This is a genomic window from Mucilaginibacter aquatilis (assembly GCF_009755275.1).
Taxonomy (GTDB): domain Bacteria; phylum Bacteroidota; class Bacteroidia; order Sphingobacteriales; family Sphingobacteriaceae; genus Mucilaginibacter; species Mucilaginibacter aquatilis.
In genome coordinates this window covers 1-57,671 of record NZ_WQLA01000005.1, presented here as the reverse complement: position 1 = coordinate 57,671, position 57,671 = coordinate 1, and the positions used below count along the sequence as shown (strand labels likewise).

Below are 57,671 nucleotides of genomic sequence, written 5' to 3'. Positions count from 1 at the left end.
GACTTGATGGTAGGGAATCAGCTGAATCATTTACCCCCAACTGTTCACCCAATATATTAATAATCTCGGAAAAGTTGCTCGTAATCTTTGCGGATTGTTCAACAATATTAATATCTCTAAGTGCTGCGTACTGATTTCCGGCACCGTTGTTGGCCTGTTCAATCATTTTCCTAAATTTATATCTCTATCGGCCATATATTGGCCTCCAGAGCCATGATTGGTTTGTGTTCTATTATAGCTTCCACTAATTTTTTGCTTTAAGTCTCCTACTTCCTTTTTCAGGGATTTATTTCGGAATGCTTGAATTAAATTTAAAATCAATGATAGTGAAGCGACGATACTGCTTAATGCTGTCCAGTTCATTTTTTAGGTTTTTTACAATATACATTAATCATTAGATGTAGTACAAATAGTTATAAGTTAAATTACAACATAATTTTTAGAAGTCAAGGCTATATTACTTTGATTGAACTAAAAAATGTTGTACTTTTATTGTGTGATTTAAAATATAACAATGAAAGTTAAATATAACAGGGTATCTACTCTTAATCAAACGGGTAACAGGTTTTTAGTTGATAATGAGAAGTACGATTTAGTATTACTTGACAAAGTCTCTGGTAATTTACCTTTTCAAGAAAGACCTAAGGGTAAACAGCTAATGAACTTAGTAAATGAAGGACTGGTTACTGAGATTATTGTAGAAGAGTTTAGTAGATTAGGACGAAACACCGGAGATGTTATAAATACTTTGGAGTGGCTTGACAATAAAAACGTTAACGTCATTGTTCGAAACATTGCCATACAATCGAGACCGAATGGTATTAAAAACCCCATTTGGAGTATGATAAGTTCTATTATGGCATCTTTATATCAAATGGAGCTTGAAAATATCAAAGAGCGTACAATGGTAGGGAGGATGGTTTACTTACAAAAAGGTGGTAAACTCGGTAGACCACAAGGTGCTAAGGAATCTGAGAAAGAATTTATGAACAAACCAACTTCGCAAGCAGTAATTAAAAGCTTAAAAAAGGGCTTGACTATACGAGAGATTGGTAAAATAAATGACGTTTCAACTAAAACAGTTATTAAAATAAAAAAAATATTAGAGTTAAAAGCTTAATGTAAGAATTAAACTTTATCAAATAGCAGTAACCGTTGATTAACTATTGGTTCCTTTGTTAATCCGAAGCCATCCTTTCTCATTTTAATCTCGTATATATCAACTTTAGGTAATACTTCCTTAATCATCATAACATATTCAATTTTTTTCTCATTGCTTATTTGGCAGCCTAATACAATTTCTTTAATTGCTTCACTTGGCAAATCTTTTATTTTTCCAGTGCCTAATCGATGTATTAATCTGTACTCATTTTCATGTTCCCACTTATTCCATTTTGTGAATAAAATATTCAGCATGGGGTAGTCATTTTCTGATAAAAATAATGGCATCTTAGGAAATTGGTCAGTGTACATTATTTTGCCACCAATTGAAAAGTAGCCACATTTAACCAAAAACTTAGCATCATAACCGATACTAAAGCCTCTGTGTGAATCGGCATAATATGACCACATTAACAGGTTTAGACAATCAGGAGTCAAACAAAAAACAGCATAGTCTTTACAAAGTCGATTGAAAGTGTTTTTATCAAATTCATCTAAATGATACGAATCAAAAAGGAGACCTTCACTTTCCGCACGATAAGCCATCTGCTGATATTCCTCCTCCTCTAAGCCTGCCTGCGCATTTTTTGCAACCTCCAAGCTTTTAAGATAAATATTTTCTTTAGTAAGCTCCTCCGGATTGTATCTAAAAGGAATTTTTGAATCGAATGGGTCATTAAACTCATTCGCCGAGGGGAGGTAAACTTGACATTTAGTTATCGATTTTACATGATATTCATTTTTAAATTCTCTGTACTTATAGAGAACCTCTGGCACCTGAAGCTCATTGATTGGAATAGCTTTACCTGCATTGTTATCTCGCATAAAAATTTATTTATCGTTACAAAATAATAGTTTATTTAATACCGATATATACTTTACTTTTTGTTTTACATTTGAATAAAAAAGTCATGTTTCCAGAATTTACTAACGTCATTGTAAAAGCAACAGGTGAAAGAGGGTATGTTGTTCCCAACGAAGATGATAGTTCAAAAGTCCATGTTGAATTAAGTATCGGAGAATTAAAAACTTTTGAAGCAGAAGAACTTGAAATTGACCCAAGTTTAAGTTCAACTGCAATCTTAGACCAAAGAGCTTTAGCAGAACAATTGATTGAGAATAATAAGTATTTACTAAATAAGAGCATAATCATTGAAGACTTGCAAGTTTTAGTGAAAAATCACCTTCAAATTCTCGAAAACAGGTTGATGCAACTTGTTAATAACCGCTCGGTGAATAGTAACGCCTTTATACGAGTCTCTGAAAATCTTAAAATTTGGACTGGATTTTTAAAAAATGAACTTAACAATTTTACCGATTCATTAGTTGATGCACTGAACCTCCCAGAGCATTCACATTATACAAATGAACAATTGGTTATTGCAAGAGAGGTTTACAGACATGAGGCCAAATTATTAATATTAAACTATAATCGTAAAATAACCATTGGTGAGTGAGGTAAATGTTCTCACATTTCTAATAGCTTACTTGGTTCAATATCTAATGCCTTAGCAATAAGGTAAATCATGCTAACTGAAGTATTGATTTCTGCTAATTCAATTCGAGCAATCTGGCTATATGTCACACCAACCAAATTTGCAAGCGTAGTCTGACTAATATTAGCTTTAATTCTATGCTTTCGCACATTATTAGCTAATAATTCAATTGCTATTGGTTCTACAATATGACGCTTTGCCATCAAAGCAAAGCTGCGGATACTAATATTTTGAAATATAGCATATATGCTATATAATTGCAGGTATTATAACTTTTGCGGAATGAAACTAATATCGTCAGTACTTCTACTAATTTTTCTATTATCAACATCATCTTGTTCAGTAAAAACTGAATATGATTCTATGCAAGACTGCTATGATGATATTGAATTGAAATCTTATCAAGAAATTGTAAAAGCGTGGGGCGCGCCGGATACCGAAAGTGACATCGACATTACGGAAGGAAGCCTTAAACAACAACAAAGTGGGCAAATGGTGAATGCTACAGTAACTTGTGTTTGGAATAGGCCAAAGGTGAAAATAAAGGGTATCAATTGCGTAACGCTAATTTTTAACGCGGTTGAGTTGGACGGAGGCGTAATGGTTCCGGGAATATTGAAAGGCTATACTGATTGTAATAATAGCTCCGTTGCCTATAAAGAGCAATCATTGGACAATTCGATTGAAAGTAATAAACAAGTACATCACGGTAGTGAAATCGGCAGTGTGAGCAATCCGATTTTAAGAAACGTTATAGATTTGCCGCACCCCGTTGAAGCTGTAAGAAATAAATCAATAAAAAAATATACTGTAGAGGGCGTAAGTGGTAGGGAAATATACTCATGGTATGCAGAAAAATATGGTGCCGTCCTTGAAAGCAACTCCCCAAGTGACCATAAATATCTTTATATGCCTTACAATATTAATGATAGTTGCATTCTACTAACAATGACGGGGCATCTTAACGGTACAATTATATTGGAATTTAGTTACCAATGTGATGGCAATCCATAACGGGCATTTTGAAATTTTTGATTATCTTAATGTGCTAAATACTTGCTCTTAGTGCCTTTTCTTAGGTAAAAAGCTGTGAATCTATGCTAATTTCAGCCAATTTTGCAGTAGAAAAATCTAATAATTTGTTTTGTTAACCGTTTAAAGGTGCATTAAAGTACCTTTAAAGTAGGTTATGGTCATAGTAAAGTATCAATAAGTGCTTCATAGCATGCTACTTTTACATAGTTATTTATCGGCTTGATAAATTTTAAGCGCGGCTTTCCTTCGTGAGCCGTTAACTTAATATACTCAGACAGCTCCCCGGTGATATAGATACCTTTATAGGTATCTTGAATGGTTGATAATCGTTCTAAAAAATTTCTGACTTTTGACTTTTGTAGTATTAGTTCCATAACACTAATAAATAGCTCATACTTGAAATTTTTAAAATAAAAATTAGAAAAATTTTTGAGGCTACCCCCAGTAGTTATTAGGCATTAAAGCTTTCTTTCTTATATAACAGGATATTTTAAGCGAGTTGAAAATATAATTCAATAAAAAATCTACTAAGGCAGAATACCCTTTACATCTTGCTTTTTCGAAGCTAATTTTAAGATAATTACTAATTCTAACGCATAAAAGCGCGAAAAGGTAAATAAATAGTTTAGGAAGGTATCACGGGTATAGTTAATTTTCATTGTTACTTATCTATATCCGCTCCCTAACCCTTGATAGGGGATTAAACAATGAACCGGGTAATTTTAATAAACGATGTCTATTAGATTAAATGTGTATGATAACATTTTTTCACCAAAAGTTCAAAACTTTACTACTGCAACCGAATGGTTTAATCTTGTAAAAGATTCTAATTTTAAAGAAGAAATAAATGCTGCCCGACAATTTAGTAAGGGTCATAATATTTATGAATTTGTTAAAAGAAGTGTTCCCGCAGTTACTTACAATTTTACTTATCACGACAGTAAAAAGGACTGCAATTGTACCTCCGCAACTGGCCTATTATACATTGATGTTGATAATAATCATGAAATCGTAAGTACTTTAGATAAATCAAAAATCTATTCACTTTATAAATCCTTTGGAGGTAAAGGATACAGTATTGTTGTAAAAGTAAATGGGTTAACGCTTGTTAATTACACTTCAACTTATAACAATATTTGTGCTCAATTAGGTTTAACAAAATACTTTGACCCCGGTGCGAGAAAAGCTACTCAAGCTAATGTTTTAAGCTATGACCCAGAGATATTCATTAATGAATCATCATATACCTTTGATTCAATATTAGATTTAAATCCCACCCCTTCTATTGTAATAAAAAAGGAAAAGAAAGCATATACAGTTGACCGGGGGGTAGACATTAGTGACAAGGAAAGAATAAGATTTGACAACATTGATGATTTTCAAATTGATGGAGAGATGCTGATAGATTGGAATGGCTTAGACATCATTAATTGTTGGTTGCCAATTTATAAGAAAAACAGTAATAGGAATAATACTTTACTCGCATACACTAATAATCTAATTTGGCTAAATCCCCATTTAAGTAAGCAAACGGCCAGAAAAATCGTCGGTAACGCAAATCAAATTATGTTTACAAATCCTGTTGATGCTGACCATTTAACGCGAATTATAAACTCTGTCTTCGAATACAAAATCAACGGGAGTTTAGCTCCAATTTTAAATTGGAATAAACGTAAAATAATTTTTAAGAAAAGCTCTACGCTAAGTAAGGACGAGAAATTAAAAATTTGTAGAGACGAGTTAGCAAAAAAGAGAACAGAGGATAGTTTACATAAAATGTACGCTATACTCGAAAATTGGCAGTTTTCTACATACGGTAAAATAACACAATCTACCGTATATAAGAACTTTAATATTAGCAAGAAAACTGTGGAAAAATATTGGCTGCATTTCAAAGATTTTGTAAAAGAGTTGAATAATGGATACCACCAATCATAATGTATTTATACGAATATATATGTTTAACTCGTCGCTTGACTTTTGATATTATGCGCTTAATTTAGCTAATAAAAATAGCAAAAAATGAAAAAAAATGTATTAGGCATTTATGCGCGCCAATCTGTTGAGAAAGAAACAACAGGTTCAATTGATGACCAAATAAAAAAAGGAATTGATAAAGCAAATCAATTAGCAATGAGCTACATCACTTATATAGACCATGGTGTATCCGCAGTAAACGAGGACACGTCAAATCGCCCCATGTTTCAACGCTTAATTGAAGACATACAAACTGGCAATGTAGACGCAATTTTTACAATGGACATGTCGAGATTAACAAGAAACCCGGTTGTAAATTCTCGAATAGCGAATTTATGTGCAAAGAAGGATGTTGTAATTCACACAGGACTTGAAGGTGTCATCGACTTTCGAGATGATAGTCAAGTCTTAATGAATGGCATTAAAGCCTTACTTAACCAAGACTTCGTTTTTAAAACAAAAGCTAAGGTCAAATCCGTACTTAGAAATCGTGCCAATGAGGGGAAATCTTTTGCCGGTATGGGTGCTTATGGATATAAATCTGGGAATAATAAAGAACTTGTAATTGACTCAGAAGAATCAAAAATAGTTAAGCAAATTTTTGATATGTATTTGAACGGATTGGGTACAGGTAAGATTGCTGATATTCTTAATTCTATGAAAATTCCAACCATGTACAATAAGAAGCTAAGAAAAGGCACCTATGAAGTGAAAAACAAATTTACAGGACAAATTACAGTAAAAGAAGCTAAACATGTTAGATGGGTTAATAATACAATCTTAGGCATACTTAAAAACCCTATTTATATGGGTCAACGTAGATATAATGATGACTTAATTTCAGCTCCGGCCATAGTTAGTAAAAATCTCTGGGATAAAGCGCAAGAACAGATTTCAAAAAACAGGAGGTTGACAGGTTCTAAAAAACATAGCTATTTGCTAAGGGGGCTTTGCACCTGTGCACGCTGTGGCAGAAATCTTGCCGGGAGAACCAGAGAAAATAAAAAAGACCATTATTACCAGTGTTCATCGAAAATCACCAAATCAAGTTGTGGATTAAGAAGTATCAACATTGATTACTTAGATGATTTAATCTGGGATAAAGTAATCCATAGTAATCTAATAAGCGAACAGGCACTTAAAGAGCTTGAAAAAATACAGAACCCAATTGAAATCGATAATACCTTAAAAAAAATTGAAGTTTTGAAGTCGAAAATGAACGAAGCTAAACGTGTTAAAGATAAAACCATTGCACTTTTTCAGCAGGAGCTAATTACCATGGATGAAGTTGAAACATACCTTCGTGAATCTAATTTAGTTATTGAGACTGCTCAAAAGGAAATAAAACACTCACAAGAATTATTAAAAAACTTTGAAAATTTTAAACAGCAATACGATGATTATACAAATTTTCAAGAACAGCTAACAAATGTTATTGAACGAGCTGACTATGACTTCAAACACAGCCTAATTCGCAAACTAATAGATAGAATAATAATTGATTATGATGAAGATACCGAGTTATATAAAATTGATATTAACATCAATTTGTCGGTGACGTTAAATGAGCCCACTAACGAAACTGATTGTCAGACATTTTACTACCCATCGTCTAAAAAAATAAACGAGGCTAATAATAAACGATATTCAAATTATGAGCCAGAGGGTCTTATTGGTACAGATTTTAGTATTGTTACACCCCCGCGTTTGCCAGTATCTCCTCACTAATAGTATGGTGCGGCGAACGGAACGGACGCGTAGTAACCAGCGCATCGGCAGCAGCCATTTTGCCCGCTACAGAATGTATTTTAGTCGTCTCGAGCGATTCGTGCAAGCTTAGCGGCGGCATTATAGAAGGCATTCGCTTGGCCAGCATGGTTTTACCCGCACCCGGCGGACCTATCAAAATGACATTGTGTCCGCCTGCTGCTGCAATTTCCAGCGCGCGTTTAATGTTTTCCTGCCCTTTTACCTCGCTAAAATCACTGGCATAGTTGCACAGGCTGTCATAAAACTCTTCGCGAGTGTTTACAAGTGTTCTTTCGAGCTTGGTATCACCATTAAAAAAGTTGAATACTTCCGTTATCGACTCAACACCATAAACTTCCAAATCATTCACTATGGCTGCTTCGCGGGCGTTTTGCTTGGGTAGAATGAAACCTTTGAAGCCTTCTTTGCGGGCCTGTATGGCAATGGGTAGGGCACCTTTAATGGGATGCAGGCCGCCGTCTAATGATAGTTCGCCCATGATGAGGTACTTGTCCAGATCATCGGCTACCATTTGGCCGCTGGCCGCCAGGATGCCTGTGGCAATGGTAAGGTCATACGCCGAACCTTCTTTACGAATATCCGCAGGGGCCATATTTACCACCACCTGCTGGCGGGGCATTTTATAGTTACAGTTCTTCAGGGCCGATTCAATCCGGAAATAGCTCTCTTTAATGGCTACATCGGGCAGGCCTACAATAAAATATTTGGTACCGGCAGCAATATTTACTTCTACGGTAATGGTGGTAGCTTCAATACCGTAAACCGCGCTGCCAAAGGTTTTTACTAACAAGTGAATAAGATTATGTATGAGGCAATAAATATATCAAAATAATAAAATATTGCCTACGCCCCGGAGGGCTAATCTTGTACCTCGTTGGCGGTTGCGTTGCCGTTTCGCTCAAAATAACGTAGCTCAACTATGCCGTTAGCCATAACTGCGTATGAATTGGAATTAATCCACTCGCCCAAGTTGACGTATTGGCTGCGCTCGTTTAACTGCATAACCATAGGCACATGGCGGTGCCCGAATACCATATAATCATAGTGTTGCGTTTGCAGTGCCTCACGCGCAAAAGTAACCAGCCACTCGTTCTCAAACAGTTTTTGCTCTTGCGGGGCAGCGTTGGCCAAACGGCTATGGCCCGACCAGTAATTGGCCACACCAACGCCCAAATTGGGGTGCAAGCGCTCAAAAAGCCATTGGCACAAACGGCTGCGAAACACCTTTTTAAGTAGCTTATACTTGCCATCGCCGGGGCCAAGACCATCGCCGTGATGAATGAACAGGCGTTTGCCCTGTCGCTCAATAATCAGTTCATTGCTTATTATGGTGGCATTCAGCTCTTTAACAAAGTAGTCAAACATCCACATATCGTGGTTGCCCTTGAACAGGTAGAGCTTAACGCCCGAATCAACCAGTTCGGCTAGTTTGCCCAAAAAGCGTATATAACCACGCGGAACAACGGTTTTGTACTCAAACCAAAAGTCAAACACATCACCTACCAGGAACAGTTCGGCGGCATCATGCTTAATGCTGTCGAGCCAGTTTACAATGCGGGCTTCGCGCTCACGGCTGCTGGTATAGCCCAGGGCGCCTAAGTGAATATCAGATGCAAAATATATTTTGGTACGGGCCGTCATCAGAGGTTTCAAAAATAGGATTTTAAAGGCAATGCTGAAAACGTTGAAAAACCGCTCCTGATTTCCGTTTTATTTACCCCTGATAAATCCAAAATTACCCCAAATTAATACCGGCCCATCTCAAATATCAGTTGGCCTGAAAATTTAGCATCGAAGAAGTCTTTTTGAAGCGGTTGACCTTTTGATTTGAGCCGCTCAAAAATTTTTACAACTCCCACCAAACTTTATGCAACGCCGGACTGCCCACCACATATGGTTCGCCAAGGCGGGGGACGCTAACCTCGACGCCTAACTGTTGGGCGGCGGGGAGAAGCTGGCGTACCGGGTCGTTCCAAACGTGGGAGCTTTCGGCAAACTTAGCCCAGTGTACGGGCTGCATAATGCGGGCTTGCAAATCTTGTGCGGCCCGGGCGGTTTGGGTGGGGTGCATGTGGCTGTGCGGCCAGTTGGGGCTGTATTGCCCGCACTCCACCAGGGCCAAATCAAACGGGCCGTATTGTGTGCCTATGGTTTTGAAATGATGGCCGTAACCGCCGTCGCCACTGTAAAAGAGTTTGTAGTTGCCGGTTTTGATAACGTACGATGCCCAAAGGGTTTTATTACCCTCCAGCGTACGGTTGGAGCGGTGCCTGGCCGGGGTGGCCGTAATACTGATGCCGCCGGGCAGGGTGTGGCTTTGGTGCCAGTTGAGTTCTATAATTTGAGACGGTTGATAGCCCCAGTACTGCAGGTGCGAACCCACGCCCACCGGCACGATAACCTTTTTAACCTGTTTGCGCAGTTTTTTGAGCGTGCGGTAGTCCAGGTGGTCGTAATGATCGTGCGATATGATAACCACGTCAATAGGCGGCATATCATTAACCCCGTAATGCGTGGCACCCTTAAAGGCTTTCACCATACCGGGCACGGGACCGGCGTTGCCGCTAAAAACCGGGTCGATTAATATGTTGGTGCCCTGGTGCTTAATTAGTACCGACGAATGCCCGAACCACACCACTACAGGCTGAGCACTGGGCAGGGTTTTAAGGTTGGTTTTAACCCAGGGCAGTTGCCGCGGTGGAACCACCGAATCGGGCTTGCCGAAAAACAGTTTCATCATGTTGCCGCCCTTAATGCGCGTTTGCACGGTATCATCGGGGTAGGGCAGGTTTTTAAATGTCCCGTTTTTGTAATTGGGCTGCTGCTGCACCCGGGTAAGCGCCTCGCCCTCGGGGTTGTGGCCTAATGATGGGACGAGTTTGCAGGCGGTGAGTAGGCAAAGGGTAGCTGCAGTTATGAGGTTGAAGTATTTCTTTTTTGGGGCGAACAGCATGTGGTATGGTAATAACGCCAAGTTTTGTTAAAAGATTGTTAGAAGGGGGGATGTTAGCAAACGTGTTGAATATTATTGCTTTTTTGATGGATTAAAACCATAACGCCATTCATTAAGTTTTCCATTGGAGCTTTGTAAACCTACACAATCCATTAACTCTTCAAAATACCCGCATATTCTATCCTGATCTTCTGAATCAAGCTGCAAGTAAAAGGGGTTAAACCTTGATAATCCTTTACCTATATCTTGTTGAAATTTTTCTTCTGTGGGCTGATGGACTGCAGTAACTAAAAAGTCTTTTGGGGCGGCATTTAGCAACGAATTAAATTGGGGTTTAAGATTGGCATGAGATAAGCCATTGAAAGAAGTTGCTGGTTCGGCATCAAATTTTGACTTTTTTATAAATGCCTTAAGTTTGCTTTGCGCATCCTTATTCACTTTCATTTGACCACAAGCTATATAAGAACTGGCTATTAAAAATAAAGTTAGAAAGGCTTTCATCGTTTAAATATAGAAATTATTGGGCTACTGTAAGCTTAGCAATATTATAAGAATCACATATTCAAAATAAGCATATACCATCTGCTTATTTTGAGCTAATTGACAATTAAATATACAAATGAGGAATGCAGGCCGGAAATATTGATTGCGCTATTACTTGGAACGGCGTTAAATTGACAGTAGTCAAGCTGAATATGTTCCTCAGTAGATGTTAGCGGCTCAAATATTGGGTTGATGGTGGGGCAATTGAGCGATGATGTGGTTGAGGCGGTGAGGTTGTTTCAGGGGCAGGTGGTGGTTGTGTTGGGTAAGGTTTGAATTTGTAGCACACGCGACGTGCGTGTATAGGGAAAATTCAATAAATACTCTAAGTTTTAATTCAAAAAATTACCTTAGAGGCTAATATAACCTAAAACCTATAATGGGCGAAATTTCTAAAAGAACCGGAGAGTTAGGAGAAGAGGCTGGTTATCGCTTTCTCGAGCGAATTGGATGGATAAATGGCCAAAGAGGCTTATCTATTCCTTGTAATGATTCCTTAAAACATCCAAATAGAGAGACACATGGAATTGACTATCTAAAATTATATGCTTGTCCATTGATACAGCAGCGATTGGTAAATGCTGTAGTTTCAATAAAGGCAACAAGTGATTATACAAAATACCCAAATTCTAAGTTGAAATCCCATCTAAAAGAGTTATCGGATATTTGTAGCTGTTACAATCGTTCAAACGAGAAGATAGGAATCGGTGAACAGTTTATGCAAGATTCTTTTGAGTCAGAAAGCATAATCGGTGTTCTTTTATAGTTTTCTAATGAGGCTTCCGAAGAGTCGAGAGATCTTTTAAAAGAGACCGCTACTGCAAACGTTGAAGGGATAGAAGATTTCCAATTTGAAGCAGGATATTTGGTTGATTTGAGAAAGGCTGAATTTATTTGGAAAATCTTGAATCATGCAGATCAGAATTATAAAGGCTGGGAATTTCTTTATATTGAAACTGGATTAAATTATAGAGAAGATATTAAAACTAAAAGTGGATTTATTTTACCGGTAGAGTATATCAATTCGAGTATAATTCCCATAAAATATTCTAACTCAGAATCTGAAAACATTGTACTATATGCAATAGATGCCTATAACGAAGAAGACCTAAAAAAACTTATCGGCTTGGCTAATAAACTTTCAGGAGCATTCGCTGGGGCTATTGATATTTTGTTTCCCGATTTTGTAATTAATGGCAATGAAAACAGTGTTCGAAAGGTTACAGAATACTTTCGTGATAGCAATTTAGCAAGAAAAATTAAAGTGCTTTCTTACAATGATAAACTTATACAGTAATGGCCAATACTAAAGTCAACCCTCATTCTTTTATACCGAGCGGAGAAATGATCAGAGATCTTGCTAATCAATCTTATATTTCAGAAGCAGATGTAAAAGCTATATTAAGACAAAGAGGAATTTTTACTCCTGGGACACAAAAGGAAAAAACAGTTTCTATTTTGTCATGTTTGTTACTATCTCCTCCCGAGTTTGATGTATTGGTTGAGAGGCAAACAATTAAAGAAGATAATTTAAAGAGTGCTGGTTCTGGTAAGATTAACTTAAATAGCGACTTTAAAAATTTAACAGAATTTGTTCATAAAGAATTTTTACCCAACTTAGTTCAACAAATTACTCCCAAAAATGCATTGCTAAGAGACAACTATAAAATAGTTGGAAGACCTCAAGCTAAGATTGTTGTAAAGGACAAGGAAATAGAAGTAGAGATAACAATAGAACGGAGTAATTATAATAAGTCTTGGGTGAACCATAAGTCTCAATTCAAAGCTATCGTTAGTTTGATGCACGTAGATAATCAAATAAATTTTCAAAGATTTTTTACCTCTAATGAAACAAAAGCCGTCGTTAATAAGTCGGTTTCCTTCTTCGAAAAGCGATGTAAAGAGCTTAAGCTAATTAATGAGCAGGAACAAGAGCATCGTATTAGATTTGATGACTTTGATAACACAGGCCGGATTGTGTTTTTTTTGAAACTTTTTAATTCTACTGAGGCAAAAACATTAAAATTTGAAGGGGAAAATGTTGTTTCTTTTGAATTTCGGCCAGAGACAAGCATGCCTCTTCCAGAAGAGTTAAAGTGGATGGATAATAAAGAGGAATTAATATTCCGGGGGAATCGGGTAGAAACTACTTTTTTTCTTGATGAAGAGAAATATTATCCTAACCTAATTGTTTGGCGAATGCAAGCTACATTCAAATTCAGATTAGTGGAGAAAAATGTAAGTGGAAAAGTAAAAATGGATTTTAATTTTCATGAATACCAGAAAGACAGATCTCATAAGGCTCCGCTCGAAATTAATTTTGCATCTGCTATTGAACTAACTGATGGATATTTAACATTAACACAAAGAGACGAGATTAAAAAGCTATTGTTAGGGCAGTTTGAGCAATTAAAATCAATGGTTTATCAGAATCATTTTAACTCTCTTTAATTATGTATCCAATGCTACATTATTCCTGTTCAATTAGGTTTAGGACGAAGTTTGCGTTAGGGATAGTAGCGGAAAGCCCACAGTGTAGCATTGCGAAACGAGGACTTGCAGCGAATAGCCCGACCCGGAGGGAAACGCCCAAATTATCTTTTGGTGAATTGTTGATGGAGTTATGAGCTACTATTGCTTGCTGTCATTTCGAACCATAGAGAGAAATCTTTTCGAATTGACAGGCTGAATGCTTTGAAAAGATTTCCCGTTTTCAAAATGGCAAGCGTAATAAGGTGACAGGGTAGACACTTACCTGTGGGGTGCTGAAACAAGTTCGGCATAGCTCGGTAGATGGTAGTTTTTAGTTGTGCCTGTCTTGCAAACTTCGGCAAGCTATAACATGAGCAAACCAATCAGTTTATTCTTCAATCAGTATTTTATTTTCCAGTTCAAAGTTTTCCCAATCGTATTGAATGTTGTTTATTTTAAAATAGTACGGAATAATGAGGATAAACTCGAGCCTGAGGTTCAGGTTTCCGGGTGTTAGCAGAGAGGTTAGCGTGGTGGCTACGCAAATAACCACACTTAAAATGGCATCGAGTTTTGCCCATCGTACGGCCCATTCCTTTTCGGTCCATAAACCGTAGGCTACCCAGCCTTTAAACGCAAGTATAAGCATAACAGCAAAGCCGGTAATGCTTAGCGGCTCGTTTGTTGCCAGGCCCAATGCCGATAGCTGGAACGTATAACCTAACACGCCCAAAATAAGCGTAACAGGCGCAGTAACTCCAAACAGCAAAAACACCCAGGTGAAGCCAATTACCCACCAAGGCAGCAATTTACGCCTGCGGGTAATGTTATTGACTGGTGTTAAGGTTTGCCCGTAGGTAGGTTGGTTCATGATAAGGTTATTGTGTAGCGCTAATTTATAAATTACATTTCGGCATATTGCTAAGCAGGGGGCACTATTTGTTAATTTTTAACAAAATACCTGGCCGGCGCCACGCCCTGGATAAAGGTGCTGAAATAAGTTTGGCATCATTGCATGGTGGGTATATTACACGCTACCTACTTTGCATAATTAACTCTATCGTTCGAAATGACAAGTAGGATAAAAATGGAAGGACAAGCTATTCTGCTCATTCTAACTTCGCATGATGAACAAGATTTCTCTCTATCGTTCAAAATGACATATGAGGATAAAAATCCAGGGGCAAACTATGCTGCCCGTCCTGTAAATTCTTAAAAGTCCGGTTCCAAACAACCTCGCCTCTCGAAACCAGCACCCGGTATCCGGTCGCCCGCTACACACCGCCGGCCTCACACCCTCCCGCAACCGGTGGCTCATTTGCTTTCTTCCCTCAAAATCATTTATTTAGCTGCCTGCCTTAATCTGTACATCAACAAAAACCCGTTGTTATGGTTAAAAACTATTGTTTATTACTTACGGCTGCCTTGTTTTGCGGCCATACCTACGCTCAACGCATGAATATTAAACCTGCCCCATACCCGCAAACCAAAAAGGGAAACGTTACCGATACTTATTTTGACACCACCGTGTCCGACCCATACCGCTGGCTGGAAGACGACCGCGCCGACGATACCAAGGCCTGGGTGCAGGAACAAAACAAGGTAACGCAGGCCTATCTGGGTCAAATTCCTTTCCGCGAAACTATACGCAAGCGCCTTGAAACGCTGTGGAACTACGCCAAATACAGCGCGCCATTTAAGGAGGGTGCTTATACGTATTTCTACAAAAATGATGGTTTGCAGGCCCAGGCGGTATTGTACAGGCAAACCGAGGGCGGCGAACCGGAAGTGTTTTTAGACCCGAATAAATTCAGCAAGGATGGTACTACCTCGCTGGCCGGTATATCGTTTAGTAAAGACGGCAGTTTGGCAGGCTACCAGCTTTCGGGCGGGGGCAGCGACTGGACCAATGCCGTTGTTATTAACGCGCAAAACAAGGAAACCGTAGGCGATACGCTTAAAGACGTCAAATTTTCGGGCATTGCCTGGCGCGGCAACGAAGGCTTTTACTACAGCACTTACGATAAGCCGAAGGAGGGGAGTCAGCTATCGGGCATGACCGATCAGCATAAACTTTACTGGCACAAACTGGGTACCCCGCAAGCGCAAGACAAGCTCATATTTGGCGGAGCCGAAACCCCGCGCCGCTACATTAGCGCCTACTTAACCGAGGATGAACGCTTTTTGGTAATTACGGCGGCCAACTCCACCACCGGTAACGAACTTTACATACAAGACCTGAGCAAACCCGGCAGCGCCATTGTAAACGTGGTTAACAATATGGATAATGTGCACTACGTGGTGGATAACGTGGGCTGCAAGCTATACATTCATACCAACCTATACGCGCCAACGTACCGCCTGGTAACGGTTGATGCGGCCGATCCGCAGAGTGGTAAGTGGAAAAATTTGATAGCCAAAGGGGCCAACGTACTGGAGGTTAGCACGGCTGGCGGCAAGCTGTTTGCGCACTATTTGAAGGATGCTACCACGCTGATTCAGCAATATAACATGGATGGCAAGCTGGAACATGCGGTTACCCTGCCGGGCGTGGGCACGGCGTCGGGCTTTAGTGCTAAAAAGGAGGATAAGGATATTTATTACACCTTTACCTCGTACGTATACCCGAGCACTATTTTTAAGTACAATGTGCAAACGGGTAAGTCGGACGTGTATAAAAAGTCGGGCGTGCAGTTTAACCCTGAGTTGTATGAGAGCAAGCAGGTATTTTACAAATCGAAAGATGGTACCAAGGTTCCCATGATTATTACCTATAAAAAAGGTGTAGTGCTCAATGGTAAAAACCCAACGCTGCTTTATGCCTACGGCGGTTTTGGGGTGAATTTAACGCCATCGTTCAGCACATCAAACATTGCACTGCTTGAGCAGGGTGGCATATACGCCGTACCTAACCTGCGCGGCGGTGGAGAATACGGCGAAACCTGGCACAAAGCCGGCACTAAAATGCGCAAGCAAAATGTGTTCGACGATTTTATTGCCGCTGCCGAATACCTTGTAGCCCACAAATACACCAGTAAAGACTACCTGGCCATTGCAGGTGGTTCAAACGGTGGTTTGCTGGTAGGCGCCACTATAACCCAGCGCCCCGATTTGTGCCAGGTTGCCTTCCCGGCGGTTGGTGTGATGGATATGCTGCGCTATAACAAATTTACCGCCGGCGCAGGCTGGGCTTATGATTACGGCACCGCCGAAGACAGCGAAGGCATGTTTAAGTACCTGTACCAATATTCGCCCTACCATGCCCTTAAACCGGCCAGCTACCCCGCAACTATGGTAACCACCGCCGACCATGACGACCGCGTGGTACCCGCACACTCCTTTAAATTTGCCGCCCGCCTGCAGGAAATGCAGAAAGGCCCGGCCCCAACGTTAATCCGTATTGAAACGAATGCCGGACACGGTGCGGGCAGGTCAACCGCGCAAATTATTGGTCAGGAGACGGATAAGTGGGCGTTTATGTTTGTAAATATGGGTGTGGAGATTAAATAATTTATTTAAGCGGTTAAGCATAGCGTCTACCGCTTCTGAGCCGCGGGGGCTCTTTGTTCTTTTTCTTGATAAAAAGAACCAAAAATCAAGTCACCTCCGCAATGCTTCGTTGTCGCTCATGCCTTTGCTGCAAAGCTGGGCAGCACCACGGGCTTTTTATCTTTTGCCCTGCTTCGCTCGCTCTTAAGGCTTGAGCTTCGGCAAAATCTAAGAGGCCCTTTCCTGCCGCACAGGCCATCAGTGCTGCCCCGCTTTCGACCCGAAGCTGGGATGTGACTAAGAGGGGGAAAAGCTGAAAGGGTTAAGGGCGAAAGGTCAAGGGAGAGAAAGTGAAAAGCAAAGCCCCGAAGTTGCGACGCAACTTCGGGGCTTTGTACTGTTAAAAAGAGCGCTGGGCTTCCACAACGCCCGGCCGGGAGCTGGCTTGTGCGTGGGCAGGGATCGTTGTGGATAGGCCTTTTGGTACTTTGTGGCTATGACAAAGTACAAAGCCTCCGCGGCGAATGAGCGGAAAGCGACAGGTTCGCAAACTCTACTAAAAGCCGTGCCTTCGCAGAGATTGCTTCATTCGTTGCATAACGAATTGATTACGGCATTTTCTTCAAACCTTCCCACTTTACTTTCCACTTCCCATTCTTAGGAAAACCCGGATTCTCACCCTTACTACCATCCCAACCTGCACACATCATGGCTACGGCTGCTAACAAACCGCCATTGCCCGGCAGGTATAAACGCAGGCGATCATCCTGGTAGTTGTGGCCGTTAACGAGGTATATGTTGGTGTGGATTTTCATAAACAAGGCATCCACCGCTTTGTCTGGCTTACCTAAACGGCCAGCCGTCATGGCTACCATCGGGAAGTCCCAGCCCCAGGTGTCTTGCCAGTCCCAGGTGTTCCAAACTAGGTCGAAGGTTTTGTTCATTACGCCCATATCCAAGCGTTTGTTGTAGGGCACCATACCTAAAGAACCCATTACTGACGGATGGTCGGTTTTAAACTTAGGATTGGTATAGGAGTCGGGGGCGCTTTCGGTAGCTAGATAAACGCCATTGGCCTGTGGCAGGGCCGATAGCTTTTGCATTACGTCATCATACTTTTTATTCGGTTGCATGCCCAGGCGTTTTCGCCATTGCTGGGCAGTTTGTAGCGCCCAGTACCAGTATTGCAGTTCGTAGGTTGGGTTAAAGGTATCTTCGGCATTATAACGTTCCTGTGCCGGTATAACGCCTTTACCTAAAATATAGCGGCCTTTATCCTTTTCATAATATGGAAAAGATGCCATAAAGTCGGCAGTGGCCATGACGTTCTTTTTATAAGCGGCAAGTGTTTTGGCATTGGGGTTCGCACGGTAAGCCAGCTCGGCAAAGTAAATAAAATGCGGCTGCTGCCAAATTAACAATGCACCAACCGATGATGGACTTTCGTTACCATCGGGGTCGGTCATTTTTTGCCAGCGGGCACCTTCGTAGCCCTGGCGTTTGGCAATTTTTACAGCGTTTTCATACACATGATCGTACCACTTCATGCCTTTTTCCAGCAACTGCTCACGTCCCCAAAGGGCAAAATGGATGCCGTGCCACCAATGCATTTCGAGGTGAGGTTTGCCGTACCAGCTGTTGTAAGTCAAGCCGGTTTCCTGCGGAGGCTGTGAACCTGCGCACTGTATTTTGGTTAGGTACTGCGAGAGGATGATACGGCATTCCAGTTCTTTAGCGCGTTTATCGGTACTGCCGGTAAAATCGATGGCGCCGCCACTCATCCAAAACGTTTTCCAACCCTGTATGCTGTTTGCATCAACCGCTGCAAAGGCTGGCAGGGCACGCTGCTGGGTTTTACTAAACAAACAGCTAAACTGCAGATTGCTGCCGCCGTTTGATGACAGTACAAAATAGTGCGGCGCTACATTTTTAACAGCTGCCGCGCCTGTCCAGGCCAGTTCGGTGTAGTAAGCGTTGGTATCTAACTGATGTTTAATAACCGCCATTTGCCCACTGTTTTTTACGATTGACGATGTGTGCTTGCCCGGGTTTTTGTAATTGGTGCCGTAATCGCCCCACTCATTAGTTGGGAACGGGAAGCGCAACCGCACTTTTAAGCGGCCTTGCTTCACTAAATCCGATTGGATATTAAACGCCAGCAAATCCTGCTGCTGGTGCGAAACCGTGGTTACTTTAACCGGCACACCATCAAAGTTGAACGTACTGGTAATTTCTCCTGTCCATAAATTCAGGGTTTGATTGATATTTTTAATATCCGCAGGTCCTGCCTCGCTGCCATCTTTTTTGGTTAGCAATAAGCCTAAGTTGCCCAACTGCAAACGGTGCACATTTTGCCTGAACCAGTCTGAAGCCAGTTTGCCGCGCTCGGGCGTTTTAAGTTGTACCATGTAGGTCACCTTGCGGCCGTTAAGCGTATACTCTCTTAACGATTCCTCAGGCTTCAAATTCATGGTGTCTTTAAAACTATGCCAGCCCCATTCCGATTGCGTACCCAGCGGTACACCTTTCTCGTATTTCTGCGGAAAGGTTTGCATTCCAGTAGCATCAACCGTATAGGCAAATTTGCCGTTGCCAACTGATAATGACGATAACGAATCGATAGTCTTTACCACCACATTATGGCGCTTAACCAGCTGCTCGCGATTAATACGCTGCGCCTGCGTTACGGAAGCCGCCGCCATGCAGCTTAGTGTAAATAAAATAATTTTGAGGTTCTTCATAGTGGTTTATTCATTCTGCAGCTCTTACAAAAGAGCAGTGTGTTTTTATTTTCTTTTTTCACGGTCATGCTGAACTTGTTTCAGCACCCCTCAGGCATATTCTAACGCAAGCCCATCTGAACCGGAATTTTAGGAATTTGTAAAATTGACAGAATTGCTTGCCCTCAATAAAGCGATAAGCAATTCCGAAAATTCTTTATTTGTGGCCAATTCCGGTTCAGACAAACCTACCTCACCAAACTCACTCCCATTAATCCAATGACTACATCATTAGCAACGGTATTCAAGTCGAGGCTTTTTAACTTTTTAGCAGGGTCAAGCCACATATCCAACACCGTAGCCGCGCCTCCATCAATACCTTTATTACTGAAACCTTTTATGGTTGTAAAATCTTTAAAATCTAAAGCTGCTGTACCGGTTTTGAGGTAAACGCGTAACGGTTTGGCTGCGCCGGGGTTAAAGGCAAAGCCGTCGTTATCGTAGTCCTGCTCAATAGGCCACCAGTTTTCGGGGTTTTTTAGTTCGAGGCTTTGCTTGGTGCCGTCTTCATAAGTAATGGTTATTGTGCCATTTACCAAACGGGTTTGCATAGGGTTAGTAGAACCAGCCATTAACAAATAAGCATGCGATGCCGAACCGTTTAACGATACGTTGATACTGCGTGGGTAGTTGTCCCACTGCGAGGTAAAGGCAATGTTTTTACCCTCATTGCCCGGTGTTGCAAAGCTTATGTGCTGCGACAGTTGGAGCAGGTTTTTGCTGCCTGCTGCTTTGCGTAAGCCACTGTCATCAATGTTGGCCTTGGTAAGCGGGTAACACCAGTTGCCAATGCCCTGCGTAGGCAGTTGCAGCGTTACACTTTGCGGCCTTGGCGACAAGTATTGGTTGGTGAAAATGTGCGTTACTTCATCATTAAACTTTGCCGACATATCAACCGGCTGCATAGGCTGGTTGGTATTCACCCGCCAGTTAATAATGGCGGTATCTATCACTTTTCCTCCATATTGTAAGCGCACATGGTTACTACCTACAATTAAATGCTGCGCCGGAACAGTGATTTCCGCGGATTGACTCTTGCCGTCGACCTGTACCGTTTGTGTATAGGCCGATTTAGTTTCAGGATTTACCTGAATTTGTATAGTGCCTTTGACCGCATGGTTAACTACTGCAAACTTCAACTGATCGGCGGGTTGTTCAACCTCAAATTTAATTTCCACAGGTTGCGGCTGTATGACTACATTAAGCGGTTGCCACCAGGTTAAAGCGCCTTGCTTTAATTGTATAAAGGCAGTATGGTTGCCTACTGATGGTTTAAGTGTATAATTAAGCTGGTTAGCTTTAAACGACTGTGTCCCCAAAATACCTTGCGGATCGGCCACTTTAATTACTGTAGCTTTACCAAACGACTGGCTGTAAGATTGTCCTGCCACACCATTAAGTTCGGGTGTTGCGGTTGCTATAGCCCCGGTACCCCAAACCACTTTAATTGTATAGTGCTTTTGTACACCGGCTGCAATTTGTATAACCGGGCTACCTACCGCTGATGACTGGCAAATCCATTTAACTGGTTTACCGTTTACCGTAACTTGCTTTACTTGCGCAGAACGGGCATTTAATTCAAAGTTTAAAGGCACGTTTTTAGGCATTGATGAAGCAATGATATAACTATCTAAATTACCGGTACGTTTAAAATCGATGCTTATATCGGGCACCTTGAGCGATGCGTAGGCCCAGTCGGCGGGTAAGCCGGGTTTAATGGTTAGGCGATTGTTGAGCATGTCGGGTTTAATTCCAAACAAACCTTCAACCAAAGTGCGGGCGCTTATACCAACCGGGTCTCCAAAATCGCGGTAAAGCTCACCGCGTATGGCATCGTAAAATGATAATTGCTGAAAGTTACCCGGACTTGCGCCTAAATACATGCTCTCCAGCAAAGTGCTTTTCCAAAGCTCATAAGCCTCTTCGGCACGGCCGCCCTGCCAGTAGGCAAGCGTGGTGTGCATGTTTTCGGCCATGGCCACGTTGTTGAGCGACCACGTGTAGGGTAACCAATTGGTAGTAGCCAGCAGATAATTATTGCCTGTTAGTCCTTTGGCTATAATAGGAATGTGCGGTATCTCTGTATCAACATAACGCAAACTTTGGTAGGCCTGCATAGCATCGGGTACACCTTCGTCAATGGCGTGGTATATAGTCCATAACCCGGGCGATGTATGCAGCAGTTTGTTGCCCAGCAGATCTTTAAATTCGGCGTAAGTGCCTTTACCAGGCATCCATAGATTTTTAGCGATAGCGGTTTTTATCTTTTCGGCTTCTTGCTTGTAGGGTGTAGCATCATCGCCCACTATTTGTGCCAGTTGGGCGGCAACAAGGTTAGTCCGGTAGTTATAGGCCGATGAATGGGTTACGCCACCGCCGCTGTATTGCAGGGCATCGCTGGCCCAAATGCAGCAATAGGCATCATACAGTCCATCGCCATCGTGGTCGTAATTGCGTTTTTCCCAAACTAGGTGCCGTTTAATGGTTGGCCAAAGTTTTTTTACACTGGCTATGTCGCCCGTCCAGTAAAAGTGGGTAAGCATCTGGTCGATGAATACCAGGTTCATATCATAATGGTGCGGACGAATATCGCCGCCCGGGTTACGTGCAATATACCCGCTGCTGAACATCGAGTTACCCAGTTTTTCCTGCTGGCGTGCCAGTTGCAGGGCCGTATCGGCAATTACAGGTCCGCTCTCCGGACTGGTAATTTGCGACAAGGCATAACTGCTGAAATGTTGCGAGGCCCTGTCATGCCATCCCAGCGGATCGGCCACGTAAGCACCGCGCCATGCCGGTAAGCGCATGCGCCAGGCTACGGCACCATGCATGTAAGATGGCGCTTCCCATATGGCATCGGCAGCCACGGCAAGCGCTCCGCCCAAGGTATTAATGTACGGGTCGGGGGTGTTAAGCTGTACGCGAGAGGTCAGCTTTTTACGTGCGGCTTCGGCTTTATCGGTTTCGGCAGCAAGTAGGGCGTAGGGCTTATCAATGCTGCCGCGGCCTATCATCCAGTATAAAGGCTTGGCCGTATCTTTAATCAAGCCGCATACTAACGGCCTGCCGGTGGCGGTTGAGTTATATAAGTCTAAAGGCGTGACTTGCTTATCGGCATCTGCTTGTTTTACAGCTACCGATGCAGGGTATACGCCTGTAATGGTGTTTTTTGAAACTTCTGCTTTGTTTTCTTTAGCGGGACTTTGTTCGTTTAAGTACCAGGTAGCCTCGGTGGTCACGGTAAAATCAAGTACAAAGCTTCCTGTTTTAAGCTGATAGCGATTGTTAGCGCAATATTCGGGTTTGAGGTAAAAGGATGATTCCGGGTCGGCGCCAATATCACCATCGCGCGAGAACTTTTTGCCAGTAGCACCGCCATAAGCCCATAAAAGCTGTACATCACTTGCGTTTTTAACATCGGCTTTAACTATGAGGGTTTCGCTATCGGCACCGGCCAGTACTTGTATATTGATGGTGCCTGTACCCAGCATAGGGTCATGAATGGTGTATAGCATGGAACCCGGACGGTACCTTGCCTCAATATTTTGGGCGTTAATAAGCCACTTACTTTGGGTGCCTTTAATGAGGCCAAGTTTAAGATTACCGCCCATGCCGGGCAGGTACAAAGCAAATTCGGGTAAGTCTCCGGCCTCTACCCTAAAGGCAGTATTAGTGCCGTATATGGCGCGGTTAAAGCGGCGGGTTCCGTTTTTTATGACGAAGTCTTGTCCGCTGGGTTGGTACCGTACGGTACGCTCAATATTATGCCACGGCTTTGCACTGGTTTGCGCCTTGGCCTGCGTAAACTGACAGATTAAACTGCCGGTAGCAAGCATTAGTGCCAGCGTTTGTTGTAGCTGTTTTTTAAATATCACAAAAGAAAACATGTATAGTTACTACTTTATAAATGTAATAACCACAAATGCATTTTTAACTGGTTGCTGCTAAGGTGACGAAACTTGCAGTTAAATCAAAATTAATTGTTTAAGAGCAGGATGGGGTAGGATGGAAGGGTGATTTGGGGTTAAGTAGTTTGGGGAGATGAAGCTTCGTGAGCATATCACTTATCTACCGCTTCTGAGCCGCGGAGGCTCTTTGTTCTTTTTCTTGATAAAAAGAACCAAAAATCAAGTCACCTCCCTATGCTTCATTTGCCGCACGTGGCCTGCGCTGCAAAGCCGGGCAACACCACGGGCTTTTTATTTTTGCCCCACTTCGTTCGCTCTTTCCCTACGCTTCAGCAAAGTCTAAGAGGCCCTACCCAGCTACAACGCCCATCATGTGCTGCCCCGCTTTCGCCCCGAAGCTGGAAGGTAACGGGGAAGTTTATGCGGTGAACCATCGCCATCATGTCATCGCGAGTAGCAGCAGGGGCTAAGAGCATTGGCAACGTGACGATTTCTCGCGTTTTTAACTCTCATTATGAGATTGCCACTCCGCCCGAGGCGGATCGTAATCACACGGAGGGGAATGAGCTTTAAAAGAGCGCGGGGCATTCAGCGCACCCGGCGGGAGCTGCCCATGCGTGGGGAGGGATTGCGATGAATAGGCCTTTTGATTACTTTGTGGCTATGAAAAAGTAACAGCCCCCGCGGCGAATGAGCGTAGAGCGACAGGCTTGCAAGCTTTGCGTAACTAAATATTAAAGAGATACGACTTCGTTTTTTTAAAACGTTAATACAAAAAAAGGCCGCTATTTATTATAGCGGCCTCTCCTATGTTACAAACCAGTAAATATTAGAACTGATCTTTATGCGACTCTACAATTTCTTTAAGGAAGTTGTAAAACGGTGCGGCAAATTCTTTACGGCGTAAAGCAAACTCTACGTTAGTTTTAAGAAAATCAAGTTTGTTACCTATGTCATAGCGTTTACCTTCAATAGTGTGGGCATACATGCTTTCACTTTTTAAAAGGTTCACCATTGCATCGGTTAATTGTACCTCGTTGTTTTTGCCCGGAGGGGTTTTTTCTAACGCGGTATAAATTTCCGGGGTTAAAACGTAACGGCCGGCAATGGCCAGGTTTGATGGGGCGCTTTCCATTGATGGTTTCTCAATCAGCTGATCAAGGTTCATCAACGTGTCAGACATCATGCTGCCGCCTACAATGCCGTAACGGGATACTTTATCGTGAGGAACAGTTTCAACCGCAATTACAGTGCTTTGGTACTGCTCGTAAATGTCAATAAGTTGCTGAGTAACAGGTATTACCGAGTTGATAATGGTATCACCCAGTAAAACTGCAAAAGGCTCATTACCTGTATGATGACGAGCATAGTAAATGGCATCGCCCAAACCGCTGATTTCTTTTTGGCGAATGAAGTGGATGTTAGCCATATCTGACAGGTGCATGATCTCGTCATACATCTTGTCTTCTTTTTCAAGTAAGCGCTCTTCCAGCTCAGGGTGACGGTCAAAATGATCTTCAATTGAGCGTTTGCCTTTGCCCGAAATAATTAAAATATCTTCAATACCCGAATCAACTGCCTCCTGAACTACATATTGTATTGTTGGCGTATCAATTATGGGCAGCATTTCTTTAGGTGATGCCTTAGTTGCCGGTAAGAAACGGGTGCCTAACCCGGCTGCCGGTATTACTGCTTTTTTTACCATTGTAAATTTCTATAAAATATAAGGTTTTATAACTCGTGCGTTGATTTTCTTTAAGTTGTATACCAGCTTTTTAAGCATTTCATCATCATGGTAGATGCCTATAATAGCACCACCCGATCCTGTGAACGATGCTGATGCTCCGCAGGCACGTGCCGTATTAATGAGCTCCATATTGCTATCGCTGATGGTCATAATTTTACAGCGATTGTCAAAGTTGGCATTAATGAGTTCGCCAAGCAGGCCATAGTCCTGTGCTTCAATGGCTTTCATACCTTCATCGGCCAGGCTGGCAATTGTATTTAGGGTATTAATGGTAAACTCATCGCCTTTGTCATATTTGGCGCGTATTTCGTTCAGCACCTTGCCCGATACTTTACCTAACTGGGTTTTGTAAGCAAGATATAGTTTTGGCAGTTTATTAGGGTCAAGCGGTGTGTACACGCCGTAGCCATGCTGTGCCATTTGCTGCTTGTTAAAGTCCATATGCACACAGCCTTCATAGCATTGTATAACCCTGTCCTGCAAACCGGCATTTATACCCATCTCTTGAGTTTCGGCTTCAAGGGCAATGTTGGGTAAAACGTGTGGTTCAACCTCAACCTGGTAAAACTGCATCAAAGCCTTTAAAGTTGCAATGATAATAGCACTTGATCCTGCCATGCCCACCTGCCTTGGTATGGTTGAGCGGTAGCGTATAGTAAAGTTTTTATTAGCCAGGCGTATACCGTTAAGCGTGCAATAATCACAAAACTTTTTTATAGCCGCCTTTATAATTGGAATACCGCCATTATAACCTATAAGGGCAACGGTATCGCGCAGGTGATAAATGTTACGGAATGAATTGGCATCAGCTTCCTGCGGCTCAATAACCAACTCGGGCGATTGAAATAATAGGATGTGCGCGCCGAAGTTTTTGATACTAACGCTGATGGTTTTGCCAAAGTAACCGTCGCTTGGGTTACCAAGCAGGCCTGCACGTGCGTAGGCCCTTGAATCAATGATCATAGGAAGAAGTTGTTTATGCTATTTTTAAGGTATGTACGTTAAAAATCAACAATTTAAATTGTTATACAAGTATAAGGCATTCATGTAATATTTGCATGCAAGGCTGCAAATAATTGTCATATTGATAATAAATTACAAATATCCTGATAATTTGTTACACATATTTACCTTGTGTTATAAGTTTTAGTATAAAATAAAGGAAAGCCATTACTACTGATGCCTTGTATCACAATACGAACGTTGGTTTTAATATCACTGTTATAAAAGCTCACTGTAGATTTCCCGGCAGCATCGGTACTTCCATCGGCCAGCCAGTAAAGGGTTGGGCGTGCATCGGTCTTATCGGCAGGTTGTGGCTTTTCGTAAGCGGGGCTATAAAATGTACGGGCTTCGTAGTACCCGTTAACTTCTGCCTGTGTAGCACCAACCTTAAATTTGTTTATACCGTCTGGATTCAGCGTTAAGTATATGGCGTACATAACAGGCATATCACTGCGCGATTGCGAAGCCCTTCCTGAAGCACTGGCAGCAGCGCTTGTAGCTGCAAACCCCTCGTTGTTTTGTACAAGTAATGAAGGACCACCAACCAGTTTTTTGATCACCACCTTCTTTACGGCCGACATGGGCATTTCAAAGTAATGGTTTGACATCTGATTGATTACATCGCTGGCATCATTATCACTAAAAACTACATCGCGGTTATCAACCACAATGCGTGGAGGGGTAAGGCGACCGTCAGACACAAATGCAATACCGTTTCCATCTGCTGAGGTACGGGCCTGGTTAGATTTGGCAAGAATGTAATTCTTCAGTGAATTGTAAGTGCTGTCGGCAGGGGTAACATCAAGTACCTCATCTTTGTAACCAAACGTTGTTACTGTGCGATCGGTAAATTGCCGGCGTGCTGGCGTGCGCACCTCCACATCTTTAAGCCTGATAAGCGTATCAGAAAGGCTACGTTGCCTGGCCAGTGCAACCTGCTTTACAAGCGATGCAGTATTTGCTTCGTTAAATTGTGGTTTAGTTACATAGGAATACAATACACCTGGTGATACCGGAGCGTAGTTGTTAGTCAACGAATCGAGACTTAAAGTTCCTGTTGCCTTGCCCTTCAAATTTTTTGATGAAAGGTTTAGTTTTTGCCGGCCGGTAAGCAGTAAATTATCAAAAAAGTACCTGCCCTTTGCGTCGGTTTGTGCTCCAAATAGCCTGCCATTGGCAGCGTTTGCTATAAGGGTAACGTTGGCGTTGGGTATAGGCGCGTGTTTGCTGTCTCTAACCAACCCCGTAAGACTAATACCTTGTTCGGGAATATAGGCAATACGAAGTGTGGTATCTGCCAGGCGTTTCCATATAAAATCGCGCCAGCCCTGGGTTAGTAACAACAAATCCAACTGCTTTGCGCGTTGCGGGTTGCTGGTATCAAAGTATCGCGCTGCATTTTTAATGTAACCCTTTAACTCTGATTGCAGCATAAGGTATGACATAATGTTGCTATCATCAGCAGTAGACAGACTGGCGTCAACTGCGCTTACCGAAAAGTTGCCTTTAACGGGCTGACCATGATTGCCGGTAACCGAAATATTTAAGGAGATCTTTTCGCGCGGAGCAAAAGAAGGTTTGTCGAGGTTAAAGGCTATAGATGTTTTGTCGCGTGGTTCTATGTATAAAAGCCTCTCACAATTTGGTTTTTGCGCAGCATCATATAAGGTTACGGCAGCAATACCACCTGGTAACTGGCTCACTGGTATTTGTATAGCAGCCGTATTGCTTTTGAGTTGAAATGTTTGCTGGTAAGTTACCCGCCCAAAACTGCGGATTTTAAGTGATAAGTTTTGATTGGCCAATTGGCTTACCAATTGCTCGTTGCAGGCAACTACGGCATATACAGATGTATCCTGGCGATATATTTTTAGGGTGAAACCATTATTTAATGGTTGTGGCAGCGCAATTACTACCTGCGTGCCATTCAACGCTGTTTTTGATTGGTATGTTTGACCCGCTACAGGCAGTAAAGTAAACACGCCCATACCCAAACTATCGGTAGTGTAATGAGCAACTGTATCGCCCGAGGTTGAGTATACGGCCCCTTTAGCAGCTATACCCTCACCCGAGGCTGTTTCGGCTTTAACGGCAATAACCGAGGTGACGCCAGTGATTAATGAACCACCTTCGGGAAAAAACCTGATAACCGCGGGCATAGGCTTTGATATGGGGGGGGCGGCTTGCGCACTAACAATGGTGAGTTTCTTTTCAAATATAAAGTTATCGCCAAAGTTGCGCATCCAGTTGGTGTAGGCCCGTAAGCGATAGGTGCCTGCTGCAAGGTTGCCAGATAGGTTAAAATCACCAATGCCAAGCCCGTCTTTCATCAGCACCATCTCCTGGTTTACCACATTGCCCGTGGGTGATATAAGTTCGGTGTAAAGACTTTTGCTGGTTGATATGAGATGATTATCCTGCGCATTAACAAGGTAGGCTTTAAACCATACATCGTCGCCCTGGGTGTAAACCTGCCTGTCGGTATGAAGATACACCTTCTCAAAAAATAACTTTATTGGCTTTTGCGCCGGTGCCGTTTGTGCATGCGCAGGCAGGACGGTGCTGCACAAAAACGCGCATACAACAACAAGGATTAATGTTTTCACTCAGGGTTTTGGTTTATGTTAACGAAGCCGTTAATTGGTTATTGATATTGCAATTTATGGCATTTATTATTATATGAATTAATAAAAATTTATAAATAAGGATAGTGCAGGATGGTTAGATTACAATAAGTCAATAATTTAGTTACCTGATAAAATAGTATACATGTCCGCTAATATTGTATACTTCCTTTTGTAGATAAATAACCAATTAAAACCAACGTATGAGTAAACTTTTACATTTTAACCCCCTTTGGGTTTCTGCACCCCAAACTTTATTTAGTCAAATTGACACTTAATAATTAAGTAGCTGCTTTTCAGGCAGCTTTGCGGCGTTTAACCGTTTTCTCGTTTTTAAAACCTGACATATTTATATATAAGTGTGATGTATAAGCTATTGAACAAATTATTCGTTTTTTTATGCGTAATAGGGTTGTTTACAAGCTGCCGTAAGGAAGCTCTTGACAATTATTATGGCCGCCCCGAAAACCTTGGCCCACCTATTTATCAAACCCTCGAAAGTAAGGGTAACTTTAAGAGCTTACTGGCAGTAATAGACATATCGGGCTATAAGAAAACGCTCAGTGCATCAGGCTACTGGACGTTTTTTGCGCCTAATGATGCTGCCTTTCAAAAATATTTTACTGAGAATAATACATCGCTTGACAGGATTGACTCTGTTACAGCGCGAAAAATTGTAACCTACTGCCTGGTTTACAACGCTTACCAAACCGATCATATTGCTGATTATCAGTCAAGTTCACAGCCGCAAGGCTGGGTTCCTAATTCGGCTTATAAGCGCCGTACAGCATATTATGACGGCTTTTATACCGAAACGCTGCCAAATGGAGGTAAAAGGGTACAGGTAAGCAGCAACCGTAACGCCGCTTATGTATTTGGTGATAATAATAATAAGCACATACCTTATTTTTATTCAACCTATATGGCTGCCCGCGGCATTACCGAAGCCGATTACAAGTACTTTTTCCCTAATGCCACCTATAATGGATTTAACGTTGTTGATGCACAGGTTGTTAACCGTAATATCCTTGCCGAAAACGGCGTTATTCATGAGATAGACCGCGTTGTTTTGCCTCTGCCAAGTCTCGAAAATCAGCTTGCAGGCAACACGCAGTACAGCTTGTTCAAACGTATACTTGAACGCTTTATGGTTGCTTATGTAAGCAACACTGATTTAAACGCGCGCTACAGGTTGTTAACCGGTAAGCCCGATAGTGTTTTCGTTAAGTTTTATAATAGCCTTTTAGCCTATTCTCCCAATAACGAGAACTTCCTTAAAATTCAGGATAATGATGCGCAAAGCGATGGTTATAGCTTATTTGCGCCTAACAATACTTCGCTTTACAAATATTTGAATGATGTTGTATTAGAGTATTTCAAATCATCACCTGATGCTCCGTTGAGCGACGCACAAATTGATGCATTGGTAAATACGCTTCCTCCAGGAATTATTTCTGATTTGCTGAATGCACACATGTTTCAAACAACCGTTTGGCCATCAAAATTTGCATCAACCAATAACTACCTAAACGAGCCTGCAAGGTTTAGTTCAACAGGCGATATTATACAAAAGCAGTTTTGCAGTAACGGTGTGTTTTACGGTACTAATAAAGTACAGGCAACAAACGTATTCAGTACGGTGTATGCAAGGGCATACCTGGATCCGAAAAATTATTCGATCATGACGTTGCTGCTTAACCAAAGCCTGCGTATTGCCATCACTAACCCCGGGCTTAAATACACCATATTTATGATGCCTGATGCAGCCCTTAACGCCGCCGGTTACGCATACAATTCAACCACCAATACTTTTACTTATACCGTAAACGGTACCACTACTACCACAGGTGTACGTGAAATGTTAACAAGGATACTATTGCTGAGCGTTGTGCCAACGCCTAACAACGAGCTGAATGATTTATCAGGTAGTGGTATTATTGAAACTTACAACGGTGAGTACATTCGTTGGAATAACAACACAGTATCATCGGGTGGTACGGTTGAAAGCAACACCATACTAAACGTTGTTGGTTCTAAAAACTATGTTAATGGCAAGGTTTATTATTTAGGTAATAACGGCATCATTACTTACCCGCAAAAAACGTTGCCTCAGCAAATTGCGGTAAATGCTGCAACTGCTACTTCTCCTTACTATAACTTCTATCGTTACCTGGTAAGTTCATCAATTTACAACGCCAACACGCAAGACTTAACTGGTCTTACGCTGGGTGCCAACTATACCGTATTTATACCAACCAACGAGGCTATAGTGCAGGCTGTAAAAGATGGCGTATTGCCGGGCAATGTGGCAACTGGTGTGCCTAATTTTACACCAACGTCAACAGTTGAAAAAGATAATGTTGCCAGGTTTATCTACTATCACTTTTTAACAGGTATTACTATTGCGCCTGATGGTAAAAAATCTCCCAACGGAACGGCACAGCCAACCCTGCTTAAAAATGCTAATGGTGATGTAGTTAACATTAACATTTTCAACCAGCCTAACAATTTAAGGGTGCAGGATAGCTACGGAAGAACAGCAACTGTTTTATCGCCAAACAATAGCAGTTATTTTCCGGCAACCAGTAACTATTTGGGTACACGCACCCTGTTCCATCAAATTAATAATTACCTAAAATATATCTATTAATCACCGGCCTTACTCATGAGAAGAATTTATACTACTGTTTTTTATACGGTTTTTGCCTTATGCGTATTTGCTTTTGTAAACGTACATGCGCAAACAGCCGAAAGGATATTAATAAAAGGACGGGTTACCGACTCGCGCGATAAGCTGCCGGTTATTGGTGCAACCGTTGTTGAGCAGGATAAGGATGGCCGTACCATTAGCGGCCAGGCTACAGATATTGATGGTAACTTTGCATTGAAGGTTACTGATGTAACCCACAAAATTGTAATATCAACCATTGGCTATAAAAGCCGCACACTTGAAATTGGTGCGCGCCGCAGCTTTGTAGTACAGCTCGAATCAAACGCACGTGCTTTAACCGATGTTGTGGTTACAGCGCGCCCGCCGGTTAACAACGGTACCGGTTTGCTTATTGATAAGCGCGACCAAACCACCTCAACCGTTACTCTTAATGCTAAAGACGTAGAGGAACTACAGGCAACCAGTATTGACCAGGCTATACAAGGCCGCTTACCCGGAGTAGATATCGTATCGAATTCGGGCGACCCGGGCGCTGGTATGTCTATCAGAATTCGTGGTACGGCAACGCTTAACGGTAATACTAATCCGCTTATTGTGGTTGATAACGTGCCTTTTCAAACATCGGTACCAACCAATTTTAACTTCAGTACGGCCGACCAAAACCAATATGCCGACCTGTTGAGTATTGCCCCGTCAGACATTAAAGATATATCGATATTGAAAGATGCAGCGGCAACTGCTGTTTGGGGTGCTCAGGCTGCTAACGGTGTGTTAATTATTAACACCAAGCGCGGTCAAAAAGGTGCGCCAAGCATTAGCTATACCTTTAAAGGTACACTATCACAGCAGCCATCAACCATTCCGTTGCTTAGCGGCGATCAGTACTCAACCTTTATTCCCGAAATGTACATGAACGTGTCGGGCGTACCGCTGCCATCAAGCATTAAGGAATTTTCAAACGATTCATTTGACCCTTACTACTACAATAACTACAGCCAAAACACTGATTGGGTAAAAGCTATAACCCGCACAGGTTATTTAACTGATAATAACCTATCTATTTCAGGTGGTGGCGACAAAGCCCGTTACTTTGCTTCGGTAGGTTACAATGGCCAAACAGGTACCACGGTAGGTACCGGCTTCAGCCGTTTAAACACCCGCTTAAACCTCGATTATGTGGTATCGAGCAAAATAAGGTTCACCACTTTCATATCTTATGCGCACAACGTTACCGATTATTCTTTCTCTGTTGATAACAATGGTAACGAAGCTGATGGTGTACGTAACGTAGCTATGATCAAAATGCCTAACATGAGCATTTATGAATATAATGATGCCGGCGTATTAACTCCAAACTACTTTTCGCCGGCTGCCAATATTCAGGGCGCTTATAACCCGGCGGCAGGTGTGCCAATTTACAACCCACTGGCAATGGCGCTATCGGCAAAAAACAGGCTGGTAACCGATCGTATTATCCCGCACTTTAACCTAACTTACAATATCATTCCTGAGGTGCTTAACCTTAACGGCGACATTGTATTTGACATAAGCAACGGTAAGCAAGATCGTTTTTTACCTCAAATAGCAACCGGCCGTCCGTTTACCGAAACTTCGGTTAACCGTGCAGCCAGTTCTGATTATGATACCTACTCGGTAGTATCAAAAACCAACCTTATTTATACACCGCGTATTAACGAAAAGCATTCCTTCACCGGTTTACTTTCCGTTCAAACCAGTGATCAAAAATCGGTAACACAATCGCAAACCATTGCAGGTACAGCTTCACCTTTTTTACAAGATCCGTCGGTACCCGGACGTATAACCAATGCTGGTTTAGGTGTTGATGCCGGTATTAACCAAACCCGCTGGGTGGCAGCATTGGTTAACGGACAATACAAGTTTTTAGACAGATACATTGTTAACGTTGCCCTGCGCGGCGAGGGTAACTCAAGGTTTGGCGAAAGCAAACGGTACGGACTGTTTCCATCGGCGTCGTTCCGTTACCGTTTATCGGGCGAAAAATTCATGAAGAAGTTTGATAATTTTTTGGATGAGTTAAGCTTTAGAGGTGGTATTGGCCGCAGCGGTGGTGTACCTAGGTATGATTACCTGTTTTACAATACTTATGTTAACACCGGCAGCAGCTACCTTGGCCAGGCTGGTTTGTTCCCGAGCAATATACAGCTTGATAATTTGCGCTGGGAGCAGTTAACCGGTATTGACGGTGGCTTAAACATTATTTTGTTTAAAAACAGGTTAAACATTGACTTGGGCTTTTATCAAAACACCACCCGCGATTTGCTTGCACAACCGGGTATTGATATTTCAACTGTTAACGGTTACAGCAGGGTACTGCTTAACGTAGGAACGCTTGAAAACAAAGGTTATGAGCTTAGCATATTTGCCACGCCGCTTAAAACCAAAAATTGGATGGTTGAATTCAATTTCAACATTGCGCAAAACTTAAACACAGTTAAAGCTATATCGCCATACTACCAAACATCTTCGGGTAACGTTTCATTAAACGGTCAGTACCTGCAGCTGTTGCAGGTTAACAACCCGCTGGGTTCATTCTATGGCTACAAATACGCAGGTGTTTATAAAGATAAAGATGCAACCATTGCCCGCGATGGTAACGGCAATCAAATTGTAAGCCCTTCGGGCACGCCGGTTCAAATGCGCTTTAACTATCCTGCAACCGATTACCTTTTCCAGCCAGGTGATGCCATGTATGAAGACGTTAATCACGATGGTAACATTAACTATCAGGACGTAGTGTATCTGGGTAACGGCAACCCTAAATTTACAGGTGGTTTTGGCCCTAGCATTACCTTTAAAGGTAACCTTAAACTAAACGCCTTCTTCTCATTCCGTACAGGCGGCCAAGTTATAAACAGTACAAAAATGATTACAACAAACATGTACTCATTTAATAACCAAAGTACAGCCACGCTAAGAAGATGGCGTACAGCCGGCGATGAAACAGATATGCCGCGCGCGCTTTACAATAACGGTTACAACTGGCTTGGCTCATCGCGCTATGTTGAAAGTGGAACGTTCCTGCGTTTCAGGTCAATTACAGCGCGCTACACCTTTAACAAAAAGGTTGCAAGCCGCCTTAAAGCTAAAAACCTGAGTGCTTACGTAACGGCCGAAAACCTGTTGACGTTCACACGTTACACAGGTCAGGATCCGGAAGTATCAATGAAGGGTAATGGCATATTCCAGTTAGCTACTGATAATAGTGCTACACCGCCACTTAAATTATACACCTTAGGTTTAACCGCATCATTTTAATTATAAACTATACCGTGATGTTTAAAAAAACATTTTATAAAGCAATTATACTTACCTCAATGGCGGTGCTGGCAACAACTACCTCCTGCAATAAGTTCCTGGAGCTGAGACCGCAGGATGGGGTAACGCGTGATAAATTCTGGCAAACCAAGGAGCAGCTTTCATCGGCGGTGGTAGCCTTGTACACCAGCATGGGAGGTACAACAGCAAACTTCTTTATTTGGGGAGAGCTGCGTGCCGATATGGTTATACCGGGTTTAAACTCCTTGCAGGATGATATTAACGTGGTAAACAACAACATACTGGCCACAAACCGCATAACCAGCTGGGCCGCGTTTTACCAGGTTATTAACTTGTGTAATACAGTGCTTGATTTTGCACCCGCCGTTATAGAGCGTGATAATACGCTTACCCGCGAGCAGTTAAACTCTTACCTGGCCGAGGCGCTTACCATACGTTCTATAATGTATTTTTATCTGGCCCGTACTTTTGGTGACGTTCCGCTTAAGTTAAGCGCAACTGCATCTGACAGTGATATTGCCCAGGTGCCTAAAAACACACAGGCTGAAGTGCTTAACCGTGTTGTAGCCGATTTGCAAACTGCCGAAGGTTACGCCGTATCAAGCTATGGTGTTGTGGCGTCTGACAAAGGCCGTGTTACTAAATTCAGCATTAACGCGCTGCAGGCCGATGTGTATTTATGGATGGAGCGTTATGCTGATTGTATAACCGCCTGTGACAAAATTATTACCTCGGGCCGGTTTGCGATGGTACCCGACGTAGCTTGGTTCAACAACCTGTTTGTTGCCGGTAACTCAACCGAGAGTATTTTTGAACTGCAGTTTGATAACCAGTTCCTTAATCCTTTTTACACTATGTTTAATATCCCGTTGCGTTTTAGAGCACCGCAGGATATTATTGAAAACTTTTGGGGACAGGATGATGTGGACCCAATCAATATCAAGGATGTAAGAGGAATTGATGCATCTGTACGCCAGAGTGACCAGTATATTTATAAGTATATAGGTCTTTCACCTAACACTGTACGTTCTCTTGATAACTCGTTTGCTCACTGGATTTTTTACCGCTATGCTGATGTATTGCTGATGAAAGCAGAAGCGTGCGCCAACAGCAACCGCGGTCAGGAAACACTGGACATTGTTAGCCAGATACGCACCCGCGGCCGGGCATTAACTAAATCATCTCCTTTAGTGCCATCGGCTACTGACGTTAACGGCCTTAATGATTATGTATTACAGGAGCGTGCCCTGGAGCTTGCCTACGAAGGTAAACGCTGGTACGACCTGCTGCGCCACGCAAAGCGCAACAACTATGCCCGGATAGACGTACTACTTAGCGCTGTTGTTAAAGTAATACCTCCTGATGCTCAGCAGGCTGCGTTGAATAAGCTGCGTGATAAAAACAACCATTACCTGCCAATTAACCAGTACGAATTACAAACCAACCCTAATCTAATCCAAAACCCTTTCTATAAATAGTTTTTGCACTTAAAAAAATGAAAGCAGATATGAGAAGAATATTTGATGGAATGCCTGCAATACTGTTGGTATTGGGCTTCATGACGATTATTGGTTTAAACAGTTGTAAACGCGAAGCGCTTACCTACACCACAACCAGTACGGTAAACATGTACACGTACATTGGTCAAAACCCCGACTATTCGCTTTTTAAGCAAATAATTGATAAGGCAGGTTACGCAGGTTACCTTGATGCTTATGGTGCGTACACCTTGTTCGTATCAAACAACGCTGGTGTAAATGCTTATCTCAAAGCAAACAACAAAACAAGTGTTGATGCCCTTGATGAAGCAACCGCCAAAAAAATAATTGCTGTAAGTATGCTGGCCGATACGTTGAACTCAAGCTTTTTCAAAGACGGAAAGCTGCGTACCCCAACACAATCAGGACAGTACATTATTACCGGTACACGCAGTGTAAACGGTGTAACTTCAGTTGTGATTAACAAGCAGGCTAATTTTGTAACCGGTAATATTAAAACCGGTAATGGCCTTATTCATGTTGTTGATAATGTTTTGTTTCCGGCCGAGCTTACACTTGCAAAAACACTGGAGCAAAATCCAAAATACAGCATATTTACAACTGCTTTAAAAGAGACAGGTTTTTATGATACATTGAACGTTGCCAGCGCAGCCAACACCAATGCATCGCGCAAGTTTTTAACGCTTATTGCTGAAACCGATAGTGCGTTCAATGCTAATGGCATCGCCAACTACAATGCTTTAAAAGCCAAATATTCAACAAAAGGTAACCCTAGAGATCATGCCGATAGCCTTTGGCTGTTTTGCGCCTACCGCGTATGGCCCGAGTTGGCGTACCTTTCTGACATTGCCACATCAACCGCGCATGCAACCCTTGCACCGCTTGAAGTTACTACCAGTCAGTTGAGCGGTCAAACTGTATTGCTTAACAATGATACCTTTAATGGCATACTGGAACCGGGGATAGCACTAGACCGTAATAACAGTGATGTATCTGCCAACAACGGTGTGTTACACCGCCCGCTGGGCAGCTACAAAATCAAAGTACGGTTCCCAACACCTGTATATTTTGACGTGGCAAACCAGCCCGAAATCAGACGCTCGGGTATTTACCGCGTTCCGGGTCAAAGCAAAATTTTTAACTATGCATCCTTAAGCGAAGTTGTGCTAGTAGGCCCTGCTAATGATAACAACCGTTTGGAGTATAAAAATACCGCCGCTACTCCGGGTCCGGAAGAATATTACTACGGTAACGATTATGTAAACATAGGCTTGCGTTTCAGAACGGGAGCTAATGCAAGCAATACATCACAGGCTACCTTCACCACTCCGGTAATTGTTAAAGGCCGTTATAAAATATGGGTTGATTACAAGTATGGCACCGGCAGCCAAAGCATACCTGTATCTTTTGATGGCGTTACTTTACCAAACATCTTAAACCCTAATGATGCGCTTATATACGGTGAAACCGAAGCACAAGCCGAATCGCGCGGTTTCAAAAGCTATTCGGAGTGGCCTATTGCAAGCTTTACTAAAGCACCAACGCACGTTGGCAGGTTAGTTGGAATTGTAAATGTACCAACTACCGCACGTCATACTATAACCTTTACATCTACAGCATGTACAGGTTGTGCAGTGCAGTTCCAGCTCGACGCTGTTGAATTCAGGCCGATAGATATGGATCAGATAAGACCTAAACTAGGCCGTAGCGGAGTGTTAATTCCGTAATTAAGGCCACTTCCATCAATTATTACTATCTGTATATACTCATATAATGAATAGCTTTAAAATTAAATATATAATGGCGCTGCTGTTGGTAACAACAGTATTAAGTGCCTGCAAAAAGCAGTGGGACGATCGTACCGCAGCTGTTGATCAGCAGCTGGATAAGACCGTAATGCAGCAAATTCAAGAAAATGGTAACCTGAGCACGTTCTCAGGTTATCTTACTAAACTGGGATATGATAAACTTTTGGCCGGTTCAAAAACCTATACCATTTTTGCCCCAACCAATCAGGCCCTGCAAGGTGTAGACCAGACTATTGTAAACGATACCGCACAGCTTAAAAAGTTTGTAAATAATCATATAGTAGCACAGGTGTATTTAACTAATGCAGCACAAGCTGGCTTACGCATACGTACATTGGGTGGCAAAAACTTAAGTTTCAATACAACAACTGTTGATGAGGCAACTATAACCACGCCTAACCTTTACGTTAAAAACGGGGTAATTCATGTTATTGATAAGGCTATACCGCCTAAAATGAATATCTCTGAATACATCAGGAGTTTAAACGGCGTGGCCGACATGCACAAAGCTTACATTTTACGCCAGGATACTACTTTTATCGATACTTCAAAAGCAACGGTACAAAGTTATGATCCGCGTACAGGCAAGCCAATATTGGTTCCCAATACCGGTGTGGTTAATGTTAACAAATACTTTAACCGTGTAGCCAGCTTAGCAAATGAAGACAGTACCTATACTTACTTTGTGTTAACCGATGCTGCTTATGATGCTGAGCGCAACAAGGTAAGTAAGTACTTTGCAACGGTAACTAACTCAACTGATACCACCATGAACATTTTGGCGGCATATAATGTGCTTAAAGATGTAGCGGTAAGAGGTTCAATTGCCCCAACAGGCTTTAATGCGCTTGCTTCAGTAAACAATGTAACGGTGCCAGCAAGCCAGGGTGCTATTGTGCAAAGCTACCGTGCCAGTAACGGTATGGTATATGTAGTGAACAGTATGCCGTTTGACATCAAACAAAAAATTACACCTGTTATAATTGAGGGCGAACGTCCGAGCTTTTTTGCCCGTACAGATGCAAACGGAAGCATTTTTTACCGCAGCCGCCGCGATGATAAGGGAGTTACCCTAAAAGATATAATGATAGGCACCACTAACACTTTGCCTGCCAACTTCTTCGCGGCTTACAAACTCACTAACCTGTACACATGCCAATACCGTGTAGTAGTACGTGCGGTTAATGATATTAATTTTAGCGCACCAACCGATATTGTTGAGAGCTTCAACTTCGGGCAAATTACTGCTCCTGTAGTTGGTTCAAACGGCACTATCGTCCCTAATGATGTAGTTAAGTTTCCTTCGCAGCGCATAGGGCCTGTGCTTGTTAACGGCAGTCCGTTTGTAAACTATGAAGAACTTACTTTGCCAACGCCGGCAAACCGCAGTGCAACTAATGTTGCCGGAAGCAATCCTACCAGCACAGCTACTGCGGCTAACACAATTGGTCTTACAGGCGGCAACTTTACCGTAACCAAACGTACATCAGTTAATATGTATGTGGTGGGCGCCAACAGCACTACGGCAAATGCAAATAACGTCACTTTCGATTACGTAAAACTGGTACCTATTATACAATAACTTCCAACCTTAACTATGCAAAATTTTACTAAATCATTTGGTTTGCTGCTCTTTTTATGCCTTTTAGGAGGTATAAAAGCCCATGCGCAGGAAACAGATAGCGTATCAGTACGGCTTGCAGATAGTATTGCACGTTACAAGGCCGATTCTACCCTGAGGGCTAAAGGCCCTAAACTAAGCGGTGTAATTAAAGATGCTGCTACTAAACGCCCGGTATCAGGGATAAGCATTGGCGTGCCTGCCTACTCATCGGCCATTAGTGATGAAAACGGCCGTTTTACCATAAACCTGCCTAATTTTGATGTTGTTTTAACCGTTAGCGGACAAGGATACCAGGAGAAACAAGTGCCTATAAAGGGTCGCAAAACGTTACCTGATATTTTGTTGTTTGAGGGTTCTTACAACTCTGTTTATGATATAGCCCGCATGCCTTTTGGTAATGTATCGCAAAGTGCCCTGTCAGGTGCCGTATCAACAGTAAATACTTTTGGAGCATTTGAGCCAACCTCGCAAGAAACTTCAGATAGTTATTTGCAGGGTAAGGTAGCAGGTTTGGATGTGGTCCGCCGGTCGGGAACGCCTAACATTGGTGCTAATTTATTTTTACGCGGTTATAATTCACTTTATGGCGGTAACGCACCGTTGGTTTTGGTTGATGGTATGATTTACGATACCTACCGTTACAACCGCTCACTTATTAGCGGGCACGTTCATAACCCTTATAGTAACCTTGATTTGCGCGACGTTGATAACTATACCATTTTAAAGGATGCCACAGCCGGCATTTACGGTACCAAAGGCGCCAACGGTGTAATTTTAATTACTACCAACGCCAGCCCGGATCTTGCAACTAAAATTGACTTTTCGGCTTATAGCGGTTATAACTATGTACCGGGCAGTTTTAGGTTGCCAATGATGCAGGCCGGAGATTATCGCACTTATTTGTCTGATTTGTTGCGCACCAGCAATCTTACATCATCACAAATCTCTGCTTTGCCTTATATGAATGATGATCCGTCGCAGCCAAACTATTATGTGTACCATAATAACACCGACTGGCAAAAACGTGCATTCAAAAATGGCTTCAATCAAAACTATAACCTTCGCGTATCTGGCGGTGATGATATTGCCCGTTACGTATTAGCATTAAGCTATGGCGATAACAAAGGCATTACGCCCATGACAGACTTAAGTAAGTTTGGTACTCGTTTTAATGCCGATTTAAATATCAGCCGTAATTTTACCATTAAGGCAAATCTTTCGTTCCAGTACAATGAGCAAAATTTGCGTGATCAGGGTTTGTCGCCGTCAACCAACCAGCTTTACCTTGGTTTAGTTAAATCGCCTCTGCTGCGCACCAATGATGTGAACGCTGCAGGTGTAGAGTCGCCAAACCTAGCTGATACTGACATATTCGGGATAAGTAATCCTGCTGCCGTATTGGCTAATTCACAAGCACTAAACCGTAACTACCGCTTTTTTGGTAATCTTACTTTCCGCTACCAATTCAGCCGAAGCTTTGCCGCACAATCATTAATAGGTATAACGGCCGACAAGGTTCGCGAAACTACCTTTATGCCGCGTGCCGGTGTTGCCAATGACACTACAGCCACTGTTGTTATAGATAGTCGCCTGGGTAGCCAAACCCAGCGTTTGTACAGTTTATATAACGATACCTATTTGTCATACAACCGTACGTTCAATAGGGTGCACACCTTAGGAGTTTATTTAGGAGCAAGGTTCACTCACTTTACTACCCAGTATAATGTTGATCGTAGCTTTAATTCGGCTATTGATCAGTTAGTTACTGTTGGTAATGGTTTAGCTGCTACACGTACAGTTGGCGGCGATATTGGTAAATATCGTTGGTTAAACAATTACTTGAGCGCCAACTACCAGTTATATAACAAGTACATTTTCAATTTTAATTTAACAGCCGATGCTTCTTCGCGCTTTGGCACACAGGCCGATGGTGTTTCATTGGGCGGTGTAAAAATGGCGCTGTTACCTTCAGCTTCGGTAGCGTGGGTGGTATCATCAGAAAAGTTTATGGCTGACATTAATTTTATTGAGATGTTTAAACTTCGCGCCAGCTATGGCCTAACTGGTAATGATGATATTGGTAACTATGCTGCACGCCAATATTACACCTCACAAAACCTATTAGGTTTGCAAGGACTTGTAAGAGCCAACTTTGGCAACCCAATGCTACAGTGGGAAATAGGTAAAAAACTGAACTTTGGTTTAGATGCAGCCTTCTTTCAAGAACGTTTAAGCATCACTGCCGACGTATTCAGGAATACCACTACCCGAATGATAACGCAAGAGCCTGTGGCTTCAACCGGTGGTTTAGCTTACGCTGTTACCAACAACAGTGGCATGCGTACTAACGGCTTTGAATTATCAGTTAACGGCCGTGTTATTAGCCAAGCTAACTTTAAGTGGGATTTGGGCTTTAACATTGCTGCGTACCGTAATAAAATTACCAGCTTACCGGCTTCAATGCGCACGCAGTATGCTGGTGCTACCATTTTAACCGAAGTTGGTCGTCCGGCCGGAGTATTTTACGGTTACAAAACCAATGGCGTATATACTTCAGGTAACGAGGCTGCAGCTGCAGGTTTGTCATACCGCAACAGCCAGGGCGCATTGGTTCCTTTACAGGGTGGCGATATGCGCTTTGTTGATGTTAATAACGATAAAGTTATTGACGCACAGGATATGCAGGTTATAGGCAACCCAAATCCTGATTTTGTAGGTGGCATAAGCACAGGCGTTACTTACAAAAGGTTTACAGTAAATGCATTGTTTACCTTTAGCCAGGGTAACAAGCTATACAACTATACCCGTCGTCAAATTGAATCGGGCAGTAATTACAACAACCAAACCCTTGCAGTAAACAACAGGTGGAGAGCTGACGGGCAAGTTACGCCAATGCCACGTGTTGCCTTTGGCGACCCGAGCGGTAACTCAAGTTTTTCTGACCGCTGGATTGAAGACGGATCTTACATGCGTTTACGCACCTTATCGGTAAGTTATGATGTAAACCTTAAAAAGGCCAGATTCCCTAAATACATTAAGGTATATGCAACAGGTAACAACCTGGTAACTTTTACCAAGTACCTGGGCTATGATCCTGAATTTGCACCGAGTGAAAATTTATTGCTGCGTGGTATAGATACTACGCTTGAGCCGCAGTTTAGAACAGTACAGTTAGGTGTGCGCATTGGTATATAATAAGTTGACTAATTAGTATTATGAAAAAACATTCCTACAAATTCATATATAAAATTTTATTGGCAAGTGCGCTGGTGTCTTCTGTTTCTTGTAAGAAACTGGTAGATGTTGAGCCCGAAAACCAGGTAGATATTGTTAACCACTATCAAACTGTTTATGACGCCAATGCAGCAGTAATTGGTATTTACGGACAGTTGCAGGGCATTGCCGATAGGTACATAGTTCTAAATGAACTGCGGGCCGACTTAATAAGCCCGACTATAAATGCCGATCAGTATTTACGCCAGTTACACACGCATACCGTAACGCCCGATAATCCGTGGGCCGATCCTAAGCCATTTTACAAAATCATTATGAATTGTAATGATGCGCTTAAAAACTTTGATGTTATGCTGGCCGCAAAAAAACTAACGCAGGCTGATTACAATGAGCGCTACGCAGACATTAATGCTGTAAGATGCTTTTTGTACCTGCAGTTAGGTATGCACTGGGGTAGCGTACCTTACGTAACCGATCCGTTAGAAACGGTTGAATCATTAAAAGATGAAAGCAAATTCCCTAAGCTTACATTTAATGATTTGCTTGATAAGCTTATTGCTTCGATGGAGCCACCGCGCAGCCTGGAGGGTTACAGCGCAACAAGTTCAACCGGTTCATCAAGTACATCATTAAATACTACCGTTGATGGTTACCCAACCAACTTATTTTTTGTTGAAAAACGTAGCTTACTGGGCGATTTGTACTTGTGGAGAGGCCGCTATACCGATGCATCACGAATGTACAGGTACGTTACCGAAACCGGATACCGTAATGGTGGTGGTGGTAACGATGCCAGCTTTTGGCAGTATAAACCCAATTACAGCAGGTTTTTGGTTACTTATACCCAAGGTGGCAATGAAAATACTTTGTTAGATGATAACACTAATGCAAACAGTTGGCGATCTATTTTTGGTAACCCTACGCAAGGGACTGAAACCAGTTCTGAATGGATTTGGACAATACCGTTTGACCGTAATTTTGCACCGGTAAATCCGTTTATCGACTTGTTTTCGAACCAAGGTGGCCGTTATTTACTTACTGCCTCTAAACTTGCGCTTAACAATTGGGACAGCCAGCTACAGAGCAACAACTTTGTTGGTGATGCACGCGGAAAGATGTCTGTTCGCACTATAAACGGTCAGCCGGTTATTGCAAAACAGTTATACTATTACTTAAACAACGCCTTTATACCTGTTAACGTGCTACAGCGCCAGGGCCGTTGGTTGCTTTACCGTGCAGCAACACTCAACCTGCACTTTGCCGAAGCCGCCTGCCGAGATAATCAGGTTAAGGTTGCTTACGCGCTTACCAACGTTGGTGTGCGCGAAACCTATAACAGTGTATTCCCGGGTACCGGAACTGTGCCTAGTGACGTAACCAATATTATGCAAACACAAGCACCTGCACCGTATGATATGGACGGACGTGACGGAGCCGTGCCTTATTTCAAAGGCCCGTGGTACAGACAAATAGGTTCGCGCAGCCGGGCAAACCTGCCAAGATTAGACCCTGGTTTATACCAAAATAACCAGGTTGCAAACATGGAAGATGCTATTATAAATGAAGATGCTGCCGAACTGGCTTTTGAAGGCCAACGCTGGGGCGATTTACTTCGCGTATCGCTTCGCAGAGGTAGCACTACTTATTTGGCGCAAAAAGTACGTGCTAAGCTTGATTTGGAAGGCAACTCAGAAGCGGCAAACGCTTACAACAAGTTAAGCACTACAAACGGTGTTTATTTACCTTTTAGATTGTGAAAATAAACAGGTGCAGTTTTCAATTGCTCCTGTTTACTTATGAAGTTAACCAGACGAAGCACGACAAATGCTTCGCCTTAAACCAAAAAAAAGCGGAGAACAATTTAAATGTTCTCCGCTTTTTTGTTAACGGTATATATTATGCCAGCTTTTTATACTTAATGCGCTTAGGCGCTACATCACCTAAACGTTTTTTACGGTTTTCTTCGTAGTCGGTATAGTTGCCTTCAAAAAAGTAAACCTGCGAATCGCCCTCAAAGGCCAATATATGCGTACAAATACGGTCAAGGAACCAGCGGTCGTGGCTGATGATTACCGCACAGCCTCCAAAGTTTTCCAGGGCCTCTTCTAAGGCACGCAATGTATTAACGTCAATATCATTGGTAGGCTCATCCAGCAGCAATACGTTTGAACCCTTTTTCAGTGTGATGGCCAAATGTACACGGTTGCGTTCACCACCCGAGAGCACATCTATCTTCTTTTGCTGATCGCCGCCGTTGAAGTTAAATTTAGAAACGTAAGCACGTGAGTTAATAGGTTTATTGCCCAGCAGGATAGTTTCCTGCCCGTCGGTAATGTTTTCCCAAACAGATTTATCGGCTTTTAAGTCATCATGCATTTGGTCAACGTAGCCAAGCTTTACCGTTTCTCCAACACGGAAGTCGCCTGCATCAGGTTGTTCCTGACCTGTAATTAAGCGGAATAGTGTAGTTTTACCAGCACCATTGGGGCCAATAATACCTACTATACCTGCTGGAGGAAGTGAGAATGACAGGTTTTCAAATAATACCCTATCGCCGTAAGCCTTGGTTACATTATTTACTTCAATAACCACATTACCCAAACGCGGACCCGGTGGAATGAATAACTCCAGCTTGTCTTCGCGCTCCTTGGTTTCCTCGGATGCTAATTTTTCATAGTTGGCAATACGGGCCTTACCTTTTGCGTGGCGTGCTTTAGGTGCCATACGTACCCACTCCAGCTCGCGCTCTAAGGTTTTTTGACGCTTGCTTTCAGTTTTCTCTTCCTGTGCAAGGCGTTTGGCTTTCTGGTCTAACCATGAGGAGTAATTACCTTTCCATGGAATGCCTTCACCGCGGTCAAGTTCTAAAATCCAGCCCGCTACATTGTCAAGGAAATAACGGTCGTGCGTTACGGCTATAACGGTGCCTTTATACTGTTGTAAATGTTGTTCCAGCCAGTCAATGCTCTCGGCGTCCAAGTGGTTGGTAGGCTCATCCAACAATAGTACATCAGGTTCCTGCAACAGCAACCGGCACATAGCCACACGGCGGCGCTCGCCACCCGAAAGTACACCAATTTTAGTATCAGGTTCGGGGCAACGTAACGCATCCATTGCGCGCTCCAGTTTGGTATCAAGCTCCCATGCATTTACCGCATCAATTTTATCCTGTAATTCGCCCTGGCGTGCCATGAGTTTATCCATAGCATCAGCATCTTCGTAATACTCAGGTAAACCAAATTTTTCGTTTATCTCTTCGTACTCCTTTAATATAGCGGTTACTTCGGCAACGCCTTCTTCAACCACCTCGCGCACGGTTTTTTCAGGATCAAGAACTGGTTCCTGAGCCAGGTAACCAACTGAGTAACCCGGTGAAAAAACCACTTCGCCCTGGATTGATTTATCTAATCCGGCGATGATCTTCAATAATGATGATTTACCCGAACCGTTTAAACCTATTACGCCAATTTTAGCACCGTAAAAAAACGACAGGTAAATGTTTTTGAGTACTTGTTTTTGAGGTGGGTAAATTTTACTTACACCCGCCATCGAGAATATTATTTTTTCGTCGGCCATGTTGCTTTATTATGAATTCAAATATCAGCCAAATTGATGGCATTACAAAAGCAAGTAAAGCTCAATTCTTATTAGCACGAAAGATTTTAGGTGATTTCGTACGTCACGGCTAACAATCCACAGTCAATAGACGTATCAATTAATATTAACAGTAGTGTGCCTTAATGGCATGGCTTATGACTAAATAACATGGCATTTTGTGCTGTTAAAAGGTAGTAAAGATATTTTTATTAAACTATATCGTATTTTTTAAATCAAATACTAAATTGCAATTGTAATGTGTTAATTAATGCACATTAATTTTATAAACAACATCGGGTTTAAATGTCAAAAAACCCGTTATTTAACAGATTACAATTAAATAACAATTTATGCGTGTCAACTTGTAATGTTGGCAACATTGTTGTTAAATGATCATACACACTTCCGTTTGCGTACCCCGTTTTTCTGAAAAGAGATATTCATTCGGCAAGTAAAACAAAACTATAGAAAGGTACTCGATGGAAGCTAAATTTTCGCCACGTGTTAAAGATGTGATTTCCTACAGTCGGGAGGAGGCTTTACGCCTTGGTCACGATTATATAGGTACAGAACATCTGTTATTAGGTTTAATCCGCGACGGTGACGGCATAGCCATAAAATTGCTGAAAGGCTTAAATGTGGATACCGCCAAACTGCGTCGCGCAGTAGAAGATGCTGTTAAGGGTACCAGTGGTACCAATGTTCATATTGGCAGCATTCCTTTAACCAAACAAGCAGAAAAGGTGTTGAAAATCACCTATCTGGAAGCAAAGATATTTAAGAGCGACATTATAGGCACAGAGCATTTGCTGCTGTCAATTTTGCGTGATGAAGATAATATTGCCTCACAACTGTTATTACAGTTCAATGTGAACTACGAAATTTTTAAAGGTGAAGTAGAATCACATAAAAACATTACCGATGAAATGCCTGGTTCATCAACCGGAGGCGATGATGACTTCAAAGAAGAAGAATCATTCAGTCAGCCTAAAAAGGTGTCAGATATTAAATCAAAAACTCCGGTACTTGACAACTTTGGCCGCGATTTAACAAAAGCAGCAGAAGAAGGTAAACTGGATCCTATTGTGGGGCGTGAAAAAGAGATTGAGCGTGTATCGCAAATTCTTTCACGCCGTAAGAAGAACAATCCTATTTTGATTGGTGAGCCGGGTGTGGGTAAATCGGCTATTGCTGAAGGACTTGCATTACGTATTGTTCAACGCAAAGTATCGCGTGTTTTATTTAACAAACGTGTGGTTACTTTAGATTTGGCCTCATTGGTAGCCGGTACTAAATACCGTGGCCAGTTTGAGGAGCGTATGAAAGCCGTGATGAATGAGTTGGAAAAATCTCCGGATGTTATCCTGTTTATTGATGAGATTCATACTATTGTAGGTGCTGGTGGTGCTTCAGGCTCATTAGATGCCTCGAATATGTTTAAACCCGCCCTTGCCCGCGGTGAAATTCAGTGCATTGGTGCAACTACTTTAGATGAGTATCGTCAGTACATTGAAAAAGATGGCGCCTTAGATCGTCGTTTCCAAAAAGTAATGGTTGAACCTGCTTCGCCAGATGAAACCATTGAAATTTTGAGCCGCATTAAGGATAAATACGAAGAGCACCATGGCGTAACTTATACTCCTGAAGCTATTAATGCTTGCGTTAGCTTAACTGCACGTTATATTACCGACCGTTTCTTACCTGATAAAGCTATTGACGCTTTAGACGAGGCCGGTTCACGTGTGCACTTAACTAACATTCATGTTCCGGATAACATTCTGGATATTGAGCAAAAGATTGAGCAGATTAAGGTTGAGAAAAACCGTGTTGTGCGTAGCCAGAAGTATGAAGAAGCTGCAAAACTTCGTGATACTGAAAAGCATTTGCTAGAAGAACTAGAGCAGGCTAAAGCAGCATGGGAAGCAGAAACCAAATCAAAACGTTATACCGTAACCGAAGATAACGTTGCCGAAGTTGTTGCCATGATGACCGGTATCCCGGTACAAAAAGTTGGACAAGCCGACAGCCAAAAACTGTTGAACATGACCAACAACATCCAAGGTAAAATCATCGGTCAGGATGACGCTATTAAAAAGCTTACCCGTGCTATACAACGTACCCGTGCAGGTTTAAAAGATCCAAAAAAACCAATCGGTTCATTTATTTTCTTAGGCCCAACCGGTGTAGGTAAAACCGAACTTGCTAAAGAACTTGCCCGCTTCATGTTCGATTCTGAGGATGCACTTATACAGATTGACATGAGCGAGTACATGGAGAAATTTGCCGTGTCTCGCTTAGTAGGAGCGCCTCCGGGCTACGTAGGTTATGAAGAAGGTGGGCAATTGACTGAAAAAGTGCGCCGCAAACCATACTCTGTTGTGTTGCTTGATGAGATTGAGAAAGCACACCCTGATGTATTTAACATTTTGTTGCAGGTGTTGGATGAAGGCCAGTTAACCGACTCGTTAGGACGTAAGGTTGATTTCAGGAACACTATCATCATCATGACATCAAATATTGGTGCACGTCAGTTGAAAGATTTTGGTCAGGGTGTTGGTTTTAGCACTGCTGCTAAACTTAACCAGGCTGATGCTCACTCAAGAGGTGTAATTGAAAACGCGCTTAAACGTGCTTTTGCTCCTGAGTTTTTAAACCGTGTTGATGATGTTATTGTATTCAACTCTCTTACTAAGGAGAACATTTACAAAATCATTGACATTGAGCTTGCTTCATTATTTGGACGCATTAACGGCTTAGGCTATAAAATTGAGTTAACCGAAAATGCCAAAGAAGTGATTGCCGAGCGTGGTTACGATGAAAACTTTGGTGCAAGACCACTTAAACGTGCAATTCAAAAATACCTTGAAGACCCAATTGCCGAGGAAATATTAAAAGGTGAATTAGCCGAAGGTGACGTAATGGAAGTTGACTTTGATAAAGAAGCAAACGAAGTTAAGGTTAATGCCAAGCATAACGGAGAAAACAAAACTCCGGAAGCAGAACAGCAAGGATAAATGTCTTTTAAATAAATAAAAAGCCGCCCCGAAAGAGGCGGCTTTTTTTGGTGTTGTTTGTGATGTGGTATTAAGGTTTGGTGTTTACTTCTTTCGGGTCGTAGTCAACAGGCAGCATTTTTGCCATACGGTCAACTCCCCAGGCGCCTTCACACATAATAGATGAAGGATTGATGATTATTCCATTAGCGTCAAAAAATGCATATTGCTCATTAAAGTTCATTAATGATGTAGGATGATCAGGAGCGTTCATAGGCTTATTAAATAATGATCCGTCATCAGCTTTACGCGTGTATACAATGTATAGAATATCATTGAAGCTTAAAGCAAATATGCCCGCAACATCAGTACGTTTAACTAAACTATCAACTCTCAGTGGCTTAGTTACCAAATAATCCACCGATACAGGTAGCTGTTTTTGCTTCGCCCAGTAAGACAAGGAATCTGTAGCTTGAATATTAAACCTGCCGTTTACCAGGTTTGATTGCCTGTGATGCTTTAGTTTTGCTTGTATGAGGCTATCAGGTTGGCGTTGAGGGTTGGGTTTGCGCATGAGCCGCATGGTATTGAAGCCTTCGTCTTTCAACCTGTTGCCCAATAATGAACGAAAATAATGCTGGCTTGAGCCAAGATAAGCTCTTAAACGTGCTTTATACCATTTTTTTTGCTGTGAAGGTTTGGCTTTAATTGGAGTATACAAAGTGTTTCCAAAGTAGAAGAGTACTCCCGAACGATAGTTGCGCTTAAATTCAATTAAATTGTATTTTAAGTTATAACCAAGCGCTTTATTTTCTATCTCTAAATAGTCAACTGTACTTGCAATTAACTCGTTTGTGGCTTTGTCATAATGCAAATCTAAAATCTCAGGGTTTAATATTTTGCATTGAGCAGCCTCGGGCGTGCGGCCAAAAAACTCCTCTTTAAACATTTGGTAGTTTTGTACCCAATTGGGATCGGGTTTTACAACAACCGCGTTAAGCTCAACTGTTTTAGGTGTAAGTTCAACGAATGACAGTTCCAGGTTTTGATTCACCTGTAAGGTTTTGTGCAACGTTTCATAGCCAACGCTCGAAATAACCATATCATACTGGCCAGGTTTAACATCACTTAACAGGAAAGCTCCTTCGTCGTTACTTGACCCTCCAACGGTGGTATTACTCAGAAATATGCTGGCTTTGGCAACAGGTTTCTTATCATACAGGTTTATAATTTTACCGCTGATGGTAAACTGCGCCTTTGCTAAAAAGGGGAAAAGTATCAGCAAAATAAAACCGAACCTTAGCATACATCAAATTAACTAATTATTTAGTTAATAAGCAACCAAAAAAGCCGTAGTTTTTTGCTACGGCCGTATTTTGTTTTTTTGTAGTTATAACTACTTATCCATTTGTTCAATAATGGCTTGTGTAACTCCGGTGAATGAGAAACCACCATCATGAAACAAGTTTTGCATAGTTACCATGCGGGTTAAATCTGAAAATAAGGTAACGCAGTAATCGGCACACTGATCAGCAGTGGCATTACCCAGCGGACTCATTTTTTCGGCAAAGTCAACAAAGCCGTCAAAACCTTTGACACCCGAGCCGGCAGTAGTACGCGTTGGCGATTGTGAAATTGTATTTATACGTACATTCTTTTTAACACCATACTGGTAGCCAAAGTTGCGTGCAATGCTTTCTAACATAGCCTTATTGTCGGCCATATCATTATAATCAGGGAATACGCGCTGAGCTGCTATGTATGATAAAGCTACAACTGAACCCCATTCGTTAATAGCATCTTGTTTCATGGCAACCTGTAATATACGGTGCAAGCTTAACGCCGAAATATCAAGACCTTTATGCGTAAAATCGTAATTGTTTTCGGTATAGTGTACACCTTTGCGCACGTTAAGGCTCATGCCTATTGAGTGCAGTACAAAGTCAATTTTACCGCCAAAATGTTCCTGAGCTTTTGTAAACAGGTTTTCAATATCAGCAGTTATGGTAACATCTGCAGGAATAACCGGCGCGTTTACTTCTTCGGCCAGTTGATTGATGGTGCCCATACGCAAGGCAATGGGTGCGTTGCTTAACACCAGTTCGGCACCTTCGGCCTTACAGCGTTGAGCTGTTTTCCAGGCAATAGATTTTTCATCAAGGGCGCCGAAAATGATACCCTTTTTACCTTGTAATAAATTATAAGCCATGTTCTTTCGAATTGTTATCGGGGGGTAAAGGTAAAAATTATTTATCAGTTACCGATGAGTAATATAGACAGGTTAGTACCGGGCATCTTAAAGTGTTAATGTGGTGCAGGCCTACCGCTAACGTTTAAATTTCCAGTAAATCTTTTGCGTTTTGCAGCGCACTTTCACCAGGCTTGTCGCCGCTTAGCATTTTTGCAATTTCAACTACACGCTCATCATTTGTAAGCTGTTTAATTTGCGTTTGAGTAACATCACTGGTGTTGTCCTTATAAACAAAGTAATGGCTTTTGCCTTTGCTGGCAATTTGTGGCAAGTGCGTAATGGTCATAACCTGCAGGTTTTTAGCTAAGCGTTCCATTATAATGCCCACTTTGTTGGCTACCTCGCCAGATACGCCTGTATCTATCTCATCAAAAATTATGGTTGGCAAGGCGGTATAATGAGCAATGATTGATTTGATGCTAAGCATCAGCCTTGAAAGCTCTCCGCCTGATGCAACCTTACTCATTTCGGCAAGGTTATGACCTTTATTGGCCGTAAACATAAATTTTATTTGGTCCGTTCCGTTTTTGGTAAGTTCATTATTGGTTGTATGCGTATGCTCTATTTTAAGTTGTGCATTGCCCATACCCATTTCGGCAAGCGTATCCATTACCTGCTGCTCAATATCAGGAAGTGCATTAACACGATTTGCTGATAGTTGTGCCGCCAGTTTTTCCAGGTCGGCCTTTTGCAGTTCAATCTGTTCTTGTAACGATGCAATTTCTTCATCACCAAACATAGCCTGCTGAATTTTTAACGAAAGTTCTTCCTGTATGGCTAAAAGTTCGGCATTGGTATTAACGCGGTGTTTTTTCTGCAGATTATAGATAAGGCTAAGGCGAGTATTTACATCATTTGCCCGTGCTTCATTTGTTTGGGTTGCATCTTCCAGCTGTTCAATTTCAGCAGCAATATCTTTAAGTTCAATTAAGCTGCTGCTCAGGCGTTCATGCAGTTCGGCAATAGACGGGTTGAATTTTTCGAGCGACGCAAGTTGTTGGTTAGCCTCTTTTATTTGTAATGCCGCTGCCGATTCGCCGTCCTGAATCAAATACAAAGCCGCTGTTAAATTACGTTTAATCTCCTCGGCGTTATTAAGCGTGTAAAGCTCTTGCTCAAGTTCTTCTTGCTCGTTTTCAACCAGGTTTACCTTTTCAAGTTCTTCAAACTGAAATTGAAAATAATCTAAATCTGCTTTAGCCTTGTCGCTGTCTGCAATAAGTTGTTGCAATTTATTAGTTGCCTTTTTATAGGCACGAAAATCTGACTGGTATTGCGTGAGTAACGGCTGGTGTTTGGCAACACCATCAACCACTAACAGCTGAAAGGCCGGATCATTAATTTCACGCGTAGCTTGTTGCGAATGTATATCTATCAGCTGCTCGCCCAGTAACTTGAGGGTGGCTAAATTAACCGGCGTGTCATTAACAAATGCCCTGGATTTTCCATCGGCCGAAATTTCGCGTCGTAAAACAGTATCTGTTTCGTAATCTAAATCGTTATCCTCAAAAAAAGCTTTTAAGTGAAAGCTGCCAATTTTGAAGGTGCCTTCAATAACGCATTTTTTTTGCTGGTTAAAGAAGTATTTGCTTTCAGCACGCTGACCTAATATTAAGGATAACGCACCCAATATAATTGATTTACCAGCACCTGTTTCGCCGGTAATTATATTAAGTCCGGCATCAAAGTTAATGTCGAGGTTGTTTATTAGCGCGTAATTATTAATGGTTAGCTGCTGAAGCATAAGTAAAATATGGTTGTGGCAAAGATATTCAATTACCATACCAATGCCTAATATTCTTAGTATTTGCTATGGTTGCAGCGCTTTATATAAAGTTCCGTTGGCAGGGTCGGCTTGTAAAAGTATATTCATAGCCTGAACACGCATTTGCGGATCGGCCTTTAAAAATGTTGAAACCAGTTCACTTCTTTTGGCTAAAAAGAAAAGGGTAGGGAGGGTAGCTCCAACGCGTACACGGTCTAACTGAGTGAGCACTGGTAATGAGTTAAATATGGTTTGCCGGGCCTCGGTGGCATTTTCAACCATACGATCCAACCCCAAACGATGGTAGTTGTACATAAATTCGCGCAACGGAATGTATGTGCCGCTCATGGTGTTTTCGGAGAGCCAGTAACGGTTGGTGTTATTATCAAAAGCTTTCCATCCACGGTATGATGAGCTTTGTGCGTTAATCACAACCGACTGCGCGTTGGCAAAGTATGAGGTGCCTCCAAATTTCGAAAAGCTATCATAATCAAAGGCTAAAATGGTGTAGGCGTAAAAGGCCAGCACAGAAGCAAGGTTGCTTTGAAAGTTTTGATTGTTAAAATCAATGGTTTGTCCTTCGGTGTATGTAAAATCAAAATCGCGGTCGTTTATGCTGAATACAGGTGTATTGTACGAAGCATTATAAACAGGACGTGTTGATTGTACTTGCAACTCGCCGCTGAAACTTGTTCCGTTATCCCAGGCGGTTATAGTTAATATAAAGCTGCAGTCAATTTTTTCATCAGGCTGTATGGCATCCGGGCTCCACTTTCGGCCATTTAAAAACTCGCGCATGGCGGTTTGCAAGGTTGTAAAAATGCGCTTGTTGGTAGTAGCAATTTTTGGTGAAAGTACCTGTACCCTTGCATTTAAGTCTTGTGCAAGCGTAGCAAAGCCGGCAAAACATAAAATAAGGAACAGTAACAGCTTTTTCATAGTTATAATAAAGCTACAATTTTGTCGGCAATATCTGCCGCTACTTCGTCTTTGCTTTTTAAATCAAAAATGGTTTTTTGAAGGCTGCTATCAATCATTGTTATCTTATTAGTGTCGAGCTTAAACCCGGCACCACTGTCATTTAACGAATTAAGGATAATGAGGTCAAGATTCTTTTTGCGAAGTTTATCTATCGCGTTTTGCTCCTCATTTTGTGTTTCCAGTGCAAATCCAATCAGTAATTGATCGCTTTTCTTGCTTTCACCTAATACCTTTAATATGTCCGTTGTTTTTTTTAGGTCTATACAAAAAGTATCTTCTTGCTTCTTGATTTTTTGACTGGCAACGGTAAGTGGAGTATAATCGGCAACGGCAGCACTCATAACACAGATGTCGGCAGATGAAAAATGGCCAACACACGCATTAAGCATCTCCTGGGCCGATACTACATCAATCCTTTCAATACTACTGTGTAATAACTTCTCTGCAGTTGGTCCGGTTACTAACATCACCTTTGCACCACGGTTAGCCAATTGAGCAGCAATTGCAAAACCCATTTTGCCCGATGAGTGATTACCAATAAATCTGACCGGGTCAATGGCTTCATAGGTTGGGCCTGCTGTTACTAAAACCGATTTTCCGCTAAGCGGCTTACTGTTGGTAGCCTCGTTTTGTAAAAAGCCTACTATTTCTTCAGGTTCAGCCATGCGGCCCTCTCCATGCAAGCCACTAGCCAACTCGCCTGTACCTGGTTGAATTAGAATGTTACCGTACTTCTGCAGTTTTTTTACGTTACCTGTGGTTGCAGGATGTTGCCACATATCTAAATCCATAGCAGGGGCAAAGTAAACCGGGCATTTTGCCGAAAGGTATGCCGCGGTAAGTAAGTTATCACACTGCCCATTGGCCATTTTAGCAAGTGTGTTAGCGCTTGCAGGTGCAATTACAAATAAATCGGCCCATAGGCCAAGCTCAACATGGTTGTTCCAAACGCCGGTAGCTTTGTTAAAATACTCAATTAAAACCGGGTTTTTTGATAGCGTAGCCAGTGTTAGCGGAGTTATGAAATTTATAGCATCGGCCGTCATCACTACCTTAACATCGGCACCAGCTTTTACAAGTAGCCTAACCAGTGTGGCCGCTTTATAAGCGGCTATGCTTCCGCATATACCCAATACAATTTTTTTGCCTTCAAGCATAGCACAAAAATATAAAACGCTACGCTAACAGCGTAACTAATGCAAATACAATTAAATGTAAAGTAAGCCTTATTACTCAATAAAAAGTGGCTTAAACAAAAAACCGGATACTAAATTAAATTAGCATCCGGCCTATAATTAATCTTATACCTGTAGCACTTAAGTGTTCAGGGTAAGTTTTGTTACTCTTTGTTTGGGTTACGGAAGTAAACTTTATCATCTAAAAACTCCTGAACGGCAACTAAAGTAGGTTTTGGCAAACGCTCATAATGCTTAGATATTTCAATTTGCTCGCGGTTTTCAAATACCTCTTCAAGGTTATCGTTTGATGACGCAAACTCAGAAAGTTTCTGGTGCAACTCTTCTTTGATGTTGTTTGAGATTTGATTTGCGCGTTTTGACATAATAACAATCGACTCGTACAGGTTACCTGTAGAGCGGTCAAGGTCACGTAAATCGCGGGTTACTGTGCTGCTTGCTACAGTTGGTTTGTTAGTATTATTATTGTTGCTCATGTTCGTATATTTTATTGTTGCGGACTTTTTTGGTTATTTTTATCAGTAATAGACTGCTGCTGTCCTGTTGAACGGCTGCTGTCTTTAGCCATTTTTTTATGTAGTTTACCTTCAGCTTCTAAAGCAGCTAAAACGCGTTTGGCATTGTCAATACCGCGTTGGCTATCGGTGCGGTAATTAGCAACTGCTTTGTTATGCTTACTCTCCGGAAATTTCTCTGCAAACTGGTCGGCATAGGTAATTGCCTGGTTGTAACGTTCTTCTTGACGGTATTCAGCACTGTTCTTCGCATATAAATACTGCGCTTCAACGGTCAGGTATTCCATTTCCTCGGCATACTTGGTATCTGGATAGTCGCGCAGTGCATTATTAAAAGCCATAACTGCCGAAAGGTAATCGCCCATATCAAAATAAAGCTTGGCATTTAACCATGCTTTCGCCTCAAGTTTGTCGCGCAGGTTTTGTATAAGCTTACCGGCTTCAACACTTCTTTCGCTTTTAGGATACAGGTTAATGAATAGCTGTAAAGTTTCAATAGCCTTGGTTGTATTTTCCTGGTCGAGCGTAGGGTTAGGCGAATCGAGGTAGTAGCAATACGCCGACATATACCTGCACTCTTCAGCACGGTTACTGGCCGGGTACATATCAGCAAAGTTTTTAAAATGGTAACGTGCCGATGTATAATCTTTTTGATAGTAGTTGGCGTAAGCGTAAAAGAAGAATAGTTCTTCTGCCTCACCGTGGCCACGATACTTAGGTGTTAAAAGCTCAAAAAGCTCCAATGCCCTCGAGTAGTCTTTTTTATTATAGTATTTTATGGCCTGCTGATATTGCTTGGCCCTGTCATTGCTTTCCTTCAGCCTTTCGTAGCTGCTTTTACAGCTGCCAACTACAAGCGTTCCGGCAATACATAAACCTGCAATTATAGCACGTTGCTTTTTAAACATCCTGCAAAGATAATTATATAATGTAAATCAGTCAATTATTATTTAAGCGCGAAATTAACAGCCACATGTCTTATTAGTATAAAGACGTACTTTATTTAACATCTTTTAACTAAACCACGGCGGGTATATATACTATTACTATATAGATGAGTCAATAGTTCCGACAAGCTGGATAAAGCGCCACACTATTTGTAGCACTCCTTATATATATAGTATAGAAGCTAGTAGTCAATAAAGTGATTCTTATTACCAAAAACTCCGTTACTTTTCCATATTGCGCTCAACTACAAATGATTGACGGTTATTTTGCAAAAATAATGCACTTTAATTTGCGAAAATGCAAACAAAGCG

Annotated in this window: 39 protein-coding genes and 1 pseudogene (1 of these 40 running past the window's edge); 18 read left to right on the top strand and 22 right to left on the bottom strand. The window is 42.1% G+C overall.

Features of this window, described 5'->3' with window-relative positions:
- Nucleotides 1-166: the beginning of an ABC-three component system protein gene (locus GO816_RS12945; RefSeq protein WP_157542366.1), read on the bottom strand. Its footprint begins 407 nt before the window's first position; 166 of the gene's 573 nt are visible here — the first part of the coding sequence; it begins with the start codon at nucleotides 164-166; its stop codon lies off the left edge, out of view.
- Entirely contained in the window at nucleotides 163-363 is a 201-nt protein-coding gene (locus GO816_RS12940; RefSeq protein WP_157542365.1) for a hypothetical protein, read from the bottom strand. The genes GO816_RS12945 and GO816_RS12940 overlap by 4 nt, the downstream gene beginning before the upstream one ends.
- Before the next feature lie 151 nt (nucleotides 364-514).
- Between GO816_RS12940 and GO816_RS12935 the strand changes: the two genes are divergently transcribed.
- Nucleotides 515-1,120, top strand: coding sequence for a recombinase family protein (locus GO816_RS12935; RefSeq protein WP_157542364.1), 606 nt, complete (start codon nucleotides 515-517; stop codon nucleotides 1,118-1,120).
- 8 nt (nucleotides 1,121-1,128) lie between these two features.
- Here GO816_RS12935 and GO816_RS12930 read toward each other — a convergent pair whose 3' ends face one another.
- Complete coding sequence (locus tag GO816_RS12930; RefSeq protein ID WP_157542363.1) at nucleotides 1,129-1,986, bottom strand: DUF2971 domain-containing protein; 858 nt, start codon at nucleotides 1,984-1,986, stop codon at nucleotides 1,129-1,131.
- A gap of 86 nt (nucleotides 1,987-2,072) precedes the next feature.
- On the opposite strand from GO816_RS12930, the gene GO816_RS12925 reads away from it, so the two are divergent.
- Entirely contained in the window at nucleotides 2,073-2,618 is a 546-nt protein-coding gene (locus tag GO816_RS12925) for a hypothetical protein (protein ID WP_157542362.1), read from the top strand.
- An 11-nt stretch (nucleotides 2,619-2,629) separates the two neighbouring features.
- Here GO816_RS12925 and GO816_RS12920 read toward each other — a convergent pair whose 3' ends face one another.
- Entirely contained in the window at nucleotides 2,630-2,860 is a 231-nt protein-coding gene (locus GO816_RS12920) for a helix-turn-helix domain-containing protein (protein WP_157542361.1), read from the bottom strand.
- A 79-nt stretch (nucleotides 2,861-2,939) separates the two neighbouring features.
- Between GO816_RS12920 and GO816_RS12915 the strand changes: the two genes are divergently transcribed.
- From GO816_RS12915 to GO816_RS12905, 3 genes are all read left to right on the top strand, one after another.
- Nucleotides 2,940-3,671, top strand: coding sequence for a hypothetical protein (locus GO816_RS12915; protein ID WP_157542360.1), 732 nt, complete (start codon nucleotides 2,940-2,942; stop codon nucleotides 3,669-3,671).
- A 753-nt stretch (nucleotides 3,672-4,424) separates the two neighbouring features.
- The gene (locus GO816_RS12910; protein ID WP_157542359.1) at nucleotides 4,425-5,630 is read left to right on the top strand and encodes a BT4734/BF3469 family protein; all 1,206 of its coding nucleotides are present in this window, start codon (nucleotides 4,425-4,427) and stop codon (nucleotides 5,628-5,630) included.
- Nucleotides 5,631-5,714: 84 nt separating this feature from the next.
- On the top strand, nucleotides 5,715-7,397 hold the full coding sequence (locus GO816_RS12905) for a recombinase family protein (RefSeq protein ID WP_157542358.1): 1,683 nt from the start codon (nucleotides 5,715-5,717) through the stop codon (nucleotides 7,395-7,397).
- Here the strand turns inward: GO816_RS12905 and GO816_RS12900 are convergent.
- The 4 genes and pseudogenes from GO816_RS12900 to GO816_RS12885 form a co-directional block, all read right to left on the bottom strand.
- Nucleotides 7,369-8,229: pseudogene (locus tag GO816_RS12900) on the bottom strand (YifB family Mg chelatase-like AAA ATPase); the annotation flags it as partial. The gene GO816_RS12905 and the pseudogene GO816_RS12900 overlap by 29 nt on opposite strands.
- Before the next feature lie 68 nt (nucleotides 8,230-8,297).
- Nucleotides 8,298-9,080: a UDP-2,3-diacylglucosamine diphosphatase gene (locus tag GO816_RS12895; protein WP_157542357.1), complete on the bottom strand. Its 783-nt coding sequence runs from the start codon at nucleotides 9,078-9,080 to the stop codon at nucleotides 8,298-8,300.
- Nucleotides 9,081-9,285: 205 nt separating this feature from the next.
- Nucleotides 9,286-10,392, bottom strand: a complete 1,107-nt coding sequence (locus GO816_RS12890; RefSeq protein WP_157542356.1) for an MBL fold metallo-hydrolase — start codon at nucleotides 10,390-10,392, stop codon at nucleotides 9,286-9,288.
- Between the two features lie 72 nt (nucleotides 10,393-10,464).
- Nucleotides 10,465-10,893: a DUF4844 domain-containing protein gene (locus GO816_RS12885; RefSeq protein ID WP_157542355.1), complete on the bottom strand. Its 429-nt coding sequence runs from the start codon at nucleotides 10,891-10,893 to the stop codon at nucleotides 10,465-10,467.
- Between the two features lie 421 nt (nucleotides 10,894-11,314).
- On the opposite strand from GO816_RS12885, the gene GO816_RS12880 reads away from it, so the two are divergent.
- The 3 genes from GO816_RS12880 to gapS4b all read left to right on the top strand — a co-directional run bounded on the left by GO816_RS12880 (nucleotide 11,315) and on the right by gapS4b (nucleotide 13,386).
- A complete protein-coding gene (locus GO816_RS12880; RefSeq protein ID WP_157542354.1) occupies nucleotides 11,315-11,701 on the top strand; it encodes a hypothetical protein in 387 nt (128 codons plus the stop codon).
- A gap of 108 nt (nucleotides 11,702-11,809) precedes the next feature.
- The gene (locus GO816_RS12875) at nucleotides 11,810-12,232 is read left to right on the top strand and encodes a hypothetical protein (protein WP_157542353.1); all 423 of its coding nucleotides are present in this window, start codon (nucleotides 11,810-11,812) and stop codon (nucleotides 12,230-12,232) included.
- Complete coding sequence (gene gapS4b, locus GO816_RS12870; protein ID WP_157542352.1) at nucleotides 12,232-13,386, top strand: GapS4b family protein; 1,155 nt, start codon at nucleotides 12,232-12,234, stop codon at nucleotides 13,384-13,386. Before GO816_RS12875 ends, gapS4b begins: the two co-directional genes overlap by 1 nt.
- Nucleotides 13,387-13,795: 409 nt before the next feature.
- Here gapS4b and GO816_RS12865 read toward each other — a convergent pair whose 3' ends face one another.
- Nucleotides 13,796-14,278 (bottom strand): hypothetical protein, encoded by a 483-nt coding sequence (locus GO816_RS12865; protein WP_157542351.1) that lies wholly within the window; start codon nucleotides 14,276-14,278, stop codon nucleotides 13,796-13,798.
- A 518-nt stretch (nucleotides 14,279-14,796) separates the two neighbouring features.
- Between GO816_RS12865 and GO816_RS12860 the strand changes: the two genes are divergently transcribed.
- Nucleotides 14,797-16,917, top strand: coding sequence for a prolyl oligopeptidase family serine peptidase (locus GO816_RS12860; RefSeq protein WP_157542350.1), 2,121 nt, complete (start codon nucleotides 14,797-14,799; stop codon nucleotides 16,915-16,917).
- Between the two features lie 587 nt (nucleotides 16,918-17,504).
- Here GO816_RS12860 and GO816_RS12855 read toward each other — a convergent pair.
- Complete coding sequence (locus GO816_RS12855; protein WP_157542349.1) at nucleotides 17,505-19,637, bottom strand: hypothetical protein; 2,133 nt, start codon at nucleotides 19,635-19,637, stop codon at nucleotides 17,505-17,507.
- 227 nt (nucleotides 19,638-19,864) lie between these two features.
- Nucleotides 19,865-23,551: a DUF4450 domain-containing protein gene (locus GO816_RS12850; RefSeq protein ID WP_317163633.1), complete on the bottom strand. Its 3,687-nt coding sequence runs from the start codon at nucleotides 23,549-23,551 to the stop codon at nucleotides 19,865-19,867.
- A gap of 267 nt (nucleotides 23,552-23,818) precedes the next feature.
- Here GO816_RS12850 and GO816_RS12845 point away from each other — a divergent pair, with 267 nt between their 5' ends.
- The gene (locus GO816_RS12845) at nucleotides 23,819-24,013 is read left to right on the top strand and encodes a hypothetical protein (protein WP_157542347.1); all 195 of its coding nucleotides are present in this window, start codon (nucleotides 23,819-23,821) and stop codon (nucleotides 24,011-24,013) included.
- Nucleotides 24,014-24,413: 400 nt separating this feature from the next.
- Here the strand turns inward: GO816_RS12845 and galU are convergent, their stop codons facing one another.
- The 3 genes from galU to GO816_RS18975 all read right to left on the bottom strand — a co-directional run bounded on the left by galU (nucleotide 24,414) and on the right by GO816_RS18975 (nucleotide 28,942).
- Nucleotides 24,414-25,289 carry a UTP--glucose-1-phosphate uridylyltransferase GalU gene (gene galU / locus GO816_RS12840; RefSeq protein WP_157542346.1) on the bottom strand — a complete coding sequence of 292 codons (876 nt, stop codon included), beginning with the start codon at nucleotides 25,287-25,289 and terminating at the stop codon, nucleotides 24,414-24,416.
- A gap of 9 nt (nucleotides 25,290-25,298) precedes the next feature.
- The gene (locus tag GO816_RS12835; RefSeq protein ID WP_157542345.1) at nucleotides 25,299-26,294 is read right to left on the bottom strand and encodes a mevalonate kinase family protein; all 996 of its coding nucleotides are present in this window, start codon (nucleotides 26,292-26,294) and stop codon (nucleotides 25,299-25,301) included.
- 164 nt (nucleotides 26,295-26,458) lie between these two features.
- Nucleotides 26,459-28,942 (bottom strand): carboxypeptidase-like regulatory domain-containing protein, encoded by a 2,484-nt coding sequence (locus GO816_RS18975; RefSeq protein WP_157542344.1) that lies wholly within the window; start codon nucleotides 28,940-28,942, stop codon nucleotides 26,459-26,461.
- A 394-nt stretch (nucleotides 28,943-29,336) separates the two neighbouring features.
- Here GO816_RS18975 and GO816_RS12825 point away from each other — a divergent pair, with 394 nt between their 5' ends.
- Genes GO816_RS12825 through GO816_RS12795 form a run of 7 tightly spaced genes read left to right on the top strand, consistent with a single transcriptional unit; the run spans nucleotide 29,337 to nucleotide 44,871 of the window.
- Nucleotides 29,337-31,610, top strand: a complete 2,274-nt coding sequence (locus GO816_RS12825) for a fasciclin domain-containing protein (RefSeq protein WP_198171518.1) — start codon at nucleotides 29,337-29,339, stop codon at nucleotides 31,608-31,610.
- Nucleotides 31,611-31,625: 15 nt separating this feature from the next.
- Nucleotides 31,626-34,928, top strand: a complete 3,303-nt coding sequence (locus GO816_RS12820; protein WP_157542342.1) for a SusC/RagA family TonB-linked outer membrane protein — start codon at nucleotides 31,626-31,628, stop codon at nucleotides 34,926-34,928.
- A 17-nt stretch (nucleotides 34,929-34,945) separates the two neighbouring features.
- Nucleotides 34,946-36,427 (top strand): RagB/SusD family nutrient uptake outer membrane protein, encoded by a 1,482-nt coding sequence (locus tag GO816_RS12815; RefSeq protein ID WP_157542341.1) that lies wholly within the window; start codon nucleotides 34,946-34,948, stop codon nucleotides 36,425-36,427.
- Nucleotides 36,428-36,456: 29 nt separating this feature from the next.
- Nucleotides 36,457-38,175, top strand: a complete 1,719-nt coding sequence (locus GO816_RS12810) for a fasciclin domain-containing protein (protein ID WP_198171517.1) — start codon at nucleotides 36,457-36,459, stop codon at nucleotides 38,173-38,175.
- A gap of 46 nt (nucleotides 38,176-38,221) precedes the next feature.
- On the top strand, nucleotides 38,222-39,838 hold the full coding sequence (locus tag GO816_RS12805; protein ID WP_157542339.1) for a fasciclin domain-containing protein: 1,617 nt from the start codon (nucleotides 38,222-38,224) through the stop codon (nucleotides 39,836-39,838).
- Between the two features lie 15 nt (nucleotides 39,839-39,853).
- A complete protein-coding gene (locus GO816_RS12800) occupies nucleotides 39,854-43,075 on the top strand; it encodes a SusC/RagA family TonB-linked outer membrane protein (protein WP_157542338.1) in 3,222 nt (1,073 codons plus the stop codon).
- A 20-nt stretch (nucleotides 43,076-43,095) separates the two neighbouring features.
- Nucleotides 43,096-44,871 (top strand): RagB/SusD family nutrient uptake outer membrane protein, encoded by a 1,776-nt coding sequence (locus GO816_RS12795; protein WP_157542337.1) that lies wholly within the window; start codon nucleotides 43,096-43,098, stop codon nucleotides 44,869-44,871.
- 139 nt (nucleotides 44,872-45,010) lie between these two features.
- Here the strand turns inward: GO816_RS12795 and ettA are convergent, their stop codons facing one another.
- Entirely contained in the window at nucleotides 45,011-46,690 is a 1,680-nt protein-coding gene (ettA, locus tag GO816_RS12790; protein WP_157542336.1) for an energy-dependent translational throttle protein EttA, read from the bottom strand.
- 500 nt (nucleotides 46,691-47,190) lie between these two features.
- Here ettA and GO816_RS12785 point away from each other — a divergent pair, with 500 nt between their 5' ends.
- The gene (locus tag GO816_RS12785; RefSeq protein ID WP_157542335.1) at nucleotides 47,191-49,725 is read left to right on the top strand and encodes an ATP-dependent Clp protease ATP-binding subunit; all 2,535 of its coding nucleotides are present in this window, start codon (nucleotides 47,191-47,193) and stop codon (nucleotides 49,723-49,725) included.
- Nucleotides 49,726-49,795: 70 nt separating this feature from the next.
- On the opposite strand, the gene GO816_RS12780 is transcribed toward GO816_RS12785, so the two are convergent.
- The 7 genes from GO816_RS12780 to GO816_RS12750 all read right to left on the bottom strand — a co-directional run bounded on the left by GO816_RS12780 (nucleotide 49,796) and on the right by GO816_RS12750 (nucleotide 57,320).
- Nucleotides 49,796-50,989: a carboxypeptidase-like regulatory domain-containing protein gene (locus GO816_RS12780; protein ID WP_198171516.1), complete on the bottom strand. Its 1,194-nt coding sequence runs from the start codon at nucleotides 50,987-50,989 to the stop codon at nucleotides 49,796-49,798.
- Between the two features lie 111 nt (nucleotides 50,990-51,100).
- Nucleotides 51,101-51,913 carry an enoyl-ACP reductase FabI gene (locus GO816_RS12775; protein ID WP_157542333.1) on the bottom strand — a complete coding sequence of 271 codons (813 nt, stop codon included), beginning with the start codon at nucleotides 51,911-51,913 and terminating at the stop codon, nucleotides 51,101-51,103.
- 124 nt (nucleotides 51,914-52,037) lie between these two features.
- Complete coding sequence (recN, locus tag GO816_RS12770) at nucleotides 52,038-53,699, bottom strand: DNA repair protein RecN (RefSeq protein WP_157542332.1); 1,662 nt, start codon at nucleotides 53,697-53,699, stop codon at nucleotides 52,038-52,040.
- Between the two features lie 66 nt (nucleotides 53,700-53,765).
- Nucleotides 53,766-54,659 carry a type IX secretion system protein PorD gene (gene porD / locus GO816_RS12765; protein WP_157542331.1) on the bottom strand — a complete coding sequence of 298 codons (894 nt, stop codon included), beginning with the start codon at nucleotides 54,657-54,659 and terminating at the stop codon, nucleotides 53,766-53,768.
- 2 nt (nucleotides 54,660-54,661) lie between these two features.
- On the bottom strand, nucleotides 54,662-55,858 hold the full coding sequence (gene coaBC / locus GO816_RS12760) for a bifunctional phosphopantothenoylcysteine decarboxylase/phosphopantothenate--cysteine ligase CoaBC (RefSeq protein ID WP_157542330.1): 1,197 nt from the start codon (nucleotides 55,856-55,858) through the stop codon (nucleotides 54,662-54,664).
- Nucleotides 55,859-56,040: 182 nt separating this feature from the next.
- Nucleotides 56,041-56,373 (bottom strand): DNA-directed RNA polymerase subunit omega, encoded by a 333-nt coding sequence (locus GO816_RS12755; protein WP_157542329.1) that lies wholly within the window; start codon nucleotides 56,371-56,373, stop codon nucleotides 56,041-56,043.
- A gap of 11 nt (nucleotides 56,374-56,384) precedes the next feature.
- Nucleotides 56,385-57,320 (bottom strand): outer membrane protein assembly factor BamD, encoded by a 936-nt coding sequence (locus tag GO816_RS12750; protein ID WP_157542328.1) that lies wholly within the window; start codon nucleotides 57,318-57,320, stop codon nucleotides 56,385-56,387.
- Nucleotides 57,321-57,671 lie beyond the last annotated feature (351 nt).

What these genes read in the sequence shown, in the direction of transcription:
- GO816_RS12940 (WP_157542365.1), bottom strand. Translation starts at nt 363, where the DNA reads ATGAACTGGACAGCATTAAGCAGTATCGTCGCTTCACTATCATTGATT.
- GO816_RS12935 (WP_157542364.1), top strand. Translation starts at nt 515, where the DNA reads ATGAAAGTTAAATATAACAGGGTATCTACTCTTAATCAAACGGGTAAC.
- GO816_RS12930 (WP_157542363.1), bottom strand. Translation starts at nt 1,986, where the DNA reads ATGCGAGATAACAATGCAGGTAAAGCTATTCCAATCAATGAGCTTCAG.
- GO816_RS12925 (WP_157542362.1), top strand. Translation starts at nt 2,073, where the DNA reads ATGTTTCCAGAATTTACTAACGTCATTGTAAAAGCAACAGGTGAAAGA.
- GO816_RS12920 (WP_157542361.1), bottom strand. Translation starts at nt 2,860, where the DNA reads ATGGCAAAGCGTCATATTGTAGAACCAATAGCAATTGAATTATTAGCT.
- GO816_RS12915 (WP_157542360.1), top strand. Translation starts at nt 2,940, where the DNA reads ATGAAACTAATATCGTCAGTACTTCTACTAATTTTTCTATTATCAACA.
- GO816_RS12910 (WP_157542359.1), top strand. Translation starts at nt 4,425, where the DNA reads ATGTCTATTAGATTAAATGTGTATGATAACATTTTTTCACCAAAAGTT.
- GO816_RS12905 (WP_157542358.1), top strand. Translation starts at nt 5,715, where the DNA reads ATGAAAAAAAATGTATTAGGCATTTATGCGCGCCAATCTGTTGAGAAA.
- GO816_RS12895 (WP_157542357.1), bottom strand. Translation starts at nt 9,080, where the DNA reads ATGACGGCCCGTACCAAAATATATTTTGCATCTGATATTCACTTAGGC.
- GO816_RS12890 (WP_157542356.1), bottom strand. Translation starts at nt 10,392, where the DNA reads ATGCTGTTCGCCCCAAAAAAGAAATACTTCAACCTCATAACTGCAGCT.
- GO816_RS12885 (WP_157542355.1), bottom strand. Translation starts at nt 10,893, where the DNA reads ATGAAAGCCTTTCTAACTTTATTTTTAATAGCCAGTTCTTATATAGCT.
- GO816_RS12880 (WP_157542354.1), top strand. Translation starts at nt 11,315, where the DNA reads ATGGGCGAAATTTCTAAAAGAACCGGAGAGTTAGGAGAAGAGGCTGGT.
- gapS4b (WP_157542352.1), top strand. Translation starts at nt 12,232, where the DNA reads ATGGCCAATACTAAAGTCAACCCTCATTCTTTTATACCGAGCGGAGAA.
- GO816_RS12865 (WP_157542351.1), bottom strand. Translation starts at nt 14,278, where the DNA reads ATGAACCAACCTACCTACGGGCAAACCTTAACACCAGTCAATAACATT.
- GO816_RS12860 (WP_157542350.1), top strand. Translation starts at nt 14,797, where the DNA reads ATGGTTAAAAACTATTGTTTATTACTTACGGCTGCCTTGTTTTGCGGC.
- GO816_RS12855 (WP_157542349.1), bottom strand. Translation starts at nt 19,637, where the DNA reads ATGAAGAACCTCAAAATTATTTTATTTACACTAAGCTGCATGGCGGCG.
- GO816_RS12845 (WP_157542347.1), top strand. Translation starts at nt 23,819, where the DNA reads ATGCTTCATTTGCCGCACGTGGCCTGCGCTGCAAAGCCGGGCAACACC.
- galU (WP_157542346.1), bottom strand. Translation starts at nt 25,289, where the DNA reads ATGGTAAAAAAAGCAGTAATACCGGCAGCCGGGTTAGGCACCCGTTTC.
- GO816_RS12835 (WP_157542345.1), bottom strand. Translation starts at nt 26,294, where the DNA reads ATGATCATTGATTCAAGGGCCTACGCACGTGCAGGCCTGCTTGGTAAC.
- GO816_RS12820 (WP_157542342.1), top strand. Translation starts at nt 31,626, where the DNA reads ATGAGAAGAATTTATACTACTGTTTTTTATACGGTTTTTGCCTTATGC.
- GO816_RS12815 (WP_157542341.1), top strand. Translation starts at nt 34,946, where the DNA reads ATGTTTAAAAAAACATTTTATAAAGCAATTATACTTACCTCAATGGCG.
- GO816_RS12810 (WP_198171517.1), top strand. Translation starts at nt 36,457, where the DNA reads ATGAGAAGAATATTTGATGGAATGCCTGCAATACTGTTGGTATTGGGC.
- GO816_RS12805 (WP_157542339.1), top strand. Translation starts at nt 38,222, where the DNA reads ATGAATAGCTTTAAAATTAAATATATAATGGCGCTGCTGTTGGTAACA.
- GO816_RS12800 (WP_157542338.1), top strand. Translation starts at nt 39,854, where the DNA reads ATGCAAAATTTTACTAAATCATTTGGTTTGCTGCTCTTTTTATGCCTT.
- GO816_RS12795 (WP_157542337.1), top strand. Translation starts at nt 43,096, where the DNA reads ATGAAAAAACATTCCTACAAATTCATATATAAAATTTTATTGGCAAGT.
- ettA (WP_157542336.1), bottom strand. Translation starts at nt 46,690, where the DNA reads ATGGCCGACGAAAAAATAATATTCTCGATGGCGGGTGTAAGTAAAATT.
- GO816_RS12785 (WP_157542335.1), top strand. Translation starts at nt 47,191, where the DNA reads ATGGAAGCTAAATTTTCGCCACGTGTTAAAGATGTGATTTCCTACAGT.
- GO816_RS12775 (WP_157542333.1), bottom strand. Translation starts at nt 51,913, where the DNA reads ATGGCTTATAATTTATTACAAGGTAAAAAGGGTATCATTTTCGGCGCC.
- recN (WP_157542332.1), bottom strand. Translation starts at nt 53,699, where the DNA reads ATGCTTCAGCAGCTAACCATTAATAATTACGCGCTAATAAACAACCTC.
- porD (WP_157542331.1), bottom strand. Translation starts at nt 54,659, where the DNA reads ATGAAAAAGCTGTTACTGTTCCTTATTTTATGTTTTGCCGGCTTTGCT.
- coaBC (WP_157542330.1), bottom strand. Translation starts at nt 55,858, where the DNA reads ATGCTTGAAGGCAAAAAAATTGTATTGGGTATATGCGGAAGCATAGCC.
- GO816_RS12755 (WP_157542329.1), bottom strand. Translation starts at nt 56,373, where the DNA reads ATGAGCAACAATAATAATACTAACAAACCAACTGTAGCAAGCAGCACA.
- GO816_RS12750 (WP_157542328.1), bottom strand. Translation starts at nt 57,320, where the DNA reads ATGTTTAAAAAGCAACGTGCTATAATTGCAGGTTTATGTATTGCCGGA.